Below are 56,971 nucleotides of genomic sequence, written 5' to 3'. Positions count from 1 at the left end.
GGGTGGCGGCGCGCGCGTAGGTTGCCGCGCGAGACGCCCACTCCCGTACGGAGGCCCGCCGTTGAGCGCCGAGTCCGTTCCCGGGGGCGCCGCAGAGGCCGCGCCCGCCGTCCGTACCGAGCGGAAGGGGCCGGTCAGCACCGTCGTACTGGCCCGGCCCGCGGCCCGGAACGCCGTCGACGGGCCGACCGCCGCCGCGCTCGCGGACGCCTTCCGCGCGTTCGAGGAGGACCCGGAGGCGCGGGTCGCCGTGCTGTGGGGCGAGGGCGGCACGTTCTGCGCGGGCGCCGATCTCAAAGCCATCGGCACGGACCGCGGCAACACCGTGGCGGAGGACGGCGACGGGCCGATGGGCCCGAGCCGGATGCGGCTGTCGAAGCCCGTGATCGCGGCGGTCGCGGGGCACGCCGTCGCGGGCGGCCTCGAACTCGCCCTCTGGTGCGATCTGCGGGTCGCGGAGGAGACCGCCGTGTTCGGGGTGTTCTGCCGCCGCTGGGGCGTTCCGCTGATCGACGGCGGCACCGTACGGCTGCCCCGGCTCATCGGCGCGAGCCGCGCCACCGACATGATCCTCACCGGCCGCCCGGTCCGCGCGGGCGAGGCGTACGACATGGGGCTGGCCAACCGCCTCGTGCCGCCGGGCCGCGCACGGGAGGAGGCCGAGGCCCTGGCCGCGGACCTCGCCGGCTTCCCGCAGACGTGCCTGCGCGGCGATCTGGCGTCCCTGCGCGACCAGGAGGGGCTCCCCGAGGCGGAGGCGATGGCACGCGAACTCCGGTACGGGCAGGCCTCGTTGGCGGAGTCCGTCGAAGGAGCGGCCCGCTTCGCGGCGGGCGAGGGCCGGCACGGCGACTTCGGCCGGCGCTGACCGGGTCACCGCCGAGTCCGCGCCGACGAGTCCGCGCCGACAGGTCCGCGACGCCGCGCCGACGGCCCGCGCACACGGTCGTACGACTTCGGACTAATCGCCAATTCCCGGCACGGACCTGGGAGTTCGCGAGATCGTCCCGTAACAGCGCGGTGATCCACACCTATTGACTCGGCAACAGGCGGCCATGAGAGTTGCCGCTTACCTGCCGATGTGTGTACGCCGCACCCGACACCGGAGGCGCCCGTGTGCGACCTGCATGACCACAATGAACACACCCATGAGGCAACGGCGGCGAGCGGGATGAGCCGCCGTCAGATCATGCAGATGCTGGGCGCGGCAGGTGTGGCCGCCACCGCGGCGACCGCGGCGGGTGCCGACCCGGCGGTGGCCGCGGCCGCCGCCGAACCGGCCGGCAAGGAGGCCGGCGAGGGCTACCGGCCGCCGGAGGGCGTGGCGAAGGACTCCCCCGCCAAGTCCTCGGCGCTGGACTGGATCCGGCAGCAGGAGCGGTCCATCACCGGTCTGAACGACGAGATCTGGGAGAACGCCGAGCTAAGCCTGAAGGAGTGGAACTCCTCCCTCGCGCAGGCCGCGTTCCTGGAGAAGGCCGGATTCGAGGTCGAGTTCGGCACGGCCGGCTTCCCCACCGCGTTCACCGCGACGTTCACCCAGGGCAGCGGCGGCCCGGTGCTCGGCTTCAGCGGCGAGTACGACGCGCTGCCGGGCCTGTCGCAGAAGAAGGGCGTGGGCCGGCACGATCCGCTGGTGTACGAGCACGACCCGTTCCACCCCGGCTACGGCCCCGGGCACGGCTGCGGGCACGCGGCGCTCGGCACCGCCGCTGCCGCCGCCGCGTCCGCCGTCGCCCAGGCGGCGAAGCGCCACAAGCTGGACGTCACCGTGAAGTTCTTCGGCTCGACCGCCGAGGAACAGCTGATCGGCAAGACGTACGCGGTGAGCAAGGGCGTGTACGACGGGCTCGACGCGTTCCTCGACTGGCACCCCTCCACGGGCAACGCGACCGGCTGGGAGACCAGCAACGCGATGACCGCGATCACCTTCACCTTCCTCGGCGTCGCGGGCCACGGCGGCACCCCGCTCGGCAACAAGAGCGCGGGCGACGCTGCCGTGATGATGGCGACGATGTCGGAGTTCCTCCGCGAGGAGAGCATGGCGCCGTCCGCGCGCCTGCACTGGGTGATCAGCAACGGCGGCGACATCCCCAACGTCACCCCGGAGATCTCGCAGATCGCCTACTACGTGCGGGACGGCAGCCCGGAGCGGGTGAACTCCCTGCTGGAGAAGGTCATCGCGGTGTCCGAGGCCGCCGCCAAGGCGAGCCGCACCACGGTCTCCCACAAGATCACCTCGGCCTGCTGGAACCAGCTGCCGTCGAAGGCCTTCGCCGAGCTGATGTACGACAACATGCGGCAGATCGGCCCGCCCGAGTACACCGACGAGGCGCAGCAGCTCGCCAAGGAGCTGCAGGCGTCGCTGGGCCTGCCGGAAAAGGGCCTGCAGAAGGACATCAAGAAGCTCGCCCCACCCAACCCGCTGTTCCTGGGCGGCGGTTCGACCGACGTCGCGGACATCAGCTGGCAGGTCCCGACCGTCTCCATGGGCGCGGCGCTGGCCCCCGTGGGCACGAAGATGCACACCTGGTCCACGGCCGCCTGCACCGCCGCGGCGCCCGGCCACGCGGCACTGCTGGCGGCGGCGAAGTACCTGGCGGCCACGGCACTCGACCTGGTGACGCAGCCGGAGCGGCTGAAGGCCCTCAAGGACGAGTTCGAGGAGCGGCGCAAGGGCGTCGACTGGAAGACGGCGCTCCCCGAGGGCTACGAGCCGCCGATGTACGAGCCGCCGGCCTGGTTCCTGAAGAAGACCGGTCAGAAGTGGCCGCCGGAGAACATCACCTGGCCGCCGGAGAAGGTGATCAGCCGGGAGAAGTTCTCCTCGCTCGGCCCGGAGCTGGAACCGCAGAAGTAACCGGCCCGCCGGACGTACGACCGGTCGTCCGGCCCCTGGACCGGGCCCCGCGGCGGCGCGCGGACGCCGCGGGGCCCCACCCACGTACGTGCGGGCGCTGTCATGCGCCGCGCCTCATGTCGCGGCGCATCGGGTAGACATGACGCATGATCACTCGCCGTGGGGCCGCGCGTCCCGTCCTCGTCGCCCTGACCGCCGCCACCGCGCTCGGGGCACTCGGAGCCGTCCCGGCAGCGGCGGCCGCACCGGCGTCCGTACGCGCGCCGGAACACCCGTACGGGGAACGGCCGTTGCCCTCCCTCGCCGGGCTCTCCGCCGAACGCGTCGAGCTGGCGGACAAGGTCGCCGCGGCCAAGTGGGGCACGGGCAAGGCCATCGACGACCCGGAGCGGGAGCGGGCGCTGCTGCGGGACGTGGCGGAGAAGGCGGCGCGCCAGGGCATCGTCCCCGAGGAGGCGACCGCGGTCTTCCGCGACCAGATCGAGGCCAACAAGGTGGTGCAGCGCGGCCTTTTCGCCCGCTGGGACCGGCACCCCGCCGAACGCCCCCGTGAACGGCCCGACCTGGCGCGGGACGTCCGGCCCGCACTCGACCGGATCACGGACCGGCTGCTGACGGACCTGCGCCGCTCCGACGCCGTACGCCACAGCCCCTCCTGCCCGCCCCGGCTGGCCGGCGCCACGATGCGCACCACGGTCGAGCACCACTTCGACGCCCTGCACGGCGCGGGCCTGACCCGCGCCGTGCGCTCCGTCTGCTGAAGGGCCGCGGACAAGGGGCGCGGGGAACGGCGCAAACAAGGGACGCGGGGAACTGCGCGGATAAGGGGCGCGGGGAACTGCGCAAACCACAGCGCAACCGCAGCCCCCGCACAATCGGCACCCCCGCGGGGGAGGCTAGCGCCGCCACGGCCCCGTAATGGCGAACATGATCCCGGGCGTCTGGATATTCGCGAACAGCGTCGAGCCGTCCGCGGAAAAGCACACGCCCGTGAACTCGCTGTACGACGGCTCCGCCGCACTGCCGATATTCAGCTGATTCCGCGCCAGCGGATACGTCGTACCGTCCTCCGTCGCGCCGAACAGGTGCTGCAGCCCCTCCCCGTCCTCGGCCAGGATCAGCCCGCCGTGCGGGGAGACGGTGATGTTGTCGGGGCCGTCGAGGGTGTCCGGCTTGTTCGGGTCCTTGTTGACGCCGAGCAGCACCTTGAGGGTGAGGGTGCGGTGCCGGGGGTCGTAGAACCACACCTGGCCGTCGTGCGGGGTGCCGGGGCTCTCGCCCTCGTGCGCGTAGGAGGACACGACGTACGCGCCGCCGTCCGCCCACCACATGCCCTCCAGCTTGCGGCCCCGGGTCACCTCGCCGGCGCCGAACTGCTCCCGGATGTCCTTCTGTTGGGCGTCGCGCTCCGGTACGTCCACCCAGTCGACGCCGTACACGGTGCCCGGCCGGTCCGCCCGCGCCAGGTCGTCGACGAACTTCCCCGCGGAGTCGGAGCACTTCATGGCCTGCAGCACGCCCGCTTCCGCGTCGAGCGTGCGCAGCTTGCCGCGCCCGTGGGTGAAGCCGGACGGCGGAGTCCAGCGGAAGAACAGGCCGTTGGGCGTGGAGGCGTCCTCCGTCAGGAAGAGGTGCCCGCGCTTCGTGTCGACCACCACGGCCTCGTGGTCGAACCGGCCGAGCGCCTTGAGGGGCTTCGGCCCGCGGTTGGCACGCCGGTCGTGCGGGTCGACCTCGAACACGTAGCCGTGGTCCTTGGTCATGCCGTTCTCGCCGGCCTTGTCGGTGTTCTCCTCACAGGTCAGCCACGTGCCCCAAGGGGTCGCGCCGCCCGCGCAGTTGGTGGAGGTCCCGGCGATGCCGACCCACTCCGTGACGTGTTCCCCGTCCTTGCCCGCGAGCTCCACGACGGTGCAGCCGCCGGACGCGGCCGGGTCGTACACGAGGCCCTCGGTGAGCGGCACGGGGAAGTCCCAGTCGGCGCGCGGGCCCTTCAGCTCGTGGTTGTTGACGAGCAGCGTCGTGCCGCGCGGCCCGGCGAACGCGGCGGTGCCGTCGTGGTTCGACGGCGTGTCCTCGCCCGACTCCAGCCGGGTCTTCCCGCTGTACGTGAGGACCCGGTACGTGAATCCCTCCGGCAGCGCGAGCAGTCCCTCCGGGTCGGGCACGAGCGGCCCGTACCCGGGTCCGGCCGCGGGCTGTCCCGCCTCGGCGCGGGACAGCCCGCCCGGCGCGGAGGCCAGCACCCCGGCACTCCCGACCAGGGCGACACCGGCCCCGGCGACGGCGGAACGTCTGGCGAAGTCTCTACGGCTGAGCGAACTGTGCGAGGACGGCATGTGCACTCCTGGATGTCCGAATCTTCCGGCACCCGCCACCCTCACCCCCCACAAAGAACCCCCGCTGAACACCACCCGAAAACAAGCCCCTTCATAAAGGGGCGCGGGGAACGGCGCAAACCACAGCGCAACCGCACCCACCCACCCCGCACGGGGCCCGGGGTGCCCCCGGTTTCGGGAAGGGGCGGGACCGGGGCAACCCACCCCGCCCCGAAGGGCCGGAACACACGAGGGCCCGGCGCCACGAGCCGGAACTCACAACGCCGGGCCCAAGCCGGCACCCCCACAAGGGGCTGACGCGTCAGCGCGACCGCGCCTTGAAGGCCGCCTTACGAGCCTCCTTCGCCGCATCCTTGTCGGGATGCACGCGCCCCATCGCCTCCAGCACCTCACCCGTCGCCGGGTGCTCCGCCTTCCACGCCTTCTCGAAGAATCCCGCGTGCTGCCCGACCAGCCCCTCGACCAGTCCCTGCAGTTCCTCGATCTCGCCGGCCGTGCCGAGATGCGCCGCGATCGTGTCGATGGTCAGCCAGAAGACCATCTCCTCGTCGGGCTGCGGCACATCCCCCGCACCCCGCTCGGCGAGCCACACCCGCGCGAGCCCGCCCAGCTCACGGTCGTCGAGGACGGACCGCAGCGCGGGTTCCGCGTCGCCGCCGGCGACGGCGAGCGCCTGCTGGCAGGCGAGCCGCCGCATCGGCGCGGCCTCGTCCGTACCGCGCGCGGCGGCCAGCAGCTCGCGGGCCGCGTCGACGGTCGTCCGCCCGTCGAGCCAACCCTCCACCTCCGCCTGCGCGTTGACCTCGGAGTAGGAGGGCAGCGCGGCGAGCAGCCGGTCCGCGCCGGCGTCGGCGAGGTCCCCGACGCGGGGCGCTTCGACTCCCGCGTCGGCCATCCGTACGCGCACGCCGTGCAGGCCGAGAGGGGTGAGCCGCACCATCCCGTACCGGCTGATGTCCTCTTCCTCGCCCTCGGGCATCTCGGGCAGCCCCGCTGCCTCCGCGTCGTCGACGTCGACCATCAACGCCTCGTCCACGGGCCGGTATTCGATGAGCCCCGTGGGCTCCAGCACGCGGAACATCTCGTCCAGCCGCATCAGCACGGACGACACCTGCTCCAGCACCTCGGCGTCGGGCTGTTCCATCTCGTCCGGCACGACCATGGACGCGGCGAGCATCGGCAGCGGCACGAGCTCCTCGTTGCCGACGGCGCCGTCCGTCACGGACAGCAGGTAGAGGTTGCCGAGCGCGCCGTCGAGGAACTCCGACTCCTGCTCCGGGTCCCACTCGAGCGCGTCCAGGTCGATGGAGTCGGGGTCGAGCTGCCCGTCCTCGCCGACGGCGCCCTCGAGGTCGCCGAGCAGCTGGTCGAAGCTGGGCGTGGCGGCGTCCATGAAGACGGTCTCCAGGCCCTCCTGCCAGAGGGCGAGGACCTCTTCGGGGCTGCCGGTGAGCCGCTCCAGCTCCTCGCCCGCTGTGGCGGTGCCGACCGGTTCGTCGGTGCCGGGGCCCAGCGCCGGGTCGGCGGCGTCGGCCCGCGCGGCGGCCTCCTCGTCCTCCTCGACCTCCAGCAGGCCGGTTTCGACGGCGAGGTTCCAGGCTTCGGCGGCGTACACGGGCCCGTCCTCGTCGGCGCCGAGGCCGAGCTGGGTGACGGCCTCCTTCAGCTGCTCCTCGAGCAGTTCGCCGCCGGCGCCGACGGGAACGCCCCCGCCGTCGCCGGTACCCGCCCAGCGCGCCAGCCTCGCGGCCCGCGTGAACAGCGGTGCCGCGAGCGCGTCCCGGGCCAGTTCGGCATCGGAGGGCAGCCGTACGGGCGGCATGGTGGGACGGTCGTCTCCGGACATCTGCGCGGTCATCTCCTACGGGTCCTACGGTGTGCTGGACGGTGCCAGGCCCCAGCGTAGACGTGATGTGTACGGCGCTGCCCGAATCGTGCACGCGGCACGGACCCCGCTGCCGCACCGTCGCGGCACCGCTTCTCGGGCACTACTGCATCACTGTCGCGGCGCGCCGTCCAACTTGCCGCGCCATTCCGCAACTTGCTTGACAGGCGCCGTTTGCCCGCCATGCTTGACGCGCGTAGAGACTGCCCACGCTCATGGAGAATCCCGGCATCACCGTTCGCCACCGTTGTCCCGCTGTCACTCAGCCCTCGGAGGGTCCGTTGTCGTCTCGTCTCGCCCGTACCGGCGCGCTCACCGTCGCCGCGCTCTGCTCCACGCTGCTGCTCGTCCCGGCCGTGTCGTCGGCGGCGCCCGCCGGTGATGACGTGCGGATCCACGACATCCAGTCCGCCACGAGAACCTCGCCCTTCGCGGGCGAGAAGGTCACCGGCGTACCCGGCGTCGTCACCGCGATACGCGGCTTCGGCTCGGCACGCGGCTTCTGGATCCAGGACCCCTCACCGGACGGCGACTCGTCGACCAGTGAGGGGATTTTCGTGTTCACCGGCAAGCAGACGCCGGCCGTGGCCGTCGGCGACGCGGTCAAGGTGTCCGGCTCCGTCACCGAGTACTACCCGGGCGGCAAGGAGACGGGCGTCCAGTCGGTGACCGAACTGACCGGCGCCACCTGGACGGTGGAGGCGAAGAACCGCCCGCTGCCCCGCGCCGTCCCCCTCACGGAGGACAGCGTCCCGGAGGCGTACGCGCCGGAGGCCGGCGGCGGCAGCATCGAGGGCAAGCGGCTGCGGCCCTCCGCCTACGCGCTGGACCGGTACGAATCGCTGGAGGGCATGCGCACCTCCGTGCGGGACACGGGTGTCACGGGCGCCACCAAGTACGACGAGCTGTGGGTGACCACGGACCCGTCGCAGCACCCCACACCGCGCGGCGGCACGCTCTACGGCGCGTACGCGCACCAGAACGGCGCCCGGATGAAGGTGTCCTCCCTCATCCCGTCCGCGGAGCGGCCCTTCCCGAAGGCGGACGTCGGCGACGAGCTGCGCGGCACCACCGAAGGCCCGCTGGACTACGACCAGTTCGGCGGCTACGCGATCCGCGCCACCCGCCTCGGCGAGCTGCGGGACAACGAGCTGCCGCGCGAGAAGACCCGCACAGCGCACCGCGGCGAACTCTCCGTCGCCACGTACAACGTGGAGAACCTCTCCCCGAAGACCGAGCCCGCGAAGTACACACGGCTCGCCGAGGCCCTGGTGCACAATCTCGCCTCGCCGGACATCGTGGCCGTCGAGGAGGTCCAGGACGACAGCGGCCCCACGGACGACGGCACGGTCGCCGCGGGCGGCACCCTGAAGAAGCTCACCGACGCCGTCTCCGCGGCGGGCGGCCCCTCGTACGAGTGGCGTCAGATCGACCCCGCCGACAAGGCGGACGGCGGCCAGCCCGGCGGCAACATCCGCGTCGCGTTCCTCTTCAACCCGAAGCGGGTGTCCTTCGCCGACCGGCCGGGCGGCGACGCGACGACGCCCGTCTCCGTCCGCAAGGTGCACGGGAAGCCGTCCCTGTCCGCCAACCCGGGCCGCGTCGCCCCGCAGGACCCGGCGTGGGAGGCCAGCCGCAAGCCCCTCGCGGGCGAGTTCCGCTTCCGCGGCCGCCCGGTGTTCGTCCTCGCCAACCACTTCAGCTCGAAGGGCGGCGGCGACCTGGACGGCGACCAGCCGATGGAGGGCCGCTACCAGCCGCCCGCCCGGCACTCCGAACCGCAGCGCATCGAACAGGCGAAGCTGGTCAACTCCTTCGTCCGCGACATCCGTTCGGTGGACCCGCGTGCCGCGGTCGTCGCGGCCGGGGACTTCAACGACTTCCCCTTCTCCCCCGCCCTCGACGCGCTCCGCTCCGGCAACGCACTCACCAGTCCGATGAACCAGCTGCCGCCGGCCGAGCGCTACGGCTACGTTTTCAACGGCAACTCGCAGACCCTGGACCACATTCTCACCAGCCCCGGGACGGGCCGGGTGGACTACGACATCGTGCACATCAACGCCGAGTTCCACGACCAGTCCAGCGACCACGACCCCTCAGTAATCCGCACCCCCCTCCCCTGACCCGCGGCCACAGCCCTGGAGGAACGCTCCATGTCCGAACTGCCGCCGCGTGACGGCCCGTACCGTGCGCGGCTGACCGTGCGCAGCTCCGATCTCGACACGAACGGGCACGTCCGCGGTGCGGCGTATCTGGAGTACGCGGATCACGCCCGCTGGGAGTGCGCGCGCGAGGCGGGGGTGCGGTTCGACGAGCTGGCCGCGGCGGAGCTGGGCCCGGTGAATCTGGAGACCACCGTGCGCTTCCACCGCGAGCTGCGAGGCGGCGAAGTGGTCGAGATCTCCAGCGAGTTCGGCTACGGAACGGGCAAGACCAGCCGGGTGGTGCAGGAGCTGCGGCGCGCTTCCGACGGCGAGCTCGTCGCCACGGTCGAGAGCGTCTGCGGCATGCTCGACCTGCACCACCGCCGCCTGGTCCCCGACCCGGCGGCGGTCTGGCGCAAGTTCGCCACGACACCGGAACTGCTGGGCGTGCCCGCGGCTACCGGGACGCCCCCGGAAAACCGGGAGCCTGCGGAGTCCCGGGAGCCTGCGGGCCCCGGTGAGCCGGCGGCGGTCCGAAACCCTCCGGAGCCGGCGGAGGGCTGAACTCCCCAGCGTCCGGGGCCCGTTCGCTGCCGCCCCGGTCCGCGTCGTCGTCCCCCGTCAGGTCCCGTACGAGCAGCGCGGCGCCCGCCACCGCGCCCGGCATCAGCAGCACGGCGACCGGCGGGACGAGGAAGAGCAGCGCCAGGGGCGCCCCGAAGCCGAGCGCCAGGGACTTGCGGCGGCGCAGCATCCGCAGCCGTTCCCGTACGGGGATGCCGCGCCGCTGCAGGGCGACGGAGGTGAGCTCCAGCGCGAGGAAGAAGCCGGAGACGCACAGGCTGAGCACGGGGATCACGGTCTGTCCGACGACCGGCAGGAAGCCCAGCACGAACAGCGGCACGGCGAACAGCATCGCCCGCCACAGCACGAACAGGCTGTCCCGCACCGAGTTCCACAGCTCCCGCAACAGCGGCAGGTCAGGACCGTCGGGGCAGCCGCCCTCGGACTTCTCGACCTCTTCGGAGAGCTTCTCGTAGAAGGGGTCGCCGACGAGCAGCGTGACCGCCGCGAAGCTGATCACCGCGAGGGACAGCACCCCGGCCCACAGCAGCGCCACGAAGGCGACGCCGAACGTCGTCTCCCACCCCGGGGACCAGCCCCAGCCCCCGGCCAGCGAACCGCCCCAGCCGGCGAGGTCCGGGGTGAAGAAGCCGAGCGTGCCGAGCGCCCCCGCGTACAGGACGAGCGTCACGAGCGCCGGCAGCAGCCCGAAGAGGAACCACCGTCCGTGCCCGAGCACCCAGCTCTGCCCACGCCCCAAGTACCGCACACCCGCCGCAAGATCACGCATGCCCGCAAGCCTAGGGCGTGCGGGCATGTGCGCGGCACCGGCAAGCGCCCTCACCGGCGCGGCCGTTGCTCAGTTGTTGCCGTACGGGGAGCGAGCAAGCCACAGCGGGCCCGCTCCCCGTACCGGAGACGTCAGTCGTTCACGCAGGTGTTGCCGAAGGCGGGATTGAGGAGACCGACGATGTCGATGCTGTTGCCGCACACGTTGACCGGCACATGCACCGGGACCTGGATTACGTTGCCGGAAATGACGCCGGGCGAGTTCTGAGCTGCGCCGCTGGCGCCGGAGTCGGCAGAGGCGGCACCGGCGGCGCCAAGGACTGCGGCGACGGCGAAAGCGCCGGCGGCGAGAGTGGTACGAACACGCATGAGGTGCTCCTTCACGTCAGAGGTGAACGCAGAAGGAGTGCTCTCCGCCCCAGCCCCGGAAACCTCCGTGAGCTGCGAAAACGGACAGTCCACCCGACCGGGTGGCGTCGGGGTGCGAGGGCGCGCGGGGTGCGCTCGGCCGAGGCGCCTCCGGGCCGTGCGGGAGCGGCCGACGGCACCTGACAACGACGACGGCCGGCAGCCGACCCGCGGGGTCGAGCTGCCGGCCGGCGTCATGCACCCACGTCGGGCTGACGCAACGTCAGTTGTTGCTGTGCAGCGCGTCGTTGAGGCCGCCCCAGGAGCCGGTGCGCTGGAGGACCTCGACGGTGCCGGTGGTGGAGTTGCGGCGGAAGAGCAGGTTGTTCGCGCCGCTCAGGTCGACCGCCTTGGCGATCTGGCCGTCGGGCAGCGTGACCCGGGTGCCGGCGGTGACGTACAGGCCCGCCTCGACGATGCAGTCGTCGCCGAGCGAGATGCCGAGGCCGGCCTCGGCGCCGAGCAGGCAGCGCTCGCCGATGGAGACGATCTGCTTGCCGCCGCCGGACAGCGTGCCCATGATCGACGCGCCGCCGCCGATGTCGGAGCCGTCGCCGACGACGACGCCCGCGCTGATCCGGCCCTCGACCATGGAGGTGCCGAGCGTCCCGGCGTTGAAGTTGACGAAGCCCTCGTGCATCACGGTGGTGCCCTCGGCGAGGTGCGCGCCGAGCCGCACCCGGTCCGCGTCACCGACGCGTACGCCCTTGGGCACGACGTAGTCGGTCATGCGCGGGAACTTGTCGACGCTGGTGACGTTCAGCTGCCGGCCCGCGGCACGCGCGGCGAGCCGCACCTGCTCCACCGAGTCGACGGGCACCGGGCCGAGCGTCGTCCAGGCGACGTTCGCCAGGAACGCGAACTGGCCCTCCAGGTTCACGCCGTGCGGCTTGACCAGCCGGTGGCTGAGCAGGTGCAGGCGCAGGTACACGTCGTGCGCGTCCAGCGGCTTGTCGTCGAGGGACGCGATGACCGTCCGCACGGCCACGGTCTCGACGCCGCGCACCGTGTCTTTCCCGAGGGCCTGCGGCGCGTTGCCGCCCAGCAGGTCGGCGGCGCGGTCGGCGGTGAGCCGCTCGCTGCCGGCCGGACCCGGCTCCGCGACGAGCTCGGGAGCGGGGAACCAGGTGTCGAGAACGGTGCCGTCGGCGGCGACGGTGGCGAGCCCGGCGGCGACGGCGCCGGTGGTACGGGTGCTGGATGCTTCGGTCATACGTCGAACGCTATCCGTACGGGCACCGCGAAGGCGAACCGGTCCCGGCCCGTGGAACACCCCGCGCCGCGGCCCGTGGTACGCCCCTCAGGCCTCGCCCGTCACCCGGGCCAGCGCGGCCCGCGTCCCCTCCCGGTCCAGGGGCCGCCCGGACAGCAGGATCTGCAGCGTGAGCCCGTCCACCGTGGCGGCGAGCGCCCGCGCCATCGCGTCGTCCCCGACCCGTTTGCGCAGCAGGGCCGTCAGCCCGTCGAGGCACTCGGCGGCGAGCGGCCGCAGCTCCTCGTGGTTCAGCGCGGCCAGATACAGCTCGTACTCCAGCTCGGCCCGCTTGCGGTCGCCGGACAGCGACTCCTCGACGAGCCGCAGCAGTTCGTCGGCGAGCGCGGCCCCGGGGTCGACGCTCTCCTCCCAGTGCGCGACCTCCGCCAGCCACGCCTCGCTGACCTGCCGCATGGCGACCTCCAACAGGTCGTCGCGGGAGGCGAAGTGATACGTCGTCGACCCCAGCGGCACATCGGCCTCGGCGGCCACCCGGCGGTGGCTCAGCCCGGAGATGCCGTCCCGGGCGATGATCCGGATCGCCGCGTCGACGATCCGCTGCCGCCTGTCGGGGTCATAGCGCCGCACGGCCATCAGTGCGTTCCGTCCATCAGTGGGCTCCGTCCAGATTCAGCACAACCACTCCCGCGATCACCAGCAGGACACCGATGATCTTCGCAGCCGTCACCGCCTCGCCGATGAACACCATCCCTATGCCCGCCACGGCCGCCGTGCCCACACCGGCCCAGATCGCGTACGCGGTCCCCACCGACATGGTCTTCAGCGTGTGCGCCAGCAGCGCGAACGCCACGACATAGCCCAGCACCGTACCCAGCGAGGGCCACAGCCTGCTGAAGCCGTCGCTGAACTTCATCGACGTGGTGGCCAGCACCTCCGCAAGAATCGCTCCCGCGAGCGTCACGTACACCATACGTACGAGCGTACACAACGTTGCGTACGGCCGTACATAGGCCGGAGGTCCCGAACAGAAAACGGCCCTGCCCACCGGCTCGCGCCGGCGGACAGGGCCGCTACAGAAAACCGCTCAGACGTTGAAGCCGAGCGCGCGCAGCTGCTCGCGCCCGTCATCGGTGATCTTGTCGGGGCCCCACGGCGGCATCCAGACCCAGTTGATCTTCAGCTCGTTGACGATGCCCTCGGTCGCCGACACGGCCTGGTCCTCGATGACGTCCGTCAGCGGACAGGCCGCCGAGGTCAGTGTCATGTCGATGGTCGCGACGTTGGACTCGTCGATGTGGACGCCGTAGATCAGGCCCAGATTGACGACGTCGATTCCCAGCTCGGGGTCGACGACGTCCATCAGTGCCTCACGGACCTCGTCCTCGCTCGCGGGCTTGGTGGTGGTCTCGGTATCGGTCATGCCGTCTTCTCCTTGGCCGCGTCCGCCGGCGCCTGGCCCAGCGCCTGCGCTGTGGCGTCCTTCCATGCCATCCAGCTCAGCAGAGCACACTTCACGCGCGCCGGGTACTTCGAGACGCCGGCGAAGGCGACCGCGTCCTGCAGTACCTCCTCCATGGCGTCGTCCGGCTCGATCTTGCCGCGCGACTGCATGAGTTCCAGGAAGGTGTCCTGGATCTGCCGGGCCTCGGACAGCTCCTTGCCGACCAGCAGCTCGTTCAGCACCGAGGCACTGGCCTGGCTGATGGAGCAGCCCTGTCCGTCGTACGAGACGTCCTTGACGGTGTCGCCCTCGTACTTCACCCGGAGCGTGATCTCGTCACCGCACGTGGGGTTGACGTGATGCACCTCGGCGTCGCCCTCGCGCAGGCCACGCCCCACCGGGTGTTTGTAGTGGTCCAGGATGACTTCCTGGTACATCGAATCCAGCTTCACGGAAAGCAGCCCCTACCCGAAGAAGTTCCGTACGTGCTCCAGACCCTCGGCGAGGGCGTCCACCTCGGCGGGCGTGGAGTACAGATAGAACGACGCTCGTGTGGTCGCAGGAATTCCGTACCGCAGGCAGACCGGCCGTGCGCAGTGGTGACCGACCCGGACGGCGATGCCCTGCTCGTCGAGGACCTGGCCCACATCGTGCGGGTGGATGTCGCCGAGCGTGAAGGAGATCACGGCGCCCCGCTCCTCGGCCGTGGTGGGGCCGATGAGCCGCAGGTCCGGAATCTCCTTGAGCTTCGCCACCGCGTACTCGGTGAGCGCGTGCTCGTGCGCCTGGATCTTGTCCATGCCGATGGCCGACAGATAGTCCACCGCCGCGCCGAGGCCGACGGCCTGCGCGATCGGCGGGGTGCCCGCCTCGAACTTGTGCGGTGCCGGCGCGTACGTCGAGGCGCTCATGGTGACCGTCTCGATCATCTCGCCGCCGCCGAGGAACGGCGGGAGGTCGTCCAGCAGTTCCTGCCGTCCCCACAGCACGCCGATGCCGGTCGGACCGCACATCTTGTGCCCGGTGAAGGCCACGAAGTCGGCCTGCAGCGCCTGGACGTCCAGCACCATGTGCGGGGCGGCCTGCGAGGCGTCGATGACGACGAGGGCCCCGACCTCCTGGGCACGCCGGATGATCTGCTCGACCGGGTTGACGGTGCCCATGATGTTGGAGACCAGCGTCAGGGAGACGACCTTGGTCTTCTCCGTGATGACCTGATCCACCGCCGACAGGTCCAGCCGGCCGTCGTCGGTGAGGCCGAACCACTTCAGCTCCGCGCCCGTGCGCTGCGAGAGCAGCTGCCACGGCACGATGTTGGAGTGGTGCTCCATCTCCGTGATGACGATCTCGGTGTCGCGCTCCACCCGGTACGGCTCGTCGGCCCAGCCGAGCATGTTGGCCACGAGGTTCAGCGACTCGGAGGCGTTCTTGGTGAACACCACCTCGTCCCGGCTCGGGGCGTTGATGAAGGCGGCGACCTTGTCGCGCGCGCCCTCGTACAGCGCCGTGGCCTCCTCGGCGAGGACGTGCACACCGCGGTGAACGTTGGCGTGGTGCCGCTCGTAGTAGTCGTTCAGCGCGTCGAGCACCTGGCGCGGCTTCTGCGAGGAGGCCGCGTTGTCCAGGTACACGAGCTTCTTGCCGTCGTGGACCGTGCGGTCCAGGATCGGGAAGTCCTTGCGGAGCGACTCACTCAGTAGTTGATCGGATCCAGCGAGCAGGCCCGGCAGTTGTGTCACGAGGCGGCGCCTCCCTTCACGTACTCCTCGTAGCCCTCTTCCTCGAGCTTGTCGGCCAGCTCGGGGCCGCCGGACTCGGCGACCCGGCCCTTGGCGAACACGTGCACGTGGTCGGGCTTGATGTAGCGCAGGATGCGCGTGTAGTGGGTGATCAGCAGGGTGCCGACGTCGCCGCCCTCGCGGACGCGGTTGACGCCCTCGGAGACCACGCGCAGGGCGTCGACGTCCAGGCCGGAGTCGGTCTCGTCGAGGATCGCGATCTTCGGCTTGAGGAGCTCCAGCTGGAGGATCTCGTGGCGCTTCTTCTCACCGCCGGAGAAGCCCTCGTTGACGTTGCGCTCGGCGAACTTCGGGTCGATGGAGAGCCGCTCCATGGCCTCCTTGACCTCCTTCACCCAGGTACGCAGCTTCGGGGCCTCGCCGCGGATCGCGGTCGCCGAGGTACGCAGGAAGTTGGAGACGGAGACGCCGGGCACCTCGACCGGGTACTGCATGGCGAGGAACACGCCGGCGCGGGCGCGCTCGTCCGGGGTCATCTCCAGGACGTCCTCGCCGTCCAGCTTCACCGAGCCGCCGGTGATCTGGTACTTCGGGTGACCGGCCAGCGAGTAGGCCAGCGTGGACTTGCCGGAGCCGTTCGGACCCATGATCGCGTGGGTCTCGCCCTGCTTCACGGTCAGGTCGACGCCGCGCAGGATCTCGGTGGGGCCGCCCTCGGTCTCGACGGAGACGTGCAGGTCGTTGATCTCAAGCGTTGCCATGGGGACTTCAGGACTCCTGGGTGACGGAGACGAGCACATCGTCCCCTTCGATCTTTACGGGGTATACGGGGACGGGCCGCGTGGCGGGCGGCCCCGAGGGCTTTCCGGTCCGCAGGTCGAAGCTGGAGCCGTGCAGCCAGCACTCGATCTGGCAGTCCTCCACCTCGCCCTCGGACAGCGAGACGTTGGCATGCGAGCAGATGTCGTTGATGGCGTACACCTGCCCCTCCGTACGGACGACGGAGACCGGCACGCCGTCGAGCTCCACCCGCTGCGGGGTGTCCTCCTCGAGGTCGCTCAGCGCCACGGCGCGCACGAAGTCTTTGCCGTCGGTCATGCTACGGACGCCTCCAGTTCGGCCTCGATCTTGCCGAGGAGCCGCTCCTGGACGTCCGGCAGACCGATCTGCTGGACGAGTTCGGCGAAGAAGCCGCGTACGACGAGCCGGCGGGCCTCCTGCTCCGGGATGCCCCGGGCCATCAGGTAGAACAGCTGCTCGTCGTCGAAGCGGCCGGTGGCCGAGGCGTGCCCGGCGCCCACGATCTCACCGGTCTCGATCTCCAGGTTGGGGACCGAGTCCACCCGCGCGCCGTCCGTGAGGACCAGGTTGCGGTTGAGCTCGTAGGTGTCGGTGCCGGTGGCGGCCGCCCGGATCAGCACGTCGCCGATCCACACCGCGTGCGCGTCCTGGCCCTGCTGCGCGCCCTTGTAGACCACGTTGGAACGGCAATTGGGCGTGTCGTGGTCGACGAAGAGCCGGTGCTCCTGGTGCTGGCCGTTGTCGGTGAAGTACAGGCCGTAGAACTCCGCCTCGCCGCCCGGGCCTGCGTACCGCACGCGCGGGCTGATGCGGACGACGTCGCCGCCGAAGGTGACGACGATGGACTTGAAGGTGGCGTCCCGGCCGACCAGCGTGTCGTGCTGCGAGACGTGCACCGCGTCGTCGTCCCAGTCCTGCACGGACACCACGGTGACCTTGGCGCCGTCGCCGACGTGGAATTCGACGTTCGCCGCGCGCACCGCGTCACCGGTGTGGTCGATGACGAAGACGACCTCGGCGAACGCGCCGACGTCGAAGACGGTGTGCCCGTAGGAGACGCCGCCGTCGCCGTGCAGGGTCACCCGCACCGGCTCGTCCAGCACGGCCTCCTTCGGCACGGAGATGACGGTGGCCTTCTCGAACGAGGAGTAGGCCTGCGCGGCGACGCGGTCGACCGGGACACCGGCCCGGCCGACCCGGGCGTCGTCACGCGTGACGGCCTCGACGGTGACCGCGTCGGGCGCGGACACCTCGGCCTTGAGCGAGCCGGACGCCTCGGCGGTGCCGTCGTGCAGACCCTTGAGCCGCTCCAGAGGAGTGAACCTCCACTCCTCCTCGCGGCCGTGCGGCACCGGGAAGTCCGCCACATCGAAGGACGGCGGTGCGCTCATCCGGGTGGCGACGGTGGACTCAGCTGCCACCGCGATCGATCCGGTGGTGTTCGAACCGACCGGAATGTTCTGAGCCTCAGCCATGGCTGTCGTTCTGCTCACTCTCTTGGGCAAGGGGTCAGGGGAAGCCGCTCCGCGCGGCGGAGGGAAGGGCGGCGTCAGCCGACGGAGCCTTCCATCTGCAGCTCGATCAGCCGGTTGAGCTCCAGCGCGTACTCCATGGGCAGCTCCTTGGCGATCGGCTCGACGAAGCCGCGCACGATCATCGCCATGGCCTCGTCCTCGGTCAGACCCCGGCTCATCAGGTAGAAGAGCTGGTCGTCGCTGACCTTGGAGACGGTCGCCTCGTGACCCATCGTCACATCGTCCTCGCGGACGTCGACGTAGGGGTATGTGTCGGAGCGCGAGATGGTGTCCACCAGCAGCGCGTCGCACAGCACGTTGGACTTGGAGCCCTCGGCGCCCTCACCGATCTCGATGAGACCGCGGTACGAGGTGCGGCCGCCGCCCCGGGCCACCGACTTGGAGACGATGTTGGAGGACGTACGGGGCGCCATGTGCACCATCTTGGCGCCGGCGTCCTGGTGCTGGCCCTCGCCCGCGAAGGCGACGGACAGGGTCTCGCCCTTGGCGTGCTCGCCCATCAGGTAGACGGCCGGGTACTTCATGGTGACCTTGGAGCCGAGGTTGCCGTCGACCCACTCCATGGTCGCGCCCTCGTAGGCGACGGCCCGCTTGGTGACCAGGTTGTAGACGTTGTTCGACCAGTTCTGGATGGTCGTGTAGCGGCAGCGGCCGCCCTTCTTCACGATGATCTCGACGACCGCGGAGTGCAGCGAGTCCGAGTCGTAGATCGGAGCCGTGCAGCCCTCGACGTAGTGGACGTAGGCGTCCTCGTCGACGATGATCAGCGTCCGCTCGAACTGGCCCATGTTCTCCGTGTTGATCCGGAAGTAGGCCTGGAGCGGGATGTCCACGTGCACGCCCTTCGGCACGTAGATGAACGAGCCACCCGACCACACGGCGGTGTTCAGCGCGGCGAACTTGTTGTCGCCGGCCGGGATGACGGTGCCGAAGTGCTCCTGGAAGAGCTCCGGGTAGTCGCGCAGCGCGGTGTCGGTGTCCAGGAAGAGGACACCTTTCTCCTCCAGGTCCTCACGGATCTGGTGGTACACGACCTCGGACTCGTACTGGGCCGCGACACCCGCGACGAGGCGCTGCTTCTCCGCCTCCGGGATGCCGAGCTTGTCGTACGTGTTCTTGATGTCCTCGGGGAGGTCCTCCCAGGACTGCGCCTGCTTCTCCGTGGAGCGCACGAAGTACTTGATGTTGTCGAAGTCGATGCCCGACAGGTCCGAGCCCCAGTTCGGCATGGGCTTCTTCTGGAAGAGCTTGTGCCCCTTCAGGCGGAGCTTCAGCATCCAGTCCGGCTCGTTCTTCTTGCCCGAGATGTCACGTACGACGTCCTCGGACAGGCCGCGCTTGGCGGCTGAGCCTGCCGCGTCGGAGTCGGACCAGCCGTACTCGTACCGGCCCAGTCCATCGAGCTCGGGGTGAGCAGTCTCCGTAGGAGAGGTCATGCGGGGTTCCTCCCGGCGGTGTTCGCGGATGCTTGGGCAGCTGCCGTGCCGGCTGCCGCCCTGTCGGTGGCTGTCTTGCTGTGGTTCTTGGAGGCCTGCGTCTGCGGGATGAACGTGGTGCACACCCCGTCGCCGTGGGCGATGGTGGCCAGACGCTGCACATGGGTGCCGAGCAGACGGGAGAAGACCTCGGTCTCCGCCTCGCACAGCTGCGGAAACTGCTCGGCGGTGTGGGCCACCGGACAGTGGTGCTGGCAGAGCTGCTCTCCGGACGAAGCGGGCGCGCTGCGCGCAGTGGCAGCGTACCCGTCCTCCGTCAGCGCCTCGGCCAGTGCCTTGGTGCGCTCCTCGGGCGGCACCCGCTCCAGCGCGTGCCGGTACCGCTCGGCCTGAGCGGTGATCCGGGCCCGGGCGAACGCCGCGACCGCGGCCTCGCCCACTTCCCCGCCGCCCGCGGTCTGCGCGATCCAGCGCAGCGCGTCGGCGGCGAGCTCGTCGTACGCCTGGTCGAAGGCGTCCCGGCCGCACTCGGTGAGCGCGAAGACCTTCGCGGGGCGGCCGCGGCCGCGCGAACCGTAGGTCCGCTTCGCGTGCGGCTCGACGACGCCCTCGCCGACGAGGGTGTCGAGGTGGCGGCGCACTGCCGCCTGGGTCAGCTCCAGGCGGTGGGCCAGGTCGGCGGCGGTCGACGGACCGTTGTCCAGAATGGAGCGCGCGACCTTGTTCCGCGTGCCGTGCTGTTCGTCGAGGGATGCGGACGCACCGGGCCCGGCGGGGGCCGATCCGGCCTCCGCCTGCCTCTGGGGCGCAGCGTCCTTCTTTTTCACAACGCCATTGTTGCGTAATTCAGCGAGGCCCGGCAAGCGCCTGTGTGACCTGCACGGATGGGGTGCATCACGTAAGGCATGCCTTACCTGCGGGCGTCACACGGCCCCCGCGCAGCGCACGGCGCGGCGTGCCAAATCCGCAGGAACCCCGGGAACGGGACACTGACCTGGGCTCCCTAGACTTCCCCGTATGCGAAACGCAGCGGCTGTCGAGGTCGCGAAGCTGGTGAAGCGGTACGGAGGCAAGACCGCGGTGGACGGGCTGGACCTGTCCGTCGAACGGGGCACGGTCACCGCCTTCCTCGGCCCGAACGGCGCGGGCAAGACCACCACCGTCGAGACCTGCGAGGGTTACCGCCGTCCGGACAGCGGCAGCGTACGGGTGCTGGGCCTGGATCCGGTCGCCCAGAGCGCCGAACTGCGCCCCCGCATCGGCGTGATGCTGCAGAGCGGCGGTGTCTACTCCGGTGCCCGCGCGACGGAGATGCTGCGTCACATGGCCGGTCTGCACGCGCACCCGCTGGAGGTCGGCCCGCTCGTCGAGCGGCTCGGGCTCGGCAGCTGCGGCCGTACCCCGTACCGGCGGCTGTCGGGCGGCCAGCAGCAGCGGCTCGCGCTGGCGATGGCCGTCGTCGGCCGGCCCGAGCTGGTCTTCCTCGACGAGCCCACCGCCGGCCTCGACCCGCAGGCGCGCCGCGCCACGTGGGAGCTCATACGGGAGCTGCGCGCGGACGGCGTCACCGTCGTCCTCACCACGCACCACATGGACGAGGCCGAGGAGCTGTCCGACGCGGTCGCCATCGTGGACGCGGGACGGGTCATCGCCGAGGGCAGCCCGGAGGAGCTGTGCCGCGGCGGCGCGGAGAACACCCTGCGCTTCACCGGCCGGACCGGCCTCGACCTGGGCTCGCTGCTCAAGGCGCTGCCCGCGGAGACCGCCGCGGTCGAGATCAGCCCCGGCGGCTACCGGCTGACCGGCACCGTCGACCCGCAACTGCTCGCCACCGTCACGTCCTGGTGCGCGCAGAACGGCGTGATGCCGGACCGCATCTCGGTGGAGCGCCGAACGCTGGAGGACGTCTTCTTGGAGTTGACCGGTAAGGAGCTGCGGTCGTGAAGCGGTGCGCCCAACCCCGGCCGGAGGTACGGGGGTTGCCCCCGGGAGACAACAGCCTGGAGTTGACCGGTAAGGAGCTGCGGTCGTGAGTGCCGGTACGTTCACGCCCCGTCCGGGGGCGGCCCCGCTGCCGCGCATGATCGCGTCGCAGGCGGCCCTCGAGACGCGGATGCTGCTGCGGAACGGCGAGCAGCTGCTGCTCACCGTCGTCATTCCGACGCTGCTGCTGGTGCTGTTCAGCGGGGTCGACATCATCTCGCTGCCCACGGACGGCAGCCGGGTCGACTTCCTCGCGCCGGGCATTCTCGCGCTGGCGGTGCTGTCCACGGCGTTCACGGGGCAGGCCATCTCGACCGGCTTCGAGCGCCGGTACGGCGTGCTGAAACGGCTCGGCGCCTCGCCGCTCCCCCGCTGGGGGCTGATGGCGGCGAAGACCTGCGCGGTGCTGGTCATCGAGGTGCTGCAGCTGGTGCTGCTGACCGTGGTCGCGCTGGCGCTGGGCTGGTCGCCGCAGGGCAATCCCCTGTACGTGCTGCCCCTGCTGCTGGCCGGTACGGCCGCGTTCTCCGGTCTGGGGCTGCTGATGGCGGGGACGCTGCGCGCCGAGGCGACGCTGGCCGCGGCGAATCTGGTGTTCATCCTGCTGCTGGTCGGCGGCGGCGTGATCGTGCCGCTGGAGAAGTTCCCGGGCGCCGTGCAGTCGGTGCTCCAACTGCTGCCCATTTCCGCCCTGTCGGACGGGCTGCGCGCCGTGCTGCAGCAGGGCGCGGGAATGCCGTGGGGCGATCTCGCCGTACTCGTCGTGTGGGCGGTGCTGGGCCTGGGCTCGGCGGCGCGCTTCTTCAAGTGGGAATGACGGCACAGCACCGACAGTTTCGTTTTAGTAAAACCCAAAAGACGACGGATTCCGTTGCGTCTTTCCATTGACGCAACGTTTTCGTCATGGCTGAATAACCGGACTTCCGCCCCTCCCCGTCCCCCTTGGAGCCGGCGCATGTCCTCTCGCACAGCACGGCCGGACGTCCCCGACCGGCCGGATATCAAGCCCCTGGACCGTTCCCTCGGCGTCTTCGGCGGAGTGCTGCTGACGCTCTCGTGCATCACCCCCGCGTCCTCGCTGTTCATCATCGTTCCCGAGCTGCTGGCCACTCAGGGCTCCGGGACCACGCTCACCCTGCTCGTCGCCACGGTGATCTCCCTCGGCGTGGGCTTCTGCTACGCCGAGCTGGGCACGCTGGTGCCGAGTGCCGGCGGCGAGTACTCGATCATCGGGCAGCTCCTCGGCCGGGTCACCGGCTGGCTGGTCTTCGCGATCACCATCGTGATGCTGCTGGTGATCCCGCCGGTCATCGCGCTCGGCATGGCCGACTACATCGGCTCCGTCGCCACCGTCGACCCCGCCGTGGCCGGCACCGTCGTGATGGTGCTGTCGGTCGCCGTCGGACTGCTCAACATCAAGGCGAACGCCCTGGTCACCGGCATCTTCCTGGGTATCGAGCTCGTCGCGGCCGCCGTGGTCGCCGTGCTCGGCTTCGTCCACGTCGAGCGCCCCGTCTCCTCGCTGCTGCACGCGAGCGTGCCCGAACCGGGCGGCGGCACGGGCCCGTTCACCGTGGGGCTGCTCATCTCCGGGCTGGCCGTCGGCATGTTCACCTACAACGGCTTCGGCACCGCCGTGTACCTCTCCGAGGACCTCAAGGACCCGCGCCGTTCCGTGGCCCGTACCGTCCTGTGGTCGCTGCTGGCCAGCGCCGTCGTCATCACCGTCCCCGTGATCGCGCTGACCCTGGGCGCGCCCTCCATGCAGGCGCTCGCCGAGGGCGACTTCGTGGCGATGGTCGACCACTGGGCGGGCAGCACCGTCGGTACGTTCGTCAGCCTCGGGATCGCCGCCGCCATCCTCAACGCGGTGATCGTCATGGTGCTGCAGAACGGCCGGGTTCTCTACGCCTCGGCCCGCGACCGCACCTGGCCGGAACCGGTGAACCGCGCACTGGGCACGGTGCATCCGCGCTGGGGCTCCCCCTGGGTCGCCACCCTCGCCATCGGACTGCCGGGCGCCGTCCTCGCGTACGCCGTCCCGCTGGACGCCCTGCTCGGGTTCACCGGTGTCGTCGTCGCCGTGGTCTATCTGCTGCTCGGCGTCGCGGCCCTGGCCGCACGCGCCCAGCGGCACAAGGACACCGCGGCCTGGCGGATGCCGTGGTGGCCCGTGGTGCCGGTGCTGACCATCGTGGCGCTGGCGTACGCGCTCACCCAACAGGCCGCGCGCGACCTGGAGATCACCCTCGGCGTGCTCGTCCTGGGCCTCCTGTACTGGGTGTGCTATCTGCGGCCGCGCTCGGCGACCCACTGGGTGCTCACCCTTCCCGACGACCAGACGCCCGGTACGGCGGCCGTTCCGCCGACTGCCGCCGCGTCCACGGAGGACCAGCCCGTATGAGCACCGCCCGCGCAGCGGACACCGTCATCCGCAACGCCCACGTCCACACCGTCGACCCGGCGCTCCCCACCGCGGGGGCCCTCGCGGTGACCGGCGGGCTCATCAGCTGGGTGGGCTCCGACGAGGACGCCGGCGAGCACATCGGGACCGGCACCGACGTCGTCGACGCCGGCGGTCGGCTCGTCCTGCCCGGCTTCGTCGACGCGCACAACCACGTACGGCTCGGCTCAGACTCCGCCTGCGTCCAGCTGGCGGGGGCCCGCTCCCTGGCGGAGATCGGGGACCGGATCGCCGCGTGGCTGGAGGAGCATCCGGAGGCCGACTGGATCGAGGCCGAGGCCTTCAACTACGCGGCCGTTCCCGGCTCCCGGATGCCCACGGCCGCCGACCTGGACGCGCTCACCGGCGACCGGCCCGCCTTCGTGCTCAGCTACGACGTGCACACGGCCTGGCTGAACACCGCCGCCATGCGCCGCCTCGGCATCACCCGCGACTCCCGCGAACTGCCCTTCGGGCTGGTCGAGAAGGACGAGGAGAGCGGCGAACCGACCGGGTTCCTCACCCAGTTCGCGGTGCGCGGCCTGTCCCGCGACGGCCACCGGGCGCTGCGCGAACTGGGCCTGCCCTGGGCGGATCCGGAACGGCAGTACGGGCGGCTGCGCGGCAGTCTGCGGATGGCCGCCGGACTCGGCATCACCACGGTCGTCGAACCGCAGAACTCCCTCGACGACCTCGCCCTGTTCGAACGCGCCCTGGACGAAGGGGAGTTGCGCTCCCGGCTGATCGCCGCACTGTTCCATCCGCGGGGCACCACGGAGGCGGAGCTGGCGGAGTTCGCGCAGGCGGCCGGGAAGTACGACAGCGACCGGCTGCGGGTCGGCCCGCTGAAGCTCTACATCGACGACGTGGTGGAGCCGCGCACGGCGGCACTGCTGGAGCCGTACGCCGGCTGCGCCTCGCACCGCGGCGACACCTTCTATCCGCCGGCGGAGTTCGCGGACCTGCTCGTACGGCTCGACGCCGCCGGCTTCCAGACCTTCGTGCACGCCACCGGCGACCGCGGCATCCGCACCGTCCTGGACGCGGTCGCCGCGGCCCGCGAGGCCAACGGCCCGCGCGACGCGCGGCACCAGATCGTGCACGTCGAATGCCTCGACCCGGACGACATGCCGCGCTTCGCCGAGCTCGGCGTGGTGGCGTGCATGCAGCCGCGGCACTGCGCGCCCGACATCGCGGGCCCCGGCTACGACTGGGCGGAGAACATCGGCCCCGCCCGCTGGTCACGGGCCTGGCCGATGCGTTCGCTGGAGCGTTCCGGCGCGACCCTCGCGTTCTCCAGCGACTGGAACGTCGCCGAGATGGACCCGCTCACCGGGATCTACACCGCCGTCACCCGGCGCGGGCTCGACGGCGGTACGCCGTGGGTCCCGGAGGAGACCGTGGACCTGGCCACCGCGCTCCGCGCGTACACACTGGGCAGCGCGTACGCGAACTTCACGGAGCACGACCGGGGCAGCCTCACCGTCGGCAAGCTCGCCGATCTGGTGCTGCTCTCCGACGACCTGTTCGCCCTCCCGCCGGAGGCCGTCAAGGACACCCGCGTCGAACTGTCCATGGTCGGCGGGACGGTCGTGCACAGGGCTCCGGGCGTCCCGCACCCCTCGTGAAAGTACGCACAAGCGCGCCCGTACGATAGGCGCGTGCCAAAGATGCCCGAACTCGTACGCAACCCCATCGCGTACATCGCCGCCCGCTGGACCCCCACGCAGCGCACCCTGCGCCGGGCCACGATGTCCGCGGTCGTGATGAGCGTGTTCATCGTGGTGACCGGCGGTGCCGTACGGCTGACCGGCTCCGGTCTGGGCTGCGACACCTGGCCCAAGTGCAGCGGCGACAGCCTGTACGCCACCTCCGAGATGGGCGTGCACGGCGCCATCGAGTTCGGCAACCGCATGCTGACGTACGTGCTGAGCGCGGCCGTCGGCTGGGCCATCGTCGCCAGCCGGTCCGTGAAGCCGCGCCGCAGGAAGCTCAGCCGGCTCGCCTGGGCACAGTTCTGGCTGGTGATGGCGAACGGCGTCATCGGCGGCGTGACAGTGCTGACCGAGCTCAACCCGTACACCGTCTCCGGGCACTTCCTGCTCGCGACCGCGCTGCTGACCGTCACCACGCTGACGTGGCTGCGCGCCCGCGAGGGCGACGAGGGCCCGCGGCCGCTCGTCGGCCAGATCATCAAGCGGCTGGTGTACACGCTGACCGGCTTCTCGGCGCTGCTGATCGTCGTCGGCACCGTCGTCACCGGCGCGGGCCCGCACGCGGGCGACAGCAGCAAGGTGCCGCGCATGCCGGTCGACCCGAAGACGGTCACCGAAGTGCACTCGGCACTCGCCTGGATCGTCGTCCTGCTCACCGTCGTCGTGTGGTGCGTACTGAAGGCGGTCGACGCGCCCGCCGGACCGCGCCGCGCCATCCGCGACCTGTTCCTGGTGCTGCTCGCCCAGGGCGCCATCGGCTACGTGCAGTACGTCACCGATCTGCCCGAAGTCCTCGTCGGCATCCACCTGCTGGGCTCGACGCTCGTGTGGATCGCGGTGCTGCGGGTCGTCCTCTCGCTGCGCGAGCGCGGCCTGCCGCCGGAGCCGGACGGCGGCGCTGCCGCGAACGACAGTGCGGCGGACGACAGCGCGCAGGTCCCCTCCCCCGCCCGCACGGCGCCGGATCAGCCTGTGCCGGCCGGCTCCGCCACCGCTCCCGAGTCGCCCTCCAGCCGGTAGAGCCTGCGCGCGGTGCCGCCGGTGAGCTGCTCCGTGATGCGGTCCGCGTCCGCCGGTGAGCAGCCGCCCTCCGCGACCCAGCCGGTGAGCAGCTTGCTCAGCGATCGCGCGAAGGACCGGGCGCGCACCACGTACAGCTCCGGCAGCGCCCTGGCGCCCGACGTGAACAGCAGCTTCCCGAACGGCGCTTCGGACAGCGTCTCCGACGGGCGCGGACCGGCGTCCGTATAGACGTGCGGATAGGCGGCGGCCAGCCTGGCCGCCGCGCGGTGGTACGGGCGCTCCGGCAGCAGCACCACCGCGCCGTGCCCCTCGCTCGCCCCCAGGAACCCCTCCAGCGGCGCCGGGTCCCCGCACCGCAGCTGTACGGGCCGGCCCGTCACCAGCGCACTCCACACCAGGTGCCGTACGAGCGCCGGTTCGGCCCGCAGGGAGTGCTGCGGTACCCGCGCCGCGGGCCCGTGGAACCCTCCGGTGCGCAGTCCGGCGGCACGCCGGGCGCGGGCCTCCAGCCAGCGTGCGGCGGCGAGTTGCACCTCCTGTACGGACGGCGGGCGCGCTTCGATGAACCCGGCGTCGCCGACGAAGGACGCCGCCTGCCGGGCCGCCCCGTACAGCGCCTCCGCCGTGTTCGCGACGAACGACCTGACCGCTCCCGAGGTGTCCGCGACCTGCCCCGCCAGCGACTCCAGGCACACCGCTTCCCGCGTCGCCGGCCCGCCGCCGGCCGCGTCGGCGAACTCGCCGGGCGACGTCAGCCCGCGGTGCTCGGGCAGCGGGCCCGGGCCGTACCGCACCGTCGTGTCGACGACGAACGTGCCGATGCCGCTGCCGCGCAGCAGCGTCCGCGTCGCCCGCACGGCGCCCAGTTCGCGGCGGCGGGCGAGATAGCGCGCCGCCGTGCAGTGCTCCTCCAGGCCCAGCAGCGGCGGACACCAGCGGCGCACCGCGAAGCCCAGACCGCTGTCGAAATAGCTGCCGCTGTCCGGCCGCGCGCCGCCCGACGCCGCGGCGAGCTGCGCCTCGAACGTGCCCAGCCCGAGCTCCGCGTGCAGCACTCCGTAACTGTGCTGATCGACGAGCCCGGCCGTGCCCCCGCTGAGTGCCATCCAGCACCTCCTCGTCCGTGAGGTCTAACGCCCGGACGGTGCTCGGGTGTCGGCCTCGCCCCGCGAACAGGTGCACGCTCCGGCCGGAGCGGGTGCGGCACTTCGACCAAAGACAGCGCGGAGCCGGGACGTACGGGGACCGTCGCCCCTGCTCGCGGGCGCCCCCTCGGCGGGAGTCTTGAGGTGTTGGCCCGGAAAGGGCCGATTACCCGGAAAATCCGGCTCGTTGAGCCTCGTGGCTCCGCCCCGCGGAGCCCGCACAGAGAAAGAGCACCGTCATGTCCCAGCACCTCACCGCCCATTCCCCGCTCGTCCGCGCCGCCGTCCTGGTCGCCGGTACGGGCATCGCCACCGCGGCGCTGAGCGGCACCGCCGCACTGGCCGCCGACAGCGGCAGCCCGCAGGCGGCGACCGGCCAGTCGTCCTCGCAGCAGGCCCCGCAGAGCGGCCGGTCCCTCCAGTCCGGACAGACCGCGCAGTCCGGCAAGGCGCCGGTGTCCTCGTCGCGGGACTTCAGCATGAAGGACGGCAGCATCGCCACCGTCGACGGCAAGCACGGCCACTACCGCGTGAAGGTGTACGGCGGTGGCGGCATCGGCCAGATCGGCGAGCTCGACTCGGCCCACCCGCGCGCCAACCACAACGGCCTCATCTACACGCTGCACGCGGACGGCACCGTGACCGCCGAGGAGGAGAGCGTGCAGCCCGACCACCACTCCGACGGCGACAACGGCAACAAGGGCGGCAAGAGCGACGGCAACCGCCACGACGACAACCACGGGCAGCACACGGACGGCGCGCGGCACGCCGCGGCCCCCGCCCGGCACGCCTCCGGTACGGCCGCCACGGCGGACCGCCCCGCACAGCAGCGGACCGGCTCGGCACAGCACGGAACCTCCGCGCAGGCCGCCGCACCCAAGGGAGCCGTCGCCGCGGGCGAGGCCGTACAGCCCGGCGCCATGAACCCGGCGACCGGCATGGCACTGGCCGGAGCCGCCGGGGTCACCCTCCTCGGCGCCGGCGGCTACGCCCTCCGCCGCCGCACCGCCCGCGACTGACCGCCCGGCCACCGGCCCGGCACCGCCCGCAGGGCCCCGGGGCGCCCGCCTCCACACCGGGCGCCCCGGGGCTCTCCGGCCCGCCCCGCGACGGGGCGGGCCCGCCCCGTCCAACCCCCGCTTCCCCTCCCGGAGTTCGCCGTGACCCGCGCTGTCCGTACCGCACCGGTTCTCGCCCTCGGTGCCGTGCTCGCCCTCTCCCTCGCCCTCGCCGGGCTGCTCACCTCCCCCTCGCACGCCGCCCGGCACAGAGCCGCCCCGGCCTCCGGTGCGGCCCCGGCCGAGGTGTCCGTCCCCTCCCTCGGCATCCACGGGCCGGTCACGCCGCTGGACCGGCAGCCGGACGGCACCGTCGAGGTTCCCCCGCCGGACCACCCCGAGGAGGCCGGCTGGTACCGGGGCAGCGCCGTACCCGGCGAGCAGGGCACCTCGGTGGTGATCGGCCACAACTCGACCCGCTACGGCCCGGCGGTCTTCCACGACCTGGCCGGTGTGCGCGAGGGCGCCGCCATCGACATCACCCGCGGTGACGGCCGCACGGAACACTTCCGGGTGACCGGCACCGAGCGGGTCGCCAAGGGCGCGTTCCCCACCCGGAAGGTCTACGGGCAGCGCGAGGGCGTACGGCTGCGGCTCGTCACCTGCGCGGGACACCTCGACGCCGAGGGGCACCCCGTGGACAACCTGATCGTCTACGCCCGCGCCCGCTGACGCCGCCCCACGGCCCTGCGGCAGGCTTCCCTCTACGGTGGCAAATGTGACAGACAGGTCATTTCCCCTCCTCCCCCGTACTCCCTGGCAGCCGACCGCGGCGGACCTCGCGCTCAGCGTGCTCGTCGCGCTGACGAGCGTCCTGTGGTCGCTGACCAACTGGGAGTACGGCCTGCTGCACCCGGGCGGCCCGCTCAAGGCCGCCGTCGCCGCCGTGCTCGCCCTGGCCGTGCTGTTCGTACGGCGGGCGCCGCTGCCCGTCGCGCTCGTCGTCATCGTCTGCGACCTGCTCTTCTTCGAACCGGTCGCACTCGCCGTCGCCCTGTTCGGCATGGGCGCCTACCACCGCTCGGCACTCGTACGCTGGGCCGTCGCCGTCCTCGCCTGCGCCACCCACGCCGCGGCCCGGCTCCAGGACCCGTACGAGCAGTGGCTCCACATCGCCGCGCTCACCCTGGTCTTCGTCGTCCTGCCGGAGATCGTCGGCGTGTACGCGCGCACCCGCCGCGCGCTGGTCTCCGTCGCACTCGCCAGGACCGCCCAGCTGGAGCGGGAGCAGAGCCTGGTCGAGGAGCAGGCCCGGGCCGGGGAGCGGCGCCGCATCGCACGCGAGATGCATGACGTCCTGTCACATCGCGTCACCCACATGGTGATCCGCGCCGGCGCGCTGGAGGCCACCCCGGACCGGGACGCGGAGGCCGTACGCGAGGAGGCGGCCGAGATCCGGCTGCTGGGCCGGGCCGCACTGCGCGAACTCCGGGAAACCCTCGGCATCCTGCGCTCCTCGCCCGACTGGTCGGGGCCCGCGCAGACGCCCGCCACCCTCGCCGACCTCACCGGACTCCTCGCGCAGGCCCGCGCGCTGGGCACGCCCGTCGACCAGGACGGGCCGTTGCCCGACCCGGCCTCCGTCCCGCCCGCGGTGCAGCGCGCCGCGCACCGCGTCGTCCAGGAGAGCCTCACCAACGCGGCCCGGTACGCGCCCGGAGCGCCCGTACGGGTCGCGCTGACGCTCGGGGACGACGACGTGCTCTTCGTCACGGTCCGCAACTCCCTCCCGGAATCCGCGACTCCGGCAGGGGCTCCAGCGGCCACGGAGGAGCTCGGCTCCCGCAGCGGCCTCACCGGACTCCGGGAACGCGTCGAACTGCTCGGCGGCACCTTCACGGCGGGCCCGCTGCCCGACGGCGCGGGGTTCGCCGTCGAGGCGGCCCTCCCCTGCCACGCCCGCACCGGGGCGCCGTCGTGATCCGCGTACTGCTGGCCGACGACGAGCCGGTGGTCCGGCACGGCCTGGGCGCGCTCCTCGCCCCCGAGCCGGAGATCACCCTGGTCGCGGAGGCCGCCGACGGCGCGGAGGCGGTGGAGCTCGTACGGGAGCGGCAGCCCGACGTGGTGCTGATGGACATTCAGATGCCGCGCCTGGACGGCATCGGCGCCACCCGGCAGATCACCGCGCTGCCCGCACCGCCCAAGGTGATCGTGCTCACCACGTTCTCCGCCGACGACTATCTGGACCACGCCCTGCTGGCCGGCGCCTCCGGCTTCCTGCTCAAGGACTGCTCGGCCGCCGAACTGGCCGACGCGGTACGGCGGGTGGCCGCCGGCCAGTCGACACTGTCGCCCGCGGTGACCGGAACGGTCCTCGACGCCCTGCGCGGCAGCCGCCCCCTGGCGCCCGCACGGGCCCTGCGCTCTCGGCTGGACGTGCTCAGCAGGCGCGAGACCGAGGTGCTGGCCCGGCTCGCCGAAGGGATGACCAACGGGGAGATCGCCGCTGAACTGCACACCACCGAGGGCACGGTGAAGGCCCACATGACCAAGATCCTGGCGAAGCTGGAGCTGAACCGGGTGCAGGCCGCGATCCTCGCCCACGACGCCGGCCTGCGCCCCGGCCCCGTACAGGACGGCGGGGGCGGCACGGACGGACGTGACGGAGAAGTCTGAACTGGGGGATCCCAACCGGGATACCCGCCGGTAGCATCGTGCGCATGGCAGACAGCAGCAAGCGGGCGGCCCGGCTCGCCAAGGAGATCAACGCGTTCGCCAAGCGCCACGGCGGCAGCGCCGAGGCCCAGATCGCCTACGTGGGACAGATGGGCGCGCGGATCGCCCTCGTCGGCGCGAACGGCGAATGGGGCGACCTGATGGCCCCCTCGGTCGAGGTCGCGCAGCAGGCGGCGGAGCGCGCCGGCGTCACGGTGCACGACACGTTCGACGGCGAGCTCGCCGAGAAGGTGCGCACCGGACCGTACGAATGGACCCGGATGGCGGGCATCCAGATCGGCGGCCCCTCCAACGGCTGAACGCCGGGAGAACAGCCGCGCTCCTCGGAGACAGAAGCGGGCGGGGCCGGACAGCAGATCTGCTGCCCGGCCCCGCCCGTACGACTGTTCAGTAGAAGTCGTCAGCGCAAGAACGGATCCACCGCGACCGCCACGAAGAGCAGCGACACGTAGGTGATCGACCAGTGGAAGAGCCGCATCTCCTTCAGCTTCGCGCCGGTCACCTCGGCCTTCGCGCGGCTGTGCAGGGCGTGTGCCTCCCACAGCCACCAGCCGCCGGCCACCAGCGCCACGGCCGGGTAGAACCAGCCGACGTAGCCCAGCGGCCACAGCAGCAGCGAGACCGCGACCATCACCCAGCTGTAGAGCACGATCTGCTTGGCCACGGCCTTGTTGCCCGCCACGACCGGCAGCATCGGGACGCCGACCCGCTCGTAGTCGTCCTTCACCTTCATCGACAGCGGCCAGTAGTGCGGCGGCGTCCAGAAGAACATGACGAGGAAGAGAATGACGGCGGCCCAGCTGACCTCGTTCTTGACGGAGGACCAGCCGATGAGCACCGGCATGCACCCGGCGATGCCGCCCCACACGATGTTCTGCGACGTGCGCCGCTTCAGCAGCATCGTGTAGACGAGCACGTAGAACAGCAGCGCGCCCAACGCCAGTGCTCCGGAAAGCCAGTTGACGAGCAGTCCGAGCCAGAGCGTGGAGATCACGGCGAGTGCCAGGCCGAAGACCAGCCCCTCGCGCGGGCTGACGATCCCGGTGACCAGCGGACGCTGCTCCGTGCGGTGCATGAGCGCGTCGATGTCGCGGTCGAGGTACATGTTCAGCGCGTTTGCGCCGCCCGCCGAGAGGTAGCCGCCGACGCAGGTGTTCAGCACCAGCAGCAGGTTGGGCACGCCCTGTTGGGCGAGGAACATGACGGGAATCGTGGTGATGAGCAGCAGCTCGATGATCCGCGGCTTGGTGAGTGCGATGAACGCCTTCACCCTGGCCCGGAACGGCCGGTGACCGGTGCTGCCTTTCAGCACCCCCGCGGGACGGGACTCGACGGCCGTCACGAACACCCCTGATCGACTAAGGAACTGGCGAGCCCGGACCCGGAACCACGTGCAGAGACGTGAAGAGCCGGTAAAGCTCGCGCGTACCACGCCACTTTAGACGGCCCGGGTACGTCGCCCGCTCCGGGGGTGGCCCGTGTTGGACAGGGGTCATCCGAAGGCCCGCACCGGGCACGGGTCCGACGGGCGAACCGGGGCACATCACCGCAGGCTGGAATAACGCGTGTGCCAATTTGGTTGCCCGAGGCGTCGGGTAACCGGACGACAAACAGTCGAAAAGATGCCCGCCCCGACGGGGGTAGGCTCGACACCGCCCGGTGAGCTACAGCACCGGCCATCGACATGTGGAGAGGAGCCCTGACGCAGGGTGAGCACCAAGCCGACCACCACAGACCTTGAGTGGACCGATCTTGACCAGCGGGCCGTGGATACCGTCCGAGTCCTGGCCATGGATTCCGTGCAGAAGGTCGGCAACGGCCACCCCGGCACGGCAATGAGCCTGGCTCCGGCCGCGTACCTGGTCTTCCAGAAGCTGATGCGCCACGACCCGTCCACCCCGGAGTGGACGGGTCGTGACCGTTTCGTCCTCTCCGTCGGGCACTCGAGCCTGACCCTGTACATCCAGCTCTACATGGCCGGATACGGGCTGGAGCTGGACGACCTGAAGGGCTTCCGCAGCTGGGGCAGCCGCACTCCGGGCCACCCGGAGTACGGCCACACCGTGGGTGTGGAGACGACAACGGGCCCGCTCGGACAGGGCGTTGCCAACGCCGTGGGCATGGCAATGGCGGCGCGTTACGAGCGCGGCCTGTTCGACCCGGACGCCGCGCCGGGCGAGTCGCCTTTCGACCACACCATCTGGTGTTTCGCCGGAGACGGCTGCCTGCAGGAGGGCATCTCCTCGGAGGCCTCCTCGCTGGCGGGTCATCAGAAGCTCGGCAACCTCGTGCTGCTGTGGGACGACAACCACATCTCCATCGAGGGCGACACCGAGACCGCGATCTCCGAGGACACCCTCAAGCGGTACGAGGCCTACGGCTGGCACGTCCAGCGCGTCGACCAGCTGCCCAACGGCGACCTGGACCCCAAGGGTCTGTACGAGGCCATGAAGGCGGCGCAGGCCGAGACCGAGCGCCCCTCCTTCATCGCGGCCCGTTCGATCATCGCCTGGCCGGCCCCGAACGCCCAGAACACCGAGGCCGCGCACGGCTCGGCGCTGGGCGACGACGAGGTCGCGGAGACCAAGAAGGTGCTGGGCTTCGACCCGGAGAAGTCCTTCGACGTCTCCGACGAGGTCGTCGCCCACGTCCGCAAGGCCGTGGACCGCGGCCGCGAGGCGCACGCCGCCTGGGACAAGCAGCTCGCGGAGTGGCGTCAGGCCAACCCGGAGCGCGCCGCCGAGTTCGACCGGATCTCCGCGAGCAAGCTGCCCGAGGGCTGGGAGGACGCGCTGCCGTCCTTCGAGGCGGGCGGCTCCGAGGCCACCCGCAAGGCCTCCGGCGCGGTGCTCAAGGCGCTGGGCCCGGTCATCCCCGAGCTGTGGGGCGGCTCCGCCGACCTCGCCGGCTCCAACAACACGTCCTTCGACAAGAGTTCGTTCCTGCCGAAGGGCAACCCGCTGCCGGGTGCCGACCCGTACGGCCGCACGGTCCACTTCGGGATCCGCGAGCACGCCATGGGCGCGACCATGAACGGCATCGCGCTGCACGGCAACACCCGTGTCTACGGCGGTACGTTCCTCACGTTCTCCGACTACATGCGTCCGGCCGTGCGTCTCGCGGCCCTGATGCAGGTGCCGGCCACGTACGTGTGGACGCACGACTCGATCGGTCTGGGCGAGGACGGCCCGACGCACCAGCCGGTCGAGCACATGTCGGCGCTGCGTGCCATCCCCGGTCTCAACATGGTCCGTCCCGCGGACGCGAACGAGACCGCGCTCGCCTGGCGGGAGATCCTCAAGCGGCACGACACGAAGCCGGCCCCGCACGGCCTGGCGCTCACCCGGCAGGGCGTGCCGACCTACGAGGCGAACGAGAACGCGGCCAAGGGCGGCTACGTCCTCTTCGAGGCCGAGGGCGGGCAGCCGCAGGTGATCCTGATCGGCACCGGTTCCGAGGTGCAGCTGGCCGTGGAGGCGCGCGAGCAGCTGCAGGCCGAGGGCGTTCCGACGCGTGTCGTGTCGATGCCGTGTGTCGAGTGGTTCGAGGAGCAGGACCGGTCCTACCGGGACAGCGTGCTGCTGCCGTCCGTGAAGGCGCGCGTCGCGGTCGAGGCCGCGACGGGTCTGACCTGGCACCGCTTCGTCGGTGACGCGGGCCGGATCGTGTCGCTGGAGCACTACGGCGCCTCGGCCGACTACAAGACGCTGTACCGCGAGTTCGGCATCACCTCGGAGGCCGTCGCCCAGGCCGCCCGTGAGTCGGTGCAGGCCGCGGCGCGCTGAACACAGAACAACGACTGACAGCTTCAAGAGCTTTCACCAAGCAGCAGGAGATGCAACTCCCATGACAGACGCTCTCAAGCGCCTCTCCGACGAAGGCGTCGCGATCTGGCTGGATGACCTGTCGCGCAAGCGCATCACGTCCGGCAATCTCGGCGAGCTGATCGACGAGCAGCACGTCGTCGGTGTGACCACCAACCCGACCATCTTCCAGAAGGCGATCTCGTCCGGCGACGGTTACGAGCAGCAGCTGGAGGACCTGGCGAGCCGCGGCGTCAGCGTCGACGAGGCCGTCCGCATGATCACCACGGCCGACGTCCGCGACGCGGCCGACATCCTGCGCCCCGTCTTCGACGCCACCGGCGGCAAGGACGGCCGGGTCTCCATCGAGGTGGACCCGCGCCTGGCGCACAACACCCGGGCGACGCTGGCCGAGGCCCGGCAGCTGGCCTGGCTGGTGGACCGTCCGAACACCTTCATCAAGATCCCGGCCACCAAGGCGGGTCTGCCGGCGATCACCGAGACCATCGGGAAGGGCATCAGCGTCAACGTCACGCTGATCTTCTCGCTGGAGCGGTACCGCGAGGTCATGGACGCCTACCTGGCCGGTCTGGAGAAGGCCAAGGGCCTGGGCATCGACCTGTCCCAGATCCACTCGGTCGCCTCCTTCTTCGTCTCCCGCGTCGACACCGAGGTCGACAAGCGCCTCGACGCCATCGGCACGGACGAGGCGGAGGGCCTGAAGAGCAAGGCCGCCATCGCCAACGCGCGGCTCGCCTACCAGGCGTACGAGGAGGTGTTCGCCTCCGACCGCTGGAAGGAGGTCGAGCGCGCCGGGGCCAACGCGCAGCGTCCGCTGTGGGCCTCGACCGGCGTCAAGGACCCGAACCTGCCGGACACCCTGTACGTCACCGAGCTGGTCACCGCCAACACGGTGAACACCATGCCGGAGGCGACTCTGCAGGCCACCGGCGACCACGGTGAGATCACCGGCGACCGGGTGCGTGACCACTACCAGGACGCGCAGGGCGTGCTGGACGCCATCGCCAAGCTCGGCATCTCCTACGACGACGTCGTCCAGGTTCTGGAGGACGAGGGCGTGGAGAAGTTCGAGGCGTCCTGGAACGACCTGCTGTCCTCCACCGAGGCGGAGCTGAAGCGCCTCGCCCCGAAGGAGGCGTAGGAAAAGTTGAGCAGCGCGGCCAACCCGCTGCGTGACGCTCAGGACCGACGGCTCCCGCGTATCGCGGGGCCGTCGGGCCTGGTCATCTTTGGCGTCACGGGCGATTTGTCACGTAAAAAGCTGATGCCCGCCGTTTACGATCTCGCGAACCGCGGCCTGCTGCCGCCGGGCTTCTCCCTGGTGGGATTCGCCCGGCGCGACTGGGAGGACGAGGACTTCGCGCAGGTCGTGCACGACGCCGTGAAGGAGCATGCGCGGACCCCGTTCCGCGAGGAGGTCTGGCAGCAGCTGGCCGAGGGCATGCGCTTCGTGTCCGGCGTCTTCGACGACGACGAGGCGTTCAAGACCCTCAAGTCCACCATCGAGGAACTCGACAAGTCCCGTGGCACGGGCGGCAATTTCGCCTTCTACCTGTCCGTGCCCCCGAAGTTCTTCCCGACCGTCGTCTCGCAGCTGAAGAAGCACGGCCTCTCCGACGGCCCGGACGACTCCTGGCGGCGCGCCGTCATCGAGAAGCCCTTCGGGCACGATCTGGAGAGCGCCCGCGAGCTGAACTCCGTGGTGCACGAGGTCTTCAAGCAGGACCAGGTCTTCCGGATCGACCACTACCTGGGCAAGGAGACCGTCCAGAACATCCTGGCGCTGCGCTTCGCCAACACGATGTTCGAGCCGCTGTGGAACCGCAGTTACGTCGACCACGTGCAGATCACGATGGCCGAGGACATCGGCATCGGCGGCCGTGCCGGCTACTACGACGGCATCGGCTCCGCGCGCGACGTCATCCAGAACCACCTGCTCCAGCTGCTGGCGCTGACCGCGATGGAGGAGCCCACCTCCTTCGACGCCAAGGCGCTGGTCACCGAGAAGCTGAAGGTGCTCAACTCGGTGCGGCTGCCGCAGGATCTGGGCAAGCACACCGTGCGCGGGCAGTACGCCGCGGGCTGGCAGGGCGGCGAGAAGGTCCAGGGCTACCTCCAAGAGGACGGCATCGACTCCAAGTCGAAGACCGACACCTACGCGGCCATGCGCCTGGAGATCGACAACCGCCGCTGGGCGGGCGTCCCCTTCTATCTGCGCACCGGCAAGCGGCTGGGCCGCCGGGTCACCGAGATCGCGGTCGTCTTCCAGCGCGCCCCGCACTCCCCGTTCGACACCACCGACACCCAGGAGCTCGGGCAGAACGCCCTGGTCATCCGGGTGCAGCCGGACGAGGGCGTGACCATCAGGTTCGGTTCCAAGGTGCCGGGCACGGCGATGGAGATCCGGGACGTGACGATGGACTTCGCGTACGGCGAGTCCTTCACCGAGTCCAGCCCGGAGGCGTACGAGCGCCTCATCCTCGACGTCCTGCTGGGCGACGCGAACCTCTTCCCGCGCCACCAGGAGGTCGAGCGTTCCTGGGAGATCCTCGACCCGGTCGAGGAGTACTGGGACAAGCACGGCAAGCCCGAGCAGTACGCCGCCGGGACCTGGGGTCCCCAGGCCGCCGACGAGATGCTCGCACGCGACGGACGGAGCTGGCGCCGGCCATGAACATCGACCTCTCGGACACCACGTCCAGCCAGATCAACAACGCCCTGATCAAGGCCCGCCGTGCCACGGGCTCGCCCGCCATCGGCATGGTGCTCACCCTCGTCATCGTCACCGACGAGGGCAACCACTACGACGCGCTCAAGGCCGCCAGCGAGGCGTCCAAGGAGCACCCCTCCCGGATCCTCGTCGTGGTGCGCCGGCCCGGCCGCTCGCCCCGTGACCGGGCACAGCACCGGCTCGACGCCGAGGTGCGGGTGGGCGCCGACGCCGGGTCGGGCGAGACCGTACTGCTGCGGCTGCACGGCGAGTTGTCGTCGCACGCCTACAGCGTCGTCCTGCCGCTGCTGCTGCCGGACGCCCCCGTGGTCGTCTGGTGGCCCGAGGACGGGCCGGAGAACCCGTCCAAGGACAAGCTGGGCACCCTCGCGCAGCGCCGCATCATGGACGCCGCCGCGACGGAGGACCCGGTGGCGGCACTGGAGCTGCGCGCCAAGACGTACGCCCCGGGCGACACGGACCTGTCCTGGACCCGCACCACGTCCTGGCGCAGCGTGCTCGCCGCGGCGCTCGACCAGAAGCACACCACGATCACCGGCGCGGTCGTCGAGGGCGAGGAGTACAACCCCTCGACGGAGCTGCTGGCACTGTGGCTCGCGGACCGGCTGGGCGTCCCGGTGCAGCGGAAGATCACCGAGGGCCCGGGCATCACGGCCGTACGGATGACGAGCGAGGCCGGCGAGATCTGCCTCGACCGCGCCGACGGCTCGCTGGCCGAACTGGCCGTTCCGGGCCAGCCCGACCGGCACGTGGCGCTGAACCGGCGCACCACGGCCGAGCTGGTCGCGGAGGAGCTGCGGCGGCTTGACCCGGACGAGGCGTACGCCAAGGCCGTGCGGTACGGCGTGAACAAGCTCGGCAAGGGCACGCGCCAGCCGCACCCCGAGGCGGGCACCGGCACGGACACCGGGGCGGAGCCGCAGGCCGAGGAGGACTCGGCCAAGCAGCCCGCGGCGGCCAAGAAGGCGGCGACCTCGGCGAAGGCGACGTCGAGGAAGGCGGCGTCCAAGTGACGGGCCCGCCGCAGGTGGTGGTGCACCACGACAAGGAGGAGATGGCACAGGCGACAGCCGCGCGGCTCGTCTCCCGCATCGTCGAGGCGCAGTCCGCCAAGGGCTCCGCCTCCGTGGTCCTCACCGGCGGCAGGAACGGCAACGGACTGCTCGCGGCGCTCGCGTCGTCGACGGCCCGCGACTCCATCGACTGGTCCCGTCTCGACCTGTGGTGGGGCGACGAGCGTTTCCTCCCCGAGGGGGACCCGGAGCGCAACGTCACGCAGGCCCATGAGGCACTCCTGGACGCGGTCCCGCTCGACGCGTCCCGTGTGCACGCGATGGCGGCGTCCGACGGTCCGTACGGCAGCGACGTGGAAGCGGCGGCGGAGGCCTACGCGGCCGAACTCGCCGCGGCGGCGCGGCCGGAGGACCACGGGCACGTCCCCTCGTTCGACGTGCTGATGCTGGGCGTCGGCCCGGACACGCACGTGGCGTCGCTGTTCCCGGAGCACCCAGGTGTGCGGGAGACGGAGCGGACGGTGGTGGGTGTGCACGGCGCGCCGAAGCCGCCGCCGGTACGGATCTCGCTGACGCTGCCGGCGATCCGCGCGGCACGCGAGGTGTGGCTGCTCGCCGCGGGCGAGGACAAGGCGAACGCGGCGGCGATCGCGCTGTCCGGAGCGGGCGAGATACAGGCGCCCGCGGCCGGCGCGTACGGGCGCTCCCGCACGCTGTGGCTGCTGGACGAGCCCGCAGCAAGCGAACTCCCCCGCGACCTCTACCCCCCGGCCCTCTCCTGACAGCCGAGAAGGGCCCCGCCACCAACACGGTGACGGGGCCCTTCCCACAAGGTGTGGGCAGCTGGTCCGCCCAAGGGGCGGAACGGGTGGGCACACCGGACCGCACCCGCGCAGGCAACGCACCCCGCACCCAAAGCAGGCGCAGCGTTACCGGAGGGTCTCACCCTCCAGATCGATCACCTGGTCCGCAAGGACCCGAAGCGACTCGAAGTCTTTTTCGGGGGCCACGAGAGTGTCAGGCGTCCCCTGATACGTATCGAACAGCACATGCTCCGCCCCCAGTTCACCCAACGCCACCAGATCCCCGTGGATCTGCTCCGGCGTGCCCTGCCCCGGCCGCCGCTCGTCGTCCGGCAGCGGCTCGTCCGTCACCCGCACGCACAGCAGCCGCGGCGCGAGCCCCGGCACCGGGCGCCCCTGAGCCTCGGCCTCGGCGCGCAGGGCCGGGAGGCCGGTGTCGCGGAGCCACGCGACGGTGAAGTCGATGGGGTGCCAGTGCGTACCGAAGCGGACCGCGCGCCGGATCGCCGCGCCGCTCTGGCCGCCGATCCACACCGGCGGATGCGGGTCCCGCACCGGCAGCGGCGCCGTGGAGACGTCGGTGAACTCGACGAACTCCCCCTCGTACGAGGCGAGTTCCCTGGTCCACAGCTCCCGGATCGCGCCCAGGTACTCGTCGGTGACCGCCCCGCGCCGCTCGTACGGCACGTTCAGCGCCGCGTACTCCTGCCGCGACCAGCCGATGCCGACGCCCAGCACGGCGCGGCCGCCGCTGATCTGGTCGAGGTTGGCGACGACGCGCGCCGTCTGGAGCGGGCTGCGGTACGGCAGCACGGCCACGGTCGTGCCCAGCTCGATCCGCTCCGTCTGCCCGGCGAACCACGCCAGCGTCGTGAACGGGTCGTAGAAGGGTGCCGGGTAGGGCTGCGCCACGTCCGGGGTGACCGCGATGTGATCGGAGATCATCGCCGAGTGGAAGCCGGTCTCCTCCGCGAAACGGGCCCAGCCGAGCAGCTGCGAAGGGGTCGCGTACGGACCGAAGTTCAGGACATTGACGCCGAATTTCATGGTCCGAGTAGATCATGCAAAGGCCCCCGCACCCGGTGCGGGGGCCCTTCGCCGTACGGCAGGCGCACGGCGTTTCAGCACGTGGGAGCGGTCGGTGCCGCTCCGGTCAGACGCGGCCGCGCAGCTCGCGGTACTGCTTCACCAGGCCGGCGGTCGAGGCGTCCAGACCGTCGACCGTCTTGCCCTCCGTCAGGGCCGGCTCGATCCGCTTGGCCAGTACCTTGCCCAGCTCGACGCCCCACTGGTCGAAGCTGTCGATGTTCCAGATGGCGCCCTGCACGAACACCTTGTGCTCGTACAGCGCCACCAACTGGCCCAGGACGGACGGCGAGAGCTCCTCGGCGAGGATGGTGGTCGTCGGACGGTTGCCCGGGAAGGTGCGGTGCGGGACCTGCTCCTCGGGAACGCCCTCGGCCCGGACCTCCTCGGCCGTCTTGCCGAACGCCAGCGCCTGCCCCTGCGCGAACAGATTGGCCATCAGCAGGTCGTGCTGGTCGGCGAGGGGGCCCAGCTCCCCGATGGGGCGGGCGAACCCGATCAGGTCGGCCGGGATGGTCTTCGTGCCCTGGTGCAGCAACTGGTAGTACGCGTGCTGCCCGTTGGTGCCCGGAGTGCCCCAGACGACCGGGCCCGTCTGCCAGTTCACGGGCCGGCCCTCGCGGTCGGTCTGCTTGCCGTTCGACTCCATGTCGAGCTGCTGAAGGTAGGCCGTGAACTTCGAGAGGTAGTGGCTGTACGGCAGCACCGCGTGCGACTGCGCGTCGAAGAAGCCGCCGTACCAGACGCCCAGCAGCCCCAGCAGCAAAGGCGCGTTGGACTCCGGCGGGGCGGTGCGGAAGTGCTCGTCGACGAGGTGGAAGCCGGCCAGCATCTCGCCGAAGTGGTGCGGGCCGATCGCCGTCATCAGGGACAGACCGATGGCCGAGTCGTACGAGTAGCGGCCGCCGACCCAGTCCCAGAACTCGAACATGTTGTCCGTGTTGATGCCGAACTCGGCGACCTTCTCGGCGTTCGTCGACACCGCGACGAAGTGCTTCGCCACCGCCTTCTCGTCGCCACCGAGCCCGTTCAGCAGCCAACGCCGCGCCGCCTTGGCGTTGGTGATGGTCTCGATGGTGGTGAAGGTCTTGGAGGCGACGATGAACAGCGTCTCGGCCGGGTCCAGATCCCGCACGGCCTCGTGCAGATCGGCGCCGTCGACGTTCGACACGAAGCGGAAGTCCAGCTCGCGCGCCGTGTACGGACGCAGCGCCTCGTACGCCATCGCCGGGCCCAGATCGGAGCCGCCGATACCGATGTTGACCACGGTGCGGATGCGCTTGCCGGTGTGCCCGGTCCAGGAGCCGGAGCGGACCTTGTCCGCGAAGACGCCCATCTTCCGCAGGACGGAGTGCACCTTGGGGGTGACGTTCTCCCCGTCGGTGACGACGGCCTGCGACTCCGGGGTGCGCAGCGCGGTGTGCAACACCGCCCGGTCCTCGGTGATGTTGATGTGCTCACCGGCGAACATCGCGTCGCGCAGCTCCGCGACGCCGGCCGCGGCGGCCAGCTCCCGCAGCAGCCGCAGCGTCTCGTCCGTCACCAACTGCTTGGAATAGTCCAGGTGCAGGTCGCCGACGCTCACGCGGTACTGCTCGGCACGCCGCTCATCGTCCGCGAAGAGCGTGCGCAGATGCGTATCGCCGAACTCCTCGCGGTGCTTGGCCAGAGCATTCCATTCGGGCATACGGTCCAGCCGAGTGCTGTTTGCCGAGCCTTCAGCATTCATCTGCGTTTGTCACCATTCATCTCGTACGTACCCCGCCGCACTCCAACGTACTGCGGTTTCCCGGGGAACGCCGAGAGGCCCGGCGGGGCGTCAGATCTCGCCGCGCAGCCTGGCCAGCGCCTCGGCGAGGATCGCCTCGCCGTCGGCGTCACTTCGCCGCTCGCGCACATAGGCGAGGTGCGTCTTGTACGGCTCCGTCCGGGGCGGATCCGGCGGATTCTCCTGGTCCGTGCCGGCCGGGAACCCGCAGCGGGGGCAGTCCCAGGTCTCCGGGATCTGCGCGTCACTGGCGAAGCTCGGCTGGGTCTCGTGCCCGTTGGAGCACCAGAAGGAGATGCGGAGGCGGGGGGCGGACTCGCCCCGCTCGGCCTCTCCCATCGGACCGGCTCCGACCCGGCTTCCCCGGATCGCGTTGCCACTTGCCACGGTCGTAACTCCCTGCCTCACGGTGCCGCGGAGCAACGAGAGTCGGCTCCGCTGCCTGCGCCCTGGTGTATGTAGGGCCCAACGCGCGTCCGTGGAGCGGAGTTACTGCGTCGGCTCCGGACGCGAGCCCTCATGATAGGCCGCGTCCTCGCCGCTGTGGCAGCTCTTGACGAGTCGTCTGCGCGAAGGTCAGCTCTGGAACTTCATGAGCAGGCCGAGCACCACGATGATGGCGAACCAGATGAGCCCGACCGCGATCGTGATGCGGTCCAGGTTGCGCTCGGCGACCGAGGAACCGCCGACGGAGGACTGCATGCCGCCGCCGAACATGTCGGAGAGGCCGCCGCCCTTCCCTTTGTGCATCAGCACCAGCATCCCCAGCAGGAAGCTGAAGACGATGAGGGCGATGGAGAACCCCATAACCACGGCTGGACCAACTCTCTCGGACTGTTAGCGGATCGGTCTGGATGAGCTTGTTGCGGGATGTGAGACGGGGGCCGGCTCCCTCGCGGGCCCGCGCACGCGCGAACGGTGAGGAGTCGGCCCCCGACAGGGTACGACGGGCGACAGCCCGCCGTCATTCAGCTACTGGTCACGGAAACGGACGATCTTCACGAACTCGTCCGCGTCCAGTGCCGCCCCGCCGATGAGCGCGCCGTCGATGTCGGGCTGCGCCATGATCTCGGCGACGTTCTTCGACTTGACCGAACCGCCGTACTGGATGCGGACCTTCGCGGCCAGCTCCTCGCTGTACAGCTCGGCGAGCCGGCGGCGGATCGCACCGCAGACCTCCTGCGCGTCCTCCGCGCCGCAGGTCTTGCCGGTGCCGATGGCCCACACCGGCTCGTACGCGATGACGATCGTCTCGGCCTGCTCGGCCGGTACGTCCTTCAGCGCGCCGTCGACCTGGGCGAGGGTGTGGGAGACGTGGTTGTTCGCCTCGCGCACGTCCAGCTCCTCGCCGACGCACAGGATGGGCGTCAGCTCGTTCTGGAAGGCGGCCTTGACCTTGGCGTTGACCAGCGGCTCGTCCTCGCCGTGGTACTGCCGCCGCTCGGAGTGGCCGATCGCCACGAACGTGCAGTTCAGCTTGGACAGCATCGGCCCGGAGATCTCGCCGGTGTACGCGCCGGACTCGTGCGCCGAGACGTCCTGGGCGCCGTACTTGATCTTCAGCTTGTCGCCGTCGATCAGGGTCTGCACCGAGCGCAGATCGGTGAACGGCGGCAGGACGGCGACCTCGACGGCCTCGTAGTCCTTGTCCGTCAGCGCGAAGGCGAGCTTCTGGACGTGCGCGATGGCCTCGAGGTGGTTGAGGTTCATCTTCCAGTTGCCCGCCATCAGCGGCGTGCGGCCCTGCGGTGTTGCAGTCACGGGGTTTCAGTCCTCCAGTGCGGCGAGGCCGGGGAGCGTCTTGCCCTCGAGGTATTCGAGGCTCGCGCCGCCGCCGGTCGAAATGTGGCCGAATGCGTTCTCGTCGAAGCCCAGCAGACGGACAGCGGCTGCGCTGTCGCCACCGCCGACGACGGTGAAGGCAGAGCTGTCGAGCAGGCCCTGCGCGACGGCCTTCGTACCCTCGGCGTAGTCCGGGTGCTCGAAGACACCCATCGGGCCGTTCCAGAAGACGGTGGACGCGTCGGCGAGCTTCGCGGCGTAGAGCTTACGGGTCTCCGGACCGATGTCCAGGCCCTCCAGCTCCGCCGGGATCGCATCGGCCTTGACCGTCTCCGGGTTCGCCGGAGCCTTCGTCTTCAGGTCCGGGAAGTCCGCGGCGGCCAGCACGTCGACCGGCAGCACGAACTCCACGCCCAGCTCCTCGGCGCGCTTCAAGTAGCCCTGCACGGCGGGGACCTGGTCCTCCTGCAGCAGCGACTTGCCGACCTCGTACCCCTGGGCCTTGAGGAAGGTGTACGCCATGCCGCCGCCGATCAGGATGCGGTCGGCCTTGCCCAGCAGGTGGTCGATGACGCCGAGCTTGTCGGACACCTTGGCGCCGCCGAGCACGACCGCGTACGGGCGCTTGACGTCCTCGGTGAGCTTCTTCAGCACGTTGACCTCGGTGGCGATGAGGCCGCCCGCGGCGTGCGGGAGCCGCGCGGGGAGGTCGTAGACGGAGGCGTGCTTGCGGTGCACGGCACCGAAGCCGTCCCCGACGTACAGGTCGGCGAGCTCGGCCAGCTTGTCCGCGAAGGCGCCGCGCTCGGCGTCGTCCTTGCTCGTCTCGCCGGCGTTGAAGCGGAGGTTCTCCAGGAGCGTGACCCCGCCGTCGGCAGTGGCGCCGACGGTGGCCTTCGCTCCGTCCTCCACGGTGTCCTCGGCGAACAGCACGTCGATATCGAGGAGTTCACCGAGCCGCTTCGCCACCGGGGCGAGCGAGAACTGCGGGTCCGGGGCGCCCTTCGGGCGGCCCAGGTGCGAGGCGACGACGACACGTGCGCCGGCCTCCGCGAGCTTCCGGATGGTGGGAACGGCGGCACGGATACGGCCGTCGTCGGTGATGGTCTCGCCGTCGAGCGGGACGTTGAGGTCGGAACGGACGAAGACCCGCTTCCCACCGACCCCTTCGGCGAGCATGTCGTCGATCGTCTTCATGAAGACTCCTGGCTTCCTGAATCCCGGCTGTGCCGGGCGCTGCCGGTCATACGACAGGGCCCGTGCTGTGCACGAGCCCTGTCCGTCACATCGTGGTGTCCGCCGTGCTCAGAGGCTCAGAGCCGGCCGCCGACGAAGGTGGTCAGGTCCACCAGGCGGTTGGAGTAGCCCCACTCGTTGTCGTACCAGCCGACGATCTTGACCTGCTTGCCGCCGCCCATGGTGAGCTGCGAGTCGAAGGTGCAGGACGCCGGGGCGTTGACGATGTCCGAGGAGACGATCGGGTCCTCGGTGTACTCGAGGTACCCCTTGAGCTCACCCTGAGCGGCCTTCTGGAAGGCGGCGTTGATCTCGTCCTTGGTGACCTCGCGGTCCAGCTCCAGCACCAGGTCGGTGACCGAGCCGGTGGGAACGGGGACGCGCATCGCGATGCCGTCGAGCTTGCCGTCCAGCTGCGGCAGCACCAGGGCGGTGGCCTTGGCGGCGCCGGTCGAGGTCGGGATGATGTTCTCGGCGGCGGCGCGGGCACGGCGCAGGTCCTTGTGCGGACCGTCCTGGATGCTCTGGTCGCTGGTGTACGCGTGGACCGTCGTCATGAGGCCCTTGGCGATGCCGAAGTTCTCGTCCATCACCTTCGCCATCGGCGCCACACAGTTGGTGGTGCAGGAGGCGTTGGAGATGACGTTGTGCTGCGCCGGGTCGTACTGGTCCTGGTTGACACCCATCACGATCGTGATGTCCTCGTCCTTGGCCGGAGCCGAGATGAGGACCTTCTTCGCGCCGGCCTGGATGTGCTTCTCGGCGTCGGCCTTCTTCGTGAAGATGCCGGTGGACTCGACGACGATGTCGGCGCCGAGCTCGCCCCAGGGGAGGTTGGCGGGGTCGCGCTCCGCCAGCGTGCGGAAGGTCTGGCCGCCCACCGTGATGGTGTCCTCGGTGTGGCTGACCTCCTGCTTCAGACGACCCAGGATCGTGTCGTACTTGAGCAGGTGGACAAGCGTCTTGTTGTCGGTCAGGTCGTTGACACCGACGATCTCGATGTCCGCGCCCTGGTCCAGCAGCGCGCGGAAGTAGTTACGCCCGATGCGGCCGAAGCCGTTGATGCCTACGCGGATCGTCACGAACCGATCTCCTCGTTGGATACGCCGGTGAGGACACCGGCGAAGCTGTATGGGATGTCCCCGACCACTGTCGACCCTACCGCGCCCCGTCGCACACGCTGACATCGGGCGGAAAGGCAGGGAAATCGGCCGGAACGGGCACTGGAATGGAGCGCCGTTGCCCCTGTCGCCTCAGGTCCAGCTTCTCAGCCGACCATTTCCTCGGTGAGGCTGGTCTCCGTACCGGGAATGCCGAGGTCCTGCGCCCGCTTGTCCGCCATGGCCAGCAGCCGCCGGATGCGCCCGGCGACGGCGTCCTTCGTCAGCGGGGGATCCGCGAGCGCGCCGAGCTCCTCGAGCGACGCCTGCTTGTGGTCCATGCGCAGCCGGCCCGCCGCGGCGAGGTGCTCGGGCACGTCGTCCGCGAGGATCTCCAGCGCCCGCTGCACCCGCGCGCCCGCCGCGACCGCAGCCCGCGCCGAGCGGCGCAGATTGGCGTCGTCGAAGTTGGCCAGCCGGTTCGCGGTGGCCCGGACCTCGCGGCGCATCCGCCGCTCCTCCCAGGCGAGCACCGACTCGTGGGCACCGAGCCGCGTCAGCAGCGCGCCGATGGCGTCACCGTCGCGGACGACCACGCGGTCAACTCCGCGCACCTCGCGGGCCTTTGCCGAGATCTGCAGCCGGCGCGCCGCGCCCACCAGGGCCAGCGCCGCCTCCGGACCCGGGCAGGTGATCTCCAGGGAGGAGCTTCTGCCGGGCTCGGTCAGCGAGCCGTGCGCGAGGAACGCTCCGCGCCAGGCGGCCTCCGCGTCGCAGGTGGCCCCCGAGACCACCTGGGGCGGCAGCCCGCGGATCGGGCGGCCGCGGCCGTCGACCAGCCCCGTCTGACGGGCCAGCTGATCACCGCCCGCAACCACCCGAACGACGTAGCGGCTGCCGCGCCGGAGTCCGCCGGGAGCCATCACCACCAAGTCCGAGGCGTGGCCGAAGATCTCCATGATGTCCTTGCGGAGCCGCCGGGCGGCAATGCCCGTATCCAACTCCGCCTCGATCACGATCCGCCCGCTCACCAGGTGCAAGCCGCCCGCGAAGCGCAGGATCGACGAGACCTCGGACTTCCGGCAGCAGGTCCGGGTGACGGGGAGCCGGGAGATTTCGTCCTTCACCGCAGCCGTCATCGCCATGGGCCGATCCTTCCATGCATCCGAAAAATACGGTCGTACGCGGCGGCCAGCAGGACCGGGTCGTGCCTCGGTGTTCCGCTTCCAGCGCCCTGGACCTGGGAGATTCCTCCCGGCGCCGCCACGTGTGCCAGCTCGACCGCGGCGCCGAGCCGCTGTGCGGCCTCGCGCAGCGAGTCCTGGTCCGGTACCGCATCCTGATCGGCCAGCACCACGTCAAAGGCGAGTTTAGGTGCGTGTCGGGCCAAAACCTCCAAATGACGCTGCGGGGAAAATCCTTCGGTTTCTCCCGGCTGGGGTGCGAGGTTCAGCGAGAGCACCTTGCGGGCCTTCGTCTCGGTGAGCGCCTCGAGCAGCTCGGGCACCAGCAGATGGGGAATCACCGAGGAGAACCAGGAGCCCGGACCGAGCACCACCCAGTCCGCGTCCAGCACCGCCGCGACCGCCTCCGGGACGGCCGGCGGATCCTGCGGGACGACCTTCACCCGCTGCACCTCACCGGTGGTCAGCGCGACGGTGGCCTGACCGCGCACGGTCGACAACTCCCCCGGCTGCTCCGGGTCGTGCCCCTTCACCAGGGCCTGCAGCTCCAGCGGCACGGCCGACATGGGCAGCACCCTGCCGTGCGCGCCGAGCAGCTTCCCGACCAGATCGAGCGCCTGTACGTGATCGCCCAACTGTTCCCACAACGCGACGATCAGGAGATTGCCGACCGCGTGTTCGTGCAGTTCGCCCCGGCTTTCGAAGCGGTGCTGGATGACCTCCGCCCAGGTGCGGCCCCAGTCGTCGTCGCCGCACAGCGCCGCGAGGGCCTTGCGCAGATCGCCGGGCGGCAGCACCCCCAACTCGTCCCGCAGCCGGCCGCTGGAGCCGCCGTCGTCGGCGACGGTGACCACCGCGGTCAGCGCGCCGGTGATCCGGCGCAGCGCGGTGAGCGAGGCGGACAGGCCCATGCCGCCGCCCAGGGCGACCACCTTGGGCTGGGCGCCGCGATGACTGCTGCGGCTGCCGACCATGCGGCGCAGCCGCATGCTCCTACGGGGCATACGCCTCACTCACGTCCCATGTCCCGGTGTACGACGACGGTTTCCACACCCTCGTCGGACAGCCGGCGGGCCAGCTTCTCGGACATGGCGACGCTGCGGTGTTTCCCGCCCGTACAGCCGACGGCGATCGTCACGTACCGCTTGCCCTCGCGGCGGTAGCCGGCGGCGATCAGCTGCAGCAGCTCCGTGTAGCGGTCGAGGAAATCCTTGGCGCCGGGCTGGTCGAAGACGTAGTCGGAGACCTCCTGGCTGGTGCCGGTGTAAGGGCGCAGCTCCGGCACCCAGTGCGGGTTGGGCAGGAACCGGCAGTCGGCGACCAGGTCGGCGTCGACGGGGAGGCCGTACTTGTAGCCGAAGGACATCACCGTCGCGCGCAGCTCCGGCTCCTCGTCGCCGGCGAACTGGGCGTCCAGCTTGGCGCGCAGCTCGTGCACGTTCAGCCCGGAGGTGTCGATCACCAGGTCGGCGTCGCCGCGCAGTTCGCGCAGCAGGTCGCGCTCGGCCGCGATGCCGTCGACGATCCGGCCGTCGCCCTGCAGCGGGTGCGGGCGGCGTACGGACTCGAAGCGGCGCACCAGCGCGTCGTCGCCGGCCTCCAGGAACACGATGCGGCGGCGCACCGCCTTCGCCTCCAGGTCGGCCAGCGACTCCATGAGGTTGTCGAAGAAGCTGCGGCCGCGGACGTCGACGACGACCGCGATGCGCGCCACGTTGCCCTGCGAGCGGGCACCCAGATCGACCATGGTGGGGATCAGCTCGGGGGGCAGGTTGTCCACCACGAACCAGCCCAGGTCCTCCAGGCACTTGGCGGCGGTGCTGCGGCCCGCTCCCGACATGCCGGAGATGATCACCAGTTCGGGGATCGTCGCTGTCTCGGCTTCCGCCGGTGTGCCCGTACTCACCTGTGCTCCGTCCGTACTGTCGTGCGCTGCGCTGCTCATGCCGACTCCCCCGTGGGTCCTTCTTCTTCAACGATCTCACCGGTCGCCGTATTCACCGCGGGCGACGGCGGCGCGCCGGAGCCGAGCGCGGCGGCGACGGCCTCGGCCGTCTTCCGGCCCACGCCCGGCACTTCCTGGATCTGCTCGACGGTGGCCGCCCGCAGCCGCTTCACCGAGCCGAAGTGCTTGATCAGCGCCTGCTTGCGGGAGTCGCCGAGACCGGAGACGGCATCGAGCGGCCCCGCCTTCAGGGACTTGGAGCGCTTGCTGCGCTGGTACTGGATGGCGAAGCGGTGCGCCTCGTCCCGCACCCGCTGCAGCAGATACAGGCCCTCGCTGGTGCGCGGCAGCACCACGGGGTCGTCGTCACCCGGCACCCACACCTCTTCGAGCCGCTTGGCGAGCCCGCAGACGGCGACGTCGTCGATGCCGAGCTCGTCCAGCGCGGCGCGGGCCGCGGCGACCTGCGGCTGCCCGCCGTCGACGACGAGCAGCTGCGGCGGGTACGCGAACTTCTTCGGGCGGCCGTCCTCGTCCCTGCCCGGCTCGCCGGGCTCCGTGCCGTCCGCGTCGGGCAGCTCGCCGGACTGTTCGGCCTCCCGCAGATAGCGCCGGAAACGGCGGCTGATGACCTCGTGCATGGCCCGTACGTCGTCCTGTCCGGCGAAGGACTTGATCTGAAAGCGCCGGTACTCGCTCTTCCGGGCGAGGCCGTCCTCGAAGACGACCATGGAGGCGACCACGTCGTCGCCCTGGAGGTGCGAGATGTCGAAGCACTCGACGCGCAGCGGCGCGGAGTCCAGGTCCAGCGCCTCGGCGATCTCCTCCAGGGCCCGGGAGCGGGTGGTGAGGTCGGAGGCACGGCGGGTCTTGTGCAGCGCGAGGGACTGCTGCGCGTTCCGCTGGACGGTCTCCATCAGGGCGCGTTTGTCGCCGCGTTGGGGGATGCGCAGCGAGACGTTCGAGCCGCGGCGCTGGGTGAGCCACTCGTTTATCGGGCCGACCGGGTCCGGCAGGGCCGGCACGAGCACCTCGCGGGGCACGGAGTCGCCGCGCTCCTCGCCGTACAGCTGCTGCAGGGCGTGCTCGACGAGTTCGCCGGTGGTGACGTCCTCGACCCGGTCGGTGACCCAGCCGCGCTGGCCGCGCACCCGGCCGCCGCGGACGTGGAAGATCTGTACGGCCGCCTCGAGTTCGTCCTCGGCGACGGCGATCAGGTCGGCGTCGGTGGCGTCGGTGAGCACGACGGCGTTCTTCTCCATCGCGCGTTTGAGCGCGTCGATGTCGTCGCGCAGCCGGGCCGCCTTCTCGTACTCCATCTCCTCCGCTGCCTGCTTCATCTCGCCCTCGAGGCGGCGCAGGTAGGAGCCGGTGTGCCCGGCCATGAAGTCGCTGAACTCCTCGGCGAGTTCGCGGTGGTCCTCGGGGCTGATCCGGCCGACGCAGGGTGCCGAGCACTTGCCGATGTACCCCAGCAGGCAGGGGCGGCCGATCTGCGCCGACCGCTTGAACACCCCGGCGGAGCAGGTGCGTACGGGAAAGACGCGGAGCAGCAGGTCGACGGTCTCGCGGATGGCCCACGCCTGTCCGTACGGACCGAAGTAGCGCACGCCCTTCTTCTTCGGGCCGCGCATGACCTGGACGCGGGGATACTCCTCGTTCATCGTCACCGCGAGGGACGGATAGCTCTTGTCGTCGCGGTACTTGACGTTGAACCGGGGGTCGTACTCCTTGATCCAGCTGTACTCCAGCTGCAGCGCCTCCACCTCGGTGGAGACGACCGTCCACTCCACGGAGGCCGCCGTGGTGACCATCGTGCGGGTGCGCGGGTGCAGATTCGCCAGGTCCTGGAAGTAGTTGGCGAGCCGCGAGCGGAGGCTCTTGGCCTTGCCGACGTAGATCACCCGGCGGTGCTCGTCACGGAACCTGTAGACCCCCGGCGAGTCGGGGATCTCTCCCGGCTTGGGACGGTAGCTGGAGGGGTCTGCCATGGCTCACACCCTACTTGCGGACACCGACATCTCGGGCCGCCCGGTGCGCCCCCGGGGTGTGCGGAAGGGCGCGGCGGCAGCGGACGCGAAGCCGGCGCGCGGCGCGTCACCAGCCGCGTTCGCGCCACTCCGGAATCCTGGGGCGCTCCGTGCCGAGCGTGGTGTCGTCGCCGTGGCCCGGGTAGACCCAGGTCTCGTCCGGCAGCCGGTCGAAGATCTTGGTCTCCACGTCGTGCAGCAGGCTCGTGAACGCCTCGGAGTCCCCGAAGGTGTTGCCCACGCCGCCGGGGAACAGGCAGTCCCCGGTGAAGAGATGGGGGTGGCCCTGCGGGTCGTCGTAGACCAGCGCGATCGACCCCGGTGTGTGGCCGACGAGGTGCCGGGCCGTCAGTTCGACCTCGCCGACGCGCACGGTGCCGCCGTCCTCGACGGGCTCGTCGGTGGACACCGGGATGCCCTCCGCGTCGTACTTCCCGGCGTACGTACGGGCACCGGTCGCGGCGACCACCTCGGCGAGTGCCTGCCAGTGGTCGCCGTGCCGGTGGGTGGTGACGACGGAGGCGATGCCGTCCTCACCGATGAGCTGCAGCAGGGTCTCCGGGTCGTTGGCCGCGTCGATCAGCAGCTGCTCGCCGGTGGCGCGGCAGCGCAGCAGATAGGCGTTGTTGTTCATCGGCCCGACGGCGACCTTCGAGATCATCAGTCCCGTCAGCTCGTGCACATCCGCCGCGCCGCCGACCTTCACCACTCCGCTGTAAGCCATGCCCCCAGCCTAGTAGGGGACGTCAGAGCGCGGGGAGAGCGGGCAGCGGACCGCTCGCGGACAGTCCGCTGCCGGACGTGCGCCCGCTGAGCCAGCCGACCAGCGCGGCGGGGCCGCCGGCGACCACGACGGGGTCGCCCTCCGGGGCGCCGGTACGCCAGTGGCTGCCGTCCTCGGCGCGCAGCTCCAGGCCCTGCGGCAGTCCGGGGTGCGCGGCGAAGCGCTTGACCAGCGAGGCGAGTTGACGGTCGATGAAGCCGCCGGGCAGGTCCTCGACGCCGTAGCCGATGCCGAGGTCGACATGGTGCAGTCCCACCTCGGTCCAGCGCCGGAAGGGCAGCGAGGAGGCCGTGTCACGGACGCCGTTGCGCAGTTCCACGGTGCGCTGCCAGTCCTCGCCGGACTGTGCGGCGAAAGCGCCGTCCAGCCGCGCGGCGGTGTCCCGTACGTCGTCCAGGTGCACGGCGAGGGGGCGCGCGGCGTCCCGCTCGATGTCCGCGTCGCGGGCCTCGGCGGAGGCGTACATCGGGCGGCCGGCGAGCACTTCGACGAGCGCGTCGGCGTTGCGTGCGAGATGGGCGAGGACGTGACCCCGGGACCAGCCGGGCAGTTGAGAGGGTTCGGCGACCGCGGCGTCCCCGAGTTTCGCGGCGGCTTCCAGGAGTCGGTGGGTGGCTTCCCTCACGTGAGCGATGTCGTGCGCAGGCGAAGTCATGATCCCAAAGCTAGTGCCGCCACTCCTTCGAGTGGAAGGTTGCGGAGCGACTCCGTAATTCGAAAGCACGTGCTATAGGCTCGGTGGGCGGTACCGGACGGATCCGACAGACATCCGTACGGCGCCACCCATACTCTTGGTGGGTGTTCCCGTGCCGCCCCACGGGCGCTCCACTCCTCCGCGGGCCGCGGCCCGCGGGGCACCACCACCGCGGCTCACACGAAAGGTGCCTACCAGCGTGGCCGACCGTCTCCTCGTTCGTGGCGCTCGGGAGCACAACCTCCGGAACGTCTCCATCGACCTCCCCCGCGACTCGCTGATCGTCTTCACCGGGCTCTCGGGGTCGGGCAAGTCCTCGCTCGCGTTCGACACGATCTTCGCCGAGGGCCAGCGCCGCTACGTCGAGTCGCTGTCCGCGTACGCCCGGCAGTTCCTCGGGCAGATGGACAAGCCCGACGTCGACTTCATCGAGGGCCTCTCCCCCGCGGTGTCCATCGACCAGAAGTCGACCTCGCGGAACCCGCGCTCGACGGTGGGCACGATCACCGAGGTCTACGACTATCTGCGGCTCCTGTTCGCGCGCATCGGCAAGCCGCACTGCCCGGAGTGCGGGCGGCCCATCGCCCGTCAGTCGCCGCAGGCCATCGTCGACAAGGTGCTGGGCCTGGAGCCCGGCAGCCGCTTCCAGGTGCTGTCGCCGCTGGTGCGCGAGCGCAAGGGCGAGTTCGTCGACCTCTTCAACGAGCTGCAGACCAAGGGGTACAGCCGCGCGCGGGTCGACGGGGAGACCATCCAGCTCTCCGAGCCGCCGAAGCTGAAGAAGCAGGAGAAGCACACCATCGAGGTGGTCGTCGACCGCCTCACGGTGAAAGAGAACGCCAAGCGGCGGCTGACCGACTCCGTGGAGACGGCCCTCGGCCTCTCCGGCGGCATGGTCATCCTCGACTTCGTCGACCTCGACGAGGACGACCCGCAGCGCGAGCGGATGTACTCGGAGCATCTCTACTGCCCGTACGACGACCTGTCGTTCGAGGAGCTGGAGCCGCGCTCCTTCTCCTTCAACTCCCCGTTCGGCGCCTGCCCGGAGTGCACCGGCATCGGCACGCGGATGGAGGTCGACCCGGAGCTGATCGTCCCGGACGAGGACAAGTCGCTGGACGAGGGCGCCCTCCACCCGTGGTCGCACGGGCACACCCGGGAGTACTTCGGGCGGCTGATCGGCGGCCTCGCCGACGCGCTCGGTTTCCGTACGGACATCCCGTGGGCCGGGCTGCCGCAGCGCGCCAAGAAGGCGCTGCTGCACGGCCACAAGACCCGCGTCGAGGTGCGCTACCGCAACCGGTACGGCCGCGAGCGCGCGTACACCACGGCCTTCGAGGGCGCGGTGCCGTTCGTGCGGCGGCGGTACCAGGAGGCGGAGACCGACTCCAGCCGGGAGCGCTTCGAGGGCTACATGCGCGAGGTGCCCTGCCCGTCCTGTGAGGGGACGCGGCTGAAGCCGATCGTGCTGGCGGTGACCGTCCAGGAGAAGTCGATCGCCGATGTCTCCGCGATGTCGATCAGCGAATGCGCGGACTTCCTCCGCGACATGGTGCTGACGGACCGTGAGAAGACCATCGCCGAGCGGGTGCTGAAGGAGGTCAACGAGCGGCTGAAGTTCCTGGTCGACGTGGGCCTCGACTATCTGACCCTGAACCGGGCGGCGGGCACGCTGTCCGGCGGCGAGGCCCAGCGCATCCGGCTGGCCACCCAGATCGGCTCCGGTCTGGTCGGCGTGCTGTACGTGCTGGACGAGCCGTCCATCGGGCTGCACCAGCGGGACAACCACCGGCTGCTGGAGACCCTGTCCCGGCTGCGCGACCTGGGCAACACGCTGATCGTCGTGGAGCACGACGAGGACACCATCCGGGCGGCCGACTGGGTCGTCGACATCGGGCCGGGTGCCGGCGAGCACGGCGGAAAGGTCGTGCACAGCGGCTCGTTCAAGGAACTGCTGGCCAACGAGCAGTCGGTGACCGGGGATTACCTGTCGGGCAAGAAGGCGATCCCGACGCCGGACGTGCGCAGGCCGGTCGACGCCGAGCGGATGCTGACCGTCCGCGGCGCCCGGGAGAACAACCTCCACGACATCGACGTCAGCTTCCCGCTGGGCGTGCTGACGGCGGTCACGGGCGTCTCGGGCTCCGGCAAGTCGACGCTGGTGAACGACATTCTCTACACCCACCTGGCGCGCGAGCTGAACGGCGCGAAGATGGTGCCCGGCCGGCACACGCGGGTGGACGGGGACGACCTCGTCGACAAGGTCGTGCATGTCGACCAGTCGCCGATCGGGCGCACGCCGCGGTCCAACCCGGCGACGTACACCGGGGTGTTCGACCACGTGCGCAAGCTCTTCTCGGAGACGATGGAGGCGAAGGTCCGCGGCTATCAGCAGGGCCGGTTCTCCTTCAATGTGAAGGGCGGCCGCTGCGAGAACTGCTCCGGCGACGGCACGATCAAGATCGAGATGAACTTCCTGCCGGACGTGTTCGTGCCGTGCGAGGTGTGCCACGGGGCCCGGTACAACCGGGAGACCCTGGAGGTGCACTACAAGGGCAAGAACATCGCCGAGGTGCTCGACATGCCGATCGAGCAGGCGCTGGACTTCTTCGAGGCGGTGCCGCGCATCGCCCGGCATCTGAAGACGCTCAACGAGGTCGGCCTCGGGTACGTCCGCCTCGGGCAGCCGGCACCGACCCTGTCGGGCGGCGAGGCACAGCGCGTGAAGCTGGCCAGCGAGCTGCAGAAGCGCTCGACGGGCCGCACGGTGTACGTGCTCGACGAGCCCACCACCGGGCTGCACTTCGAGGACATCCGGAAGCTCATCGGCGTGCTCGACGGACTGGTCGACAAGGGCAACTCGGTGATCGTCATCGAGCACAATCTGGACGTCATCAAGACGGCCGACTGGATCGTCGACATGGGCCCCGAGGGCGGCAACGGCGGCGGTCTCGTGGTCGCCGAGGGCACGCCGGAGGAGGTGGCCGGGATTCCGGCCAGCCACACCGGCAAGTTCCTGCGGGAGCTGCTGGGCGACCGGGTCAGCGACGCGCAGCCGGTGCGTGCGGGCAAGACCGCGAAGAAGCCGGCGGCGAAGAAGAGCGCAGCGAAGAAGGCCGCCCCCGCGGCGAAGTCCGCGGAGAAGGCACCCGCGAAGAAGGCCGCGGCGAAGAAAGCCACGCCCCGCAAGCGCTGACGGTGCGTCACTCTGCCGGGCCCTGCGGGTCAGGGCTCGGCAGAGCGGGACGAATGGTGTCGTAAGGTACGGCGCGTGACGATCAACAAGCAGCACAGTGCCACGCGCCGTACCGTCCTCGGCTCGGCCGCCGCGGCCGGGATCGGCCTCACCGTCACCGCCTGCGGGGGCGGTTCGGACAGCGGCGGAGAGTCCGGCGGCCAGGCGGCGACCCCCTCGGCGCCCGTCGAGCTGGGCGCCGCGAGTGCCGTGCCCGTCGGCGGGGCGAAGCTCTACCGGGAGCAGAAGCTTCTCGTCTCGCAGCCGGAGAAGGGCGAGTACAAGTCCTTCAGCGCGGTGTGCACCCACAGGGGGTGCGTCCTCAGCGAGATCAAGGGCCGTGAGGGCGACTGCACCTGCCACGGCAGCCGCTTCGACGTCACCACGGGCAAGGTCCTGCAGGGGCCGGCGACGCGCCCCCTCCCCGAGGTCCCGGTGCGCGAACAGGGCGGCAAGCTCGTTGCGGGGCCGGAGAAGAGCTGAGCGCTGCGCTGGGCCGCGGCTTGTGCCCTGCCCCGCTTCGTGTGACCCCGTGCTTGTGTCTGGCGGCTGC

General features: G+C 70.8%; 52 protein-coding genes. 22 read left to right on the top strand and 30 right to left on the bottom strand.

Translation table 11 applies throughout. The annotated features are described in order from the left end of the window. Positions 1–61 precede the first annotated feature (61 nt). The 3 genes from AC3AGO_RS26270 to AC3AGO_RS26260 all read left to right on the top strand — a co-directional run bounded on the left by AC3AGO_RS26270 (position 62) and on the right by AC3AGO_RS26260 (position 3,621). The gene (locus tag AC3AGO_RS26270; protein WP_487822704.1) at positions 62–868 is read left to right on the top strand and encodes a crotonase/enoyl-CoA hydratase family protein; all 807 of its coding nucleotides are present in this window, start codon (positions 62–64) and stop codon (positions 866–868) included. A 303-nt stretch (positions 869–1,171) separates the two neighbouring features. Beyond that, entirely contained in the window at positions 1,172–2,860 is a 1,689-nt protein-coding gene (locus tag AC3AGO_RS26265) for an amidohydrolase (RefSeq protein ID WP_487822703.1), read from the top strand. A gap of 146 nt (positions 2,861–3,006) precedes the next feature. Next, entirely contained in the window at positions 3,007–3,621 is a 615-nt protein-coding gene (locus AC3AGO_RS26260; protein ID WP_487822702.1) for a chorismate mutase, read from the top strand. Positions 3,622–3,756: 135 nt separating this feature from the next. Here the strand turns inward: AC3AGO_RS26260 and AC3AGO_RS26255 are convergent, their stop codons facing one another. Then, a complete protein-coding gene (locus tag AC3AGO_RS26255) occupies positions 3,757–5,199 on the bottom strand; it encodes an alkaline phosphatase PhoX (RefSeq protein ID WP_487822701.1) in 1,443 nt (480 codons plus the stop codon). Positions 5,200–5,500: 301 nt separating this feature from the next. After that, the gene (locus AC3AGO_RS26250) at positions 5,501–7,057 is read right to left on the bottom strand and encodes a hypothetical protein (RefSeq protein ID WP_487822700.1); all 1,557 of its coding nucleotides are present in this window, start codon (positions 7,055–7,057) and stop codon (positions 5,501–5,503) included. A 242-nt stretch (positions 7,058–7,299) separates the two neighbouring features. Here AC3AGO_RS26250 and AC3AGO_RS26245 point away from each other — a divergent pair, with 242 nt between their 5' ends. Beyond that, positions 7,300–9,207, top strand: coding sequence for an endonuclease/exonuclease/phosphatase family protein (locus AC3AGO_RS26245; RefSeq protein WP_487822699.1), 1,908 nt, complete (start codon positions 7,300–7,302; stop codon positions 9,205–9,207). 30 nt (positions 9,208–9,237) lie between these two features. Then, entirely contained in the window at positions 9,238–9,792 is a 555-nt protein-coding gene (locus AC3AGO_RS26240; RefSeq protein ID WP_487822698.1) for an acyl-CoA thioesterase, read from the top strand. Here AC3AGO_RS26240 and AC3AGO_RS26235 read toward each other — a convergent pair. The 13 genes from AC3AGO_RS26235 to AC3AGO_RS26175 form a co-directional block, all read right to left on the bottom strand. Continuing rightward, positions 9,686–10,582, bottom strand: coding sequence for an EI24 domain-containing protein (locus AC3AGO_RS26235; protein WP_487822697.1), 897 nt, complete (start codon positions 10,580–10,582; stop codon positions 9,686–9,688). The genes AC3AGO_RS26240 and AC3AGO_RS26235 overlap by 107 nt on opposite strands. 131 nt (positions 10,583–10,713) lie before the next feature. After that, the gene (locus AC3AGO_RS26230) at positions 10,714–10,950 is read right to left on the bottom strand and encodes a chaplin (protein WP_487822696.1); all 237 of its coding nucleotides are present in this window, start codon (positions 10,948–10,950) and stop codon (positions 10,714–10,716) included. Positions 10,951–11,212: 262 nt separating this feature from the next. Further along, positions 11,213–12,202 (bottom strand): 2,3,4,5-tetrahydropyridine-2,6-dicarboxylate N-succinyltransferase, encoded by a 990-nt coding sequence (gene dapD / locus AC3AGO_RS26225; RefSeq protein ID WP_487822695.1) that lies wholly within the window; start codon positions 12,200–12,202, stop codon positions 11,213–11,215. Positions 12,203–12,289: 87 nt separating this feature from the next. After that, positions 12,290–12,838, bottom strand: a complete 549-nt coding sequence (locus AC3AGO_RS26220; protein ID WP_487822694.1) for a TetR/AcrR family transcriptional regulator — start codon at positions 12,836–12,838, stop codon at positions 12,290–12,292. 16 nt (positions 12,839–12,854) lie between these two features. Beyond that, a complete protein-coding gene (locus tag AC3AGO_RS26215; protein ID WP_487822693.1) occupies positions 12,855–13,175 on the bottom strand; it encodes a DMT family transporter in 321 nt (106 codons plus the stop codon). A 114-nt stretch (positions 13,176–13,289) separates the two neighbouring features. Then, positions 13,290–13,625 (bottom strand): metal-sulfur cluster assembly factor, encoded by a 336-nt coding sequence (locus tag AC3AGO_RS26210; protein ID WP_487822692.1) that lies wholly within the window; start codon positions 13,623–13,625, stop codon positions 13,290–13,292. Continuing rightward, complete coding sequence (sufU, locus tag AC3AGO_RS26205; protein WP_487822691.1) at positions 13,622–14,098, bottom strand: Fe-S cluster assembly sulfur transfer protein SufU; 477 nt, start codon at positions 14,096–14,098, stop codon at positions 13,622–13,624. Before sufU ends, AC3AGO_RS26210 begins: the two co-directional genes overlap by 4 nt. Positions 14,099–14,110: 12 nt before the next feature. Next, complete coding sequence (locus AC3AGO_RS26200; RefSeq protein ID WP_487822690.1) at positions 14,111–15,385, bottom strand: cysteine desulfurase; 1,275 nt, start codon at positions 15,383–15,385, stop codon at positions 14,111–14,113. Further along, positions 15,382–16,146: a Fe-S cluster assembly ATPase SufC gene (gene sufC / locus AC3AGO_RS26195; RefSeq protein ID WP_487822689.1), complete on the bottom strand. Its 765-nt coding sequence runs from the start codon at positions 16,144–16,146 to the stop codon at positions 15,382–15,384. The genes AC3AGO_RS26200 and sufC overlap by 4 nt, the downstream gene beginning before the upstream one ends. Before the next feature lie 7 nt (positions 16,147–16,153). After that, entirely contained in the window at positions 16,154–16,483 is a 330-nt protein-coding gene (locus tag AC3AGO_RS26190; RefSeq protein ID WP_487822688.1) for a non-heme iron oxygenase ferredoxin subunit, read from the bottom strand. Continuing rightward, positions 16,480–17,661 (bottom strand): Fe-S cluster assembly protein SufD, encoded by a 1,182-nt coding sequence (gene sufD, locus AC3AGO_RS26185; protein WP_487822687.1) that lies wholly within the window; start codon positions 17,659–17,661, stop codon positions 16,480–16,482. Before sufD ends, AC3AGO_RS26190 begins: the two co-directional genes overlap by 4 nt. Before the next feature lie 74 nt (positions 17,662–17,735). Continuing rightward, positions 17,736–19,157 carry a Fe-S cluster assembly protein SufB gene (gene sufB / locus AC3AGO_RS26180; protein WP_487822686.1) on the bottom strand — a complete coding sequence of 474 codons (1,422 nt, stop codon included), beginning with the start codon at positions 19,155–19,157 and terminating at the stop codon, positions 17,736–17,738. Next, positions 19,154–19,984 carry a helix-turn-helix transcriptional regulator gene (locus AC3AGO_RS26175; RefSeq protein WP_487822685.1) on the bottom strand — a complete coding sequence of 277 codons (831 nt, stop codon included), beginning with the start codon at positions 19,982–19,984 and terminating at the stop codon, positions 19,154–19,156. Before AC3AGO_RS26175 ends, sufB begins: the two co-directional genes overlap by 4 nt. Before the next feature lie 190 nt (positions 19,985–20,174). Between AC3AGO_RS26175 and AC3AGO_RS26170 the strand changes: the two genes are divergently transcribed. The 5 genes from AC3AGO_RS26170 (at position 20,175) to AC3AGO_RS26150 (ending at position 26,318) form a co-directional block, all read left to right on the top strand. Continuing rightward, entirely contained in the window at positions 20,175–21,101 is a 927-nt protein-coding gene (locus tag AC3AGO_RS26170) for an ABC transporter ATP-binding protein (RefSeq protein ID WP_487822684.1), read from the top strand. Between the two features lie 85 nt (positions 21,102–21,186). Beyond that, positions 21,187–21,957 carry an ABC transporter permease gene (locus AC3AGO_RS26165; protein WP_487822683.1) on the top strand — a complete coding sequence of 257 codons (771 nt, stop codon included), beginning with the start codon at positions 21,187–21,189 and terminating at the stop codon, positions 21,955–21,957. 138 nt (positions 21,958–22,095) lie between these two features. Then, positions 22,096–23,544: an APC family permease gene (locus AC3AGO_RS26160; protein WP_487822682.1), complete on the top strand. Its 1,449-nt coding sequence runs from the start codon at positions 22,096–22,098 to the stop codon at positions 23,542–23,544. Then, complete coding sequence (locus AC3AGO_RS26155; RefSeq protein WP_487822681.1) at positions 23,541–25,211, top strand: amidohydrolase; 1,671 nt, start codon at positions 23,541–23,543, stop codon at positions 25,209–25,211. The genes AC3AGO_RS26160 and AC3AGO_RS26155 overlap by 4 nt, the downstream gene beginning before the upstream one ends. Positions 25,212–25,253: 42 nt before the next feature. Continuing rightward, positions 25,254–26,318, top strand: coding sequence for a COX15/CtaA family protein (locus tag AC3AGO_RS26150; protein ID WP_487824824.1), 1,065 nt, complete (start codon positions 25,254–25,256; stop codon positions 26,316–26,318). On the opposite strand, the gene AC3AGO_RS26145 is transcribed toward AC3AGO_RS26150, so the two are convergent. Beyond that, positions 26,264–27,427: an amidohydrolase gene (locus tag AC3AGO_RS26145; protein WP_487822680.1), complete on the bottom strand. Its 1,164-nt coding sequence runs from the start codon at positions 27,425–27,427 to the stop codon at positions 26,264–26,266. The genes AC3AGO_RS26150 and AC3AGO_RS26145 overlap by 55 nt on opposite strands. A 278-nt stretch (positions 27,428–27,705) precedes the next feature. Between AC3AGO_RS26145 and AC3AGO_RS26140 the strand changes: the two genes are divergently transcribed. The 5 genes from AC3AGO_RS26140 to AC3AGO_RS26120 all read left to right on the top strand — a co-directional run bounded on the left by AC3AGO_RS26140 (position 27,706) and on the right by AC3AGO_RS26120 (position 31,502). Continuing rightward, on the top strand, positions 27,706–28,485 hold the full coding sequence (locus AC3AGO_RS26140; protein ID WP_487822679.1) for a hypothetical protein: 780 nt from the start codon (positions 27,706–27,708) through the stop codon (positions 28,483–28,485). A gap of 141 nt (positions 28,486–28,626) precedes the next feature. Then, positions 28,627–29,196, top strand: coding sequence for a class F sortase (locus tag AC3AGO_RS26135; protein ID WP_487822678.1), 570 nt, complete (start codon positions 28,627–28,629; stop codon positions 29,194–29,196). Positions 29,197–29,242: 46 nt separating this feature from the next. Continuing rightward, a complete protein-coding gene (locus AC3AGO_RS26130; RefSeq protein ID WP_487822677.1) occupies positions 29,243–30,445 on the top strand; it encodes a sensor histidine kinase in 1,203 nt (400 codons plus the stop codon). Then, positions 30,442–31,143, top strand: a complete 702-nt coding sequence (locus AC3AGO_RS26125; protein WP_487822676.1) for a response regulator — start codon at positions 30,442–30,444, stop codon at positions 31,141–31,143. The genes AC3AGO_RS26130 and AC3AGO_RS26125 overlap by 4 nt, the downstream gene beginning before the upstream one ends. Positions 31,144–31,187: 44 nt before the next feature. After that, positions 31,188–31,502, top strand: a complete 315-nt coding sequence (locus tag AC3AGO_RS26120) for a hypothetical protein (protein ID WP_487822675.1) — start codon at positions 31,188–31,190, stop codon at positions 31,500–31,502. Between the two features lie 101 nt (positions 31,503–31,603). On the opposite strand, the gene AC3AGO_RS26115 is transcribed toward AC3AGO_RS26120, so the two are convergent. Beyond that, positions 31,604–32,545 carry a heme o synthase gene (locus tag AC3AGO_RS26115; RefSeq protein ID WP_487822674.1) on the bottom strand — a complete coding sequence of 314 codons (942 nt, stop codon included), beginning with the start codon at positions 32,543–32,545 and terminating at the stop codon, positions 31,604–31,606. Between the two features lie 367 nt (positions 32,546–32,912). Here AC3AGO_RS26115 and tkt point away from each other — a divergent pair, with 367 nt between their 5' ends. The 5 genes from tkt to pgl all read left to right on the top strand — a co-directional run bounded on the left by tkt (position 32,913) and on the right by pgl (position 39,553). Beyond that, the gene (gene tkt, locus AC3AGO_RS26110) at positions 32,913–34,988 is read left to right on the top strand and encodes a transketolase (RefSeq protein WP_487822673.1); all 2,076 of its coding nucleotides are present in this window, start codon (positions 32,913–32,915) and stop codon (positions 34,986–34,988) included. A gap of 61 nt (positions 34,989–35,049) precedes the next feature. Next, on the top strand, positions 35,050–36,168 hold the full coding sequence (tal, locus tag AC3AGO_RS26105) for a transaldolase (protein WP_487822672.1): 1,119 nt from the start codon (positions 35,050–35,052) through the stop codon (positions 36,166–36,168). A gap of 6 nt (positions 36,169–36,174) precedes the next feature. After that, the gene (gene zwf, locus AC3AGO_RS26100) at positions 36,175–37,701 is read left to right on the top strand and encodes a glucose-6-phosphate dehydrogenase (RefSeq protein WP_487822671.1); all 1,527 of its coding nucleotides are present in this window, start codon (positions 36,175–36,177) and stop codon (positions 37,699–37,701) included. After that, a complete protein-coding gene (gene opcA / locus AC3AGO_RS26095; protein WP_487822670.1) occupies positions 37,698–38,771 on the top strand; it encodes a glucose-6-phosphate dehydrogenase assembly protein OpcA in 1,074 nt (357 codons plus the stop codon). The genes zwf and opcA overlap by 4 nt, the downstream gene beginning before the upstream one ends. A 41-nt stretch (positions 38,772–38,812) precedes the next feature. Next, positions 38,813–39,553, top strand: coding sequence for a 6-phosphogluconolactonase (gene pgl, locus AC3AGO_RS26090; RefSeq protein WP_487824823.1), 741 nt, complete (start codon positions 38,813–38,815; stop codon positions 39,551–39,553). A gap of 147 nt (positions 39,554–39,700) precedes the next feature. Here pgl and AC3AGO_RS26085 read toward each other — a convergent pair whose 3' ends face one another. The 13 genes from AC3AGO_RS26085 to AC3AGO_RS26025 form a co-directional block, all read right to left on the bottom strand. Next, positions 39,701–40,621 (bottom strand): TIGR03619 family F420-dependent LLM class oxidoreductase, encoded by a 921-nt coding sequence (locus AC3AGO_RS26085; protein ID WP_487822669.1) that lies wholly within the window; start codon positions 40,619–40,621, stop codon positions 39,701–39,703. A gap of 106 nt (positions 40,622–40,727) precedes the next feature. Beyond that, positions 40,728–42,389 (bottom strand): glucose-6-phosphate isomerase, encoded by a 1,662-nt coding sequence (gene pgi / locus AC3AGO_RS26080; protein WP_487822668.1) that lies wholly within the window; start codon positions 42,387–42,389, stop codon positions 40,728–40,730. A gap of 90 nt (positions 42,390–42,479) precedes the next feature. Next, a complete protein-coding gene (locus tag AC3AGO_RS26075; RefSeq protein ID WP_487822667.1) occupies positions 42,480–42,815 on the bottom strand; it encodes an RNA polymerase-binding protein RbpA in 336 nt (111 codons plus the stop codon). A 189-nt stretch (positions 42,816–43,004) separates the two neighbouring features. Next, entirely contained in the window at positions 43,005–43,241 is a 237-nt protein-coding gene (gene secG / locus AC3AGO_RS26070; protein ID WP_487822666.1) for a preprotein translocase subunit SecG, read from the bottom strand. Positions 43,242–43,400: 159 nt separating this feature from the next. Further along, positions 43,401–44,156, bottom strand: coding sequence for a triose-phosphate isomerase (tpiA, locus tag AC3AGO_RS26065; RefSeq protein ID WP_487824822.1), 756 nt, complete (start codon positions 44,154–44,156; stop codon positions 43,401–43,403). A 39-nt stretch (positions 44,157–44,195) separates the two neighbouring features. Further along, positions 44,196–45,407, bottom strand: a complete 1,212-nt coding sequence (locus tag AC3AGO_RS26060) for a phosphoglycerate kinase (protein ID WP_487822665.1) — start codon at positions 45,405–45,407, stop codon at positions 44,196–44,198. A gap of 116 nt (positions 45,408–45,523) precedes the next feature. Further along, positions 45,524–46,528 carry a type I glyceraldehyde-3-phosphate dehydrogenase gene (gene gap, locus AC3AGO_RS26055; RefSeq protein ID WP_487822664.1) on the bottom strand — a complete coding sequence of 335 codons (1,005 nt, stop codon included), beginning with the start codon at positions 46,526–46,528 and terminating at the stop codon, positions 45,524–45,526. Positions 46,529–46,713: 185 nt separating this feature from the next. Further along, entirely contained in the window at positions 46,714–47,691 is a 978-nt protein-coding gene (gene whiA, locus AC3AGO_RS26050; protein ID WP_487822663.1) for a DNA-binding protein WhiA, read from the bottom strand. Further along, the gene (locus AC3AGO_RS26045) at positions 47,682–48,734 is read right to left on the bottom strand and encodes a gluconeogenesis factor YvcK family protein (protein ID WP_487822662.1); all 1,053 of its coding nucleotides are present in this window, start codon (positions 48,732–48,734) and stop codon (positions 47,682–47,684) included. The genes whiA and AC3AGO_RS26045 overlap by 10 nt, the downstream gene beginning before the upstream one ends. Positions 48,735–48,739: 5 nt before the next feature. Then, positions 48,740–49,675 (bottom strand): RNase adapter RapZ, encoded by a 936-nt coding sequence (gene rapZ / locus AC3AGO_RS26040; protein WP_487822661.1) that lies wholly within the window; start codon positions 49,673–49,675, stop codon positions 48,740–48,742. Continuing rightward, the gene (gene uvrC, locus AC3AGO_RS26035; protein ID WP_487822660.1) at positions 49,672–51,666 is read right to left on the bottom strand and encodes an excinuclease ABC subunit UvrC; all 1,995 of its coding nucleotides are present in this window, start codon (positions 51,664–51,666) and stop codon (positions 49,672–49,674) included. Before uvrC ends, rapZ begins: the two co-directional genes overlap by 4 nt. Positions 51,667–51,772: 106 nt before the next feature. Further along, on the bottom strand, positions 51,773–52,429 hold the full coding sequence (locus AC3AGO_RS26030) for an MBL fold metallo-hydrolase (protein ID WP_487822659.1): 657 nt from the start codon (positions 52,427–52,429) through the stop codon (positions 51,773–51,775). A 22-nt stretch (positions 52,430–52,451) separates the two neighbouring features. Continuing rightward, positions 52,452–53,144 (bottom strand): maleylpyruvate isomerase family mycothiol-dependent enzyme, encoded by a 693-nt coding sequence (locus AC3AGO_RS26025; protein WP_487822658.1) that lies wholly within the window; start codon positions 53,142–53,144, stop codon positions 52,452–52,454. 238 nt (positions 53,145–53,382) lie between these two features. On the opposite strand from AC3AGO_RS26025, the gene uvrA reads away from it, so the two are divergent. Together uvrA and AC3AGO_RS26015 are read left to right on the top strand one after the other, a co-directional pair. Next, the gene (gene uvrA, locus AC3AGO_RS26020; protein WP_487822657.1) at positions 53,383–56,379 is read left to right on the top strand and encodes an excinuclease ABC subunit UvrA; all 2,997 of its coding nucleotides are present in this window, start codon (positions 53,383–53,385) and stop codon (positions 56,377–56,379) included. A gap of 75 nt (positions 56,380–56,454) precedes the next feature. After that, positions 56,455–56,901 carry a Rieske (2Fe-2S) protein gene (locus AC3AGO_RS26015; RefSeq protein ID WP_487822656.1) on the top strand — a complete coding sequence of 149 codons (447 nt, stop codon included), beginning with the start codon at positions 56,455–56,457 and terminating at the stop codon, positions 56,899–56,901. The last annotated feature ends 70 nt before the right edge of the window (positions 56,902–56,971 follow it).

This window comes from Streptomyces sp. BL1 (assembly GCF_057628045.1).
Note: the sequence above shows the minus strand (reverse complement) of the source record. Positions and strands in the feature narration are given on the sequence as shown.

What these genes read in the sequence shown, in the direction of transcription:
- AC3AGO_RS26265 (WP_487822703.1), top strand. Translation starts at nt 1,172, where the DNA reads ATGAGCCGCCGTCAGATCATGCAGATGCTGGGCGCGGCAGGTGTGGCC.
- AC3AGO_RS26260 (WP_487822702.1), top strand. Translation starts at nt 3,007, where the DNA reads ATGATCACTCGCCGTGGGGCCGCGCGTCCCGTCCTCGTCGCCCTGACC.
- AC3AGO_RS26255 (WP_487822701.1), bottom strand. Translation starts at nt 5,199, where the DNA reads ATGCCGTCCTCGCACAGTTCGCTCAGCCGTAGAGACTTCGCCAGACGT.
- AC3AGO_RS26250 (WP_487822700.1), bottom strand. Translation starts at nt 7,057, where the DNA reads ATGACCGCGCAGATGTCCGGAGACGACCGTCCCACCATGCCGCCCGTA.
- AC3AGO_RS26245 (WP_487822699.1), top strand. Translation starts at nt 7,300, where the DNA reads ATGGAGAATCCCGGCATCACCGTTCGCCACCGTTGTCCCGCTGTCACT.
- AC3AGO_RS26240 (WP_487822698.1), top strand. Translation starts at nt 9,238, where the DNA reads ATGTCCGAACTGCCGCCGCGTGACGGCCCGTACCGTGCGCGGCTGACC.
- AC3AGO_RS26235 (WP_487822697.1), bottom strand. Translation starts at nt 10,582, where the DNA reads ATGCGTGATCTTGCGGCGGGTGTGCGGTACTTGGGGCGTGGGCAGAGC.
- AC3AGO_RS26230 (WP_487822696.1), bottom strand. Translation starts at nt 10,950, where the DNA reads ATGCGTGTTCGTACCACTCTCGCCGCCGGCGCTTTCGCCGTCGCCGCA.
- dapD (WP_487822695.1), bottom strand. Translation starts at nt 12,202, where the DNA reads ATGACCGAAGCATCCAGCACCCGTACCACCGGCGCCGTCGCCGCCGGG.
- AC3AGO_RS26220 (WP_487822694.1), bottom strand. Translation starts at nt 12,838, where the DNA reads ATGGCCGTGCGGCGCTATGACCCCGACAGGCGGCAGCGGATCGTCGAC.
- AC3AGO_RS26215 (WP_487822693.1), bottom strand. Translation starts at nt 13,175, where the DNA reads ATGGTGTACGTGACGCTCGCGGGAGCGATTCTTGCGGAGGTGCTGGCC.
- AC3AGO_RS26210 (WP_487822692.1), bottom strand. Translation starts at nt 13,625, where the DNA reads ATGACCGATACCGAGACCACCACCAAGCCCGCGAGCGAGGACGAGGTC.
- sufC (WP_487822689.1), bottom strand. Translation starts at nt 16,146, where the DNA reads ATGGCAACGCTTGAGATCAACGACCTGCACGTCTCCGTCGAGACCGAG.
- AC3AGO_RS26190 (WP_487822688.1), bottom strand. Translation starts at nt 16,483, where the DNA reads ATGACCGACGGCAAAGACTTCGTGCGCGCCGTGGCGCTGAGCGACCTC.
- sufD (WP_487822687.1), bottom strand. Translation starts at nt 17,661, where the DNA reads ATGGCTGAGGCTCAGAACATTCCGGTCGGTTCGAACACCACCGGATCG.
- sufB (WP_487822686.1), bottom strand. Translation starts at nt 19,157, where the DNA reads ATGACCTCTCCTACGGAGACTGCTCACCCCGAGCTCGATGGACTGGGC.
- AC3AGO_RS26170 (WP_487822684.1), top strand. Translation starts at nt 20,175, where the DNA reads ATGCGAAACGCAGCGGCTGTCGAGGTCGCGAAGCTGGTGAAGCGGTAC.
- AC3AGO_RS26160 (WP_487822682.1), top strand. Translation starts at nt 22,096, where the DNA reads ATGTCCTCTCGCACAGCACGGCCGGACGTCCCCGACCGGCCGGATATC.
- AC3AGO_RS26155 (WP_487822681.1), top strand. Translation starts at nt 23,541, where the DNA reads ATGAGCACCGCCCGCGCAGCGGACACCGTCATCCGCAACGCCCACGTC.
- AC3AGO_RS26150 (WP_487824824.1), top strand. Translation starts at nt 25,254, where the DNA reads ATGCCCGAACTCGTACGCAACCCCATCGCGTACATCGCCGCCCGCTGG.
- AC3AGO_RS26145 (WP_487822680.1), bottom strand. Translation starts at nt 27,427, where the DNA reads ATGGCACTCAGCGGGGGCACGGCCGGGCTCGTCGATCAGCACAGTTAC.
- AC3AGO_RS26140 (WP_487822679.1), top strand. Translation starts at nt 27,706, where the DNA reads ATGTCCCAGCACCTCACCGCCCATTCCCCGCTCGTCCGCGCCGCCGTC.
- AC3AGO_RS26120 (WP_487822675.1), top strand. Translation starts at nt 31,188, where the DNA reads ATGGCAGACAGCAGCAAGCGGGCGGCCCGGCTCGCCAAGGAGATCAAC.
- tal (WP_487822672.1), top strand. Translation starts at nt 35,050, where the DNA reads ATGACAGACGCTCTCAAGCGCCTCTCCGACGAAGGCGTCGCGATCTGG.
- opcA (WP_487822670.1), top strand. Translation starts at nt 37,698, where the DNA reads ATGAACATCGACCTCTCGGACACCACGTCCAGCCAGATCAACAACGCC.
- pgl (WP_487824823.1), top strand. Translation starts at nt 38,813, where the DNA reads ATGGCACAGGCGACAGCCGCGCGGCTCGTCTCCCGCATCGTCGAGGCG.
- AC3AGO_RS26085 (WP_487822669.1), bottom strand. Translation starts at nt 40,621, where the DNA reads ATGAAATTCGGCGTCAATGTCCTGAACTTCGGTCCGTACGCGACCCCT.
- pgi (WP_487822668.1), bottom strand. Translation starts at nt 42,389, where the DNA reads ATGAATGCTGAAGGCTCGGCAAACAGCACTCGGCTGGACCGTATGCCC.
- tpiA (WP_487824822.1), bottom strand. Translation starts at nt 44,156, where the DNA reads ATGGCGGGCAACTGGAAGATGAACCTCAACCACCTCGAGGCCATCGCG.
- AC3AGO_RS26060 (WP_487822665.1), bottom strand. Translation starts at nt 45,407, where the DNA reads ATGAAGACGATCGACGACATGCTCGCCGAAGGGGTCGGTGGGAAGCGG.
- whiA (WP_487822663.1), bottom strand. Translation starts at nt 47,691, where the DNA reads ATGGCGATGACGGCTGCGGTGAAGGACGAAATCTCCCGGCTCCCCGTC.
- AC3AGO_RS26045 (WP_487822662.1), bottom strand. Translation starts at nt 48,734, where the DNA reads ATGCCCCGTAGGAGCATGCGGCTGCGCCGCATGGTCGGCAGCCGCAGC.
- rapZ (WP_487822661.1), bottom strand. Translation starts at nt 49,675, where the DNA reads ATGAGCAGCGCAGCGCACGACAGTACGGACGGAGCACAGGTGAGTACG.
- uvrC (WP_487822660.1), bottom strand. Translation starts at nt 51,666, where the DNA reads ATGGCAGACCCCTCCAGCTACCGTCCCAAGCCGGGAGAGATCCCCGAC.
- AC3AGO_RS26030 (WP_487822659.1), bottom strand. Translation starts at nt 52,429, where the DNA reads ATGGCTTACAGCGGAGTGGTGAAGGTCGGCGGCGCGGCGGATGTGCAC.
- AC3AGO_RS26025 (WP_487822658.1), bottom strand. Translation starts at nt 53,144, where the DNA reads ATGACTTCGCCTGCGCACGACATCGCTCACGTGAGGGAAGCCACCCAC.